This window comes from Roseomonas aeriglobus, assembly GCA_016937575.1.
Taxonomy (GTDB): Bacteria; Pseudomonadota; Alphaproteobacteria; order Sphingomonadales; family Sphingomonadaceae; genus Sphingomonas; species Sphingomonas aerigloba.
On the sequence record JAFHKN010000002.1, the window covers coordinates 2,724,104 to 2,779,473 of the forward strand.

58 protein-coding genes (2 of these 58 running past the window's edge) are annotated in these 55,370 nt (G+C 67.5%); 22 read left to right on the plus strand and 36 right to left on the minus strand.

Annotated features, from left to right (window positions below; all coding sequences use genetic code 11):
- Window positions 1-1,463: the 3' portion of a penicillin acylase family protein gene (locus JW805_13470; protein ID MBN2973028.1), read on the plus strand. It extends 727 nt beyond the left edge of the window; the window shows 1,463 of its 2,190 coding nt (coding positions 728-2,190); its start codon lies off the left edge, out of view; the stop codon is at window positions 1,461-1,463.
- A gap of 34 nt (window positions 1,464-1,497) precedes the next feature.
- Here the strand turns inward: JW805_13470 and JW805_13475 are convergent, their stop codons facing one another.
- The 6 genes from JW805_13475 to JW805_13500 all read right to left on the minus strand — a co-directional run bounded on the left by JW805_13475 (window position 1,498) and on the right by JW805_13500 (window position 6,716).
- Window positions 1,498-1,992, minus strand: a complete 495-nt coding sequence (locus JW805_13475) for a DUF427 domain-containing protein (GenBank protein ID MBN2973029.1) — start codon at window positions 1,990-1,992, stop codon at window positions 1,498-1,500.
- Between the two features lie 5 nt (window positions 1,993-1,997).
- Window positions 1,998-2,246 carry a glutaredoxin 3 gene (locus JW805_13480; GenBank protein MBN2973030.1) on the minus strand — a complete coding sequence of 83 codons (249 nt, stop codon included), beginning with the start codon at window positions 2,244-2,246 and terminating at the stop codon, window positions 1,998-2,000.
- Window positions 2,247-2,354: 108 nt separating this feature from the next.
- Window positions 2,355-3,194 carry an MBL fold metallo-hydrolase gene (locus tag JW805_13485; GenBank protein ID MBN2973031.1) on the minus strand — a complete coding sequence of 280 codons (840 nt, stop codon included), beginning with the start codon at window positions 3,192-3,194 and terminating at the stop codon, window positions 2,355-2,357.
- Window positions 3,184-3,747, minus strand: coding sequence for a hypothetical protein (locus JW805_13490; GenBank protein MBN2973032.1), 564 nt, complete (start codon window positions 3,745-3,747; stop codon window positions 3,184-3,186). The genes JW805_13485 and JW805_13490 overlap by 11 nt, the downstream gene beginning before the upstream one ends.
- Window positions 3,740-4,885, minus strand: coding sequence for a glutathione-dependent formaldehyde dehydrogenase (locus JW805_13495; protein MBN2973033.1), 1,146 nt, complete (start codon window positions 4,883-4,885; stop codon window positions 3,740-3,742). Before JW805_13495 ends, JW805_13490 begins: the two co-directional genes overlap by 8 nt.
- 148 nt (window positions 4,886-5,033) lie before the next feature.
- On the minus strand, window positions 5,034-6,716 hold the full coding sequence (locus tag JW805_13500) for an EAL domain-containing protein (GenBank protein ID MBN2973034.1): 1,683 nt from the start codon (window positions 6,714-6,716) through the stop codon (window positions 5,034-5,036).
- 222 nt (window positions 6,717-6,938) lie between these two features.
- Here JW805_13500 and JW805_13505 point away from each other — a divergent pair, with 222 nt between their 5' ends.
- Both JW805_13505 and JW805_13510 read left to right on the plus strand, forming a co-directional pair.
- Window positions 6,939-9,923, plus strand: a complete 2,985-nt coding sequence (locus JW805_13505; GenBank protein MBN2973035.1) for a PAS domain S-box protein — start codon at window positions 6,939-6,941, stop codon at window positions 9,921-9,923.
- Window positions 9,924-10,045: 122 nt separating this feature from the next.
- On the plus strand, window positions 10,046-11,065 hold the full coding sequence (locus JW805_13510) for a beta-lactamase family protein (GenBank protein ID MBN2973036.1): 1,020 nt from the start codon (window positions 10,046-10,048) through the stop codon (window positions 11,063-11,065).
- Window positions 11,066-11,082: 17 nt separating this feature from the next.
- Here JW805_13510 and JW805_13515 read toward each other — a convergent pair whose 3' ends face one another.
- The 7 genes from JW805_13515 to JW805_13545 all read right to left on the minus strand — a co-directional run bounded on the left by JW805_13515 (window position 11,083) and on the right by JW805_13545 (window position 17,569).
- Window positions 11,083-12,096 (minus strand): patatin-like phospholipase family protein, encoded by a 1,014-nt coding sequence (locus JW805_13515; protein MBN2973037.1) that lies wholly within the window; start codon window positions 12,094-12,096, stop codon window positions 11,083-11,085.
- Window positions 12,093-12,974, minus strand: coding sequence for an NAD(P)H-hydrate dehydratase (locus tag JW805_13520; GenBank protein ID MBN2973038.1), 882 nt, complete (start codon window positions 12,972-12,974; stop codon window positions 12,093-12,095). Before JW805_13520 ends, JW805_13515 begins: the two co-directional genes overlap by 4 nt.
- Window positions 12,971-13,741 (minus strand): histidine phosphatase family protein, encoded by a 771-nt coding sequence (locus JW805_13525; GenBank protein ID MBN2973039.1) that lies wholly within the window; start codon window positions 13,739-13,741, stop codon window positions 12,971-12,973. The genes JW805_13520 and JW805_13525 overlap by 4 nt, the downstream gene beginning before the upstream one ends.
- Window positions 13,742-13,870: 129 nt before the next feature.
- Window positions 13,871-15,175 (minus strand): nicotinate phosphoribosyltransferase, encoded by a 1,305-nt coding sequence (gene pncB / locus JW805_13530; GenBank protein MBN2973040.1) that lies wholly within the window; start codon window positions 15,173-15,175, stop codon window positions 13,871-13,873.
- Window positions 15,176-15,270: 95 nt separating this feature from the next.
- Window positions 15,271-15,459 (minus strand): DUF3606 domain-containing protein, encoded by a 189-nt coding sequence (locus tag JW805_13535; GenBank protein ID MBN2973041.1) that lies wholly within the window; start codon window positions 15,457-15,459, stop codon window positions 15,271-15,273.
- A gap of 138 nt (window positions 15,460-15,597) precedes the next feature.
- The gene (locus JW805_13540; protein MBN2973042.1) at window positions 15,598-16,140 is read right to left on the minus strand and encodes a hypothetical protein; all 543 of its coding nucleotides are present in this window, start codon (window positions 16,138-16,140) and stop codon (window positions 15,598-15,600) included.
- Between the two features lie 436 nt (window positions 16,141-16,576).
- Entirely contained in the window at window positions 16,577-17,569 is a 993-nt protein-coding gene (locus tag JW805_13545) for an esterase-like activity of phytase family protein (GenBank protein ID MBN2973043.1), read from the minus strand.
- 172 nt (window positions 17,570-17,741) lie between these two features.
- Between JW805_13545 and JW805_13550 the strand changes: the two genes are divergently transcribed.
- Window positions 17,742-18,119, plus strand: coding sequence for a glycine zipper 2TM domain-containing protein (locus JW805_13550; protein ID MBN2973044.1), 378 nt, complete (start codon window positions 17,742-17,744; stop codon window positions 18,117-18,119).
- Window positions 18,120-18,361: 242 nt separating this feature from the next.
- Here JW805_13550 and JW805_13555 read toward each other — a convergent pair whose 3' ends face one another.
- Window positions 18,362-20,215 (minus strand): AsmA family protein, encoded by a 1,854-nt coding sequence (locus JW805_13555; GenBank protein MBN2973045.1) that lies wholly within the window; start codon window positions 20,213-20,215, stop codon window positions 18,362-18,364.
- 175 nt (window positions 20,216-20,390) lie between these two features.
- Window positions 20,391-20,528, minus strand: coding sequence for a DUF1674 domain-containing protein (locus tag JW805_13560; GenBank protein MBN2973046.1), 138 nt, complete (start codon window positions 20,526-20,528; stop codon window positions 20,391-20,393).
- Between the two features lie 72 nt (window positions 20,529-20,600).
- On the opposite strand from JW805_13560, the gene JW805_13565 reads away from it, so the two are divergent.
- The 4 genes from JW805_13565 to purH are packed head-to-tail and all read left to right on the plus strand — an operon-like array spanning window position 20,601 to window position 25,896.
- Window positions 20,601-21,875 carry a methyltransferase domain-containing protein gene (locus JW805_13565; protein ID MBN2973047.1) on the plus strand — a complete coding sequence of 425 codons (1,275 nt, stop codon included), beginning with the start codon at window positions 20,601-20,603 and terminating at the stop codon, window positions 21,873-21,875.
- A gap of 37 nt (window positions 21,876-21,912) precedes the next feature.
- Window positions 21,913-22,584 carry a ribulose-phosphate 3-epimerase gene (locus tag JW805_13570; protein MBN2973048.1) on the plus strand — a complete coding sequence of 224 codons (672 nt, stop codon included), beginning with the start codon at window positions 21,913-21,915 and terminating at the stop codon, window positions 22,582-22,584.
- Window positions 22,581-24,320: a heparinase II/III family protein gene (locus tag JW805_13575; GenBank protein ID MBN2973049.1), complete on the plus strand. Its 1,740-nt coding sequence runs from the start codon at window positions 22,581-22,583 to the stop codon at window positions 24,318-24,320. Before JW805_13570 ends, JW805_13575 begins: the two co-directional genes overlap by 4 nt.
- A gap of 10 nt (window positions 24,321-24,330) precedes the next feature.
- Window positions 24,331-25,896: a bifunctional phosphoribosylaminoimidazolecarboxamide formyltransferase/IMP cyclohydrolase gene (gene purH, locus JW805_13580; protein ID MBN2973050.1), complete on the plus strand. Its 1,566-nt coding sequence runs from the start codon at window positions 24,331-24,333 to the stop codon at window positions 25,894-25,896.
- Window positions 25,897-25,937: 41 nt separating this feature from the next.
- Here the strand turns inward: purH and JW805_13585 are convergent, their stop codons facing one another.
- The 6 genes from JW805_13585 to rpmB form a co-directional block, all read right to left on the minus strand.
- Window positions 25,938-27,425, minus strand: a complete 1,488-nt coding sequence (locus JW805_13585; GenBank protein ID MBN2973051.1) for an oligosaccharide flippase family protein — start codon at window positions 27,423-27,425, stop codon at window positions 25,938-25,940.
- A 162-nt stretch (window positions 27,426-27,587) separates the two neighbouring features.
- Window positions 27,588-30,362 carry a DNA polymerase I gene (polA, locus tag JW805_13590; protein MBN2973052.1) on the minus strand — a complete coding sequence of 925 codons (2,775 nt, stop codon included), beginning with the start codon at window positions 30,360-30,362 and terminating at the stop codon, window positions 27,588-27,590.
- Window positions 30,363-30,524: 162 nt separating this feature from the next.
- Window positions 30,525-31,187 (minus strand): ligase-associated DNA damage response endonuclease PdeM, encoded by a 663-nt coding sequence (pdeM, locus tag JW805_13595; protein MBN2973053.1) that lies wholly within the window; start codon window positions 31,185-31,187, stop codon window positions 30,525-30,527.
- A 67-nt stretch (window positions 31,188-31,254) separates the two neighbouring features.
- Window positions 31,255-32,205 (minus strand): aspartyl protease family protein, encoded by a 951-nt coding sequence (locus JW805_13600; protein MBN2973054.1) that lies wholly within the window; start codon window positions 32,203-32,205, stop codon window positions 31,255-31,257.
- Window positions 32,206-32,296: 91 nt separating this feature from the next.
- Window positions 32,297-34,756 (minus strand): ligase-associated DNA damage response DEXH box helicase, encoded by a 2,460-nt coding sequence (locus JW805_13605; GenBank protein ID MBN2973055.1) that lies wholly within the window; start codon window positions 34,754-34,756, stop codon window positions 32,297-32,299.
- A gap of 223 nt (window positions 34,757-34,979) precedes the next feature.
- The gene (rpmB, locus tag JW805_13610) at window positions 34,980-35,276 is read right to left on the minus strand and encodes a 50S ribosomal protein L28 (GenBank protein MBN2973056.1); all 297 of its coding nucleotides are present in this window, start codon (window positions 35,274-35,276) and stop codon (window positions 34,980-34,982) included.
- Window positions 35,277-35,454: 178 nt separating this feature from the next.
- Here rpmB and JW805_13615 point away from each other — a divergent pair, with 178 nt between their 5' ends.
- The 5 genes from JW805_13615 to JW805_13635 all read left to right on the plus strand — a co-directional run bounded on the left by JW805_13615 (window position 35,455) and on the right by JW805_13635 (window position 37,753).
- A complete protein-coding gene (locus JW805_13615) occupies window positions 35,455-35,685 on the plus strand; it encodes a hypothetical protein (protein ID MBN2973057.1) in 231 nt (76 codons plus the stop codon).
- A complete protein-coding gene (locus tag JW805_13620; GenBank protein ID MBN2973058.1) occupies window positions 35,682-35,873 on the plus strand; it encodes a YqaE/Pmp3 family membrane protein in 192 nt (63 codons plus the stop codon). The genes JW805_13615 and JW805_13620 overlap by 4 nt, the downstream gene beginning before the upstream one ends.
- 31 nt (window positions 35,874-35,904) lie before the next feature.
- Entirely contained in the window at window positions 35,905-36,333 is a 429-nt protein-coding gene (locus tag JW805_13625; GenBank protein MBN2973059.1) for a nucleoside deaminase, read from the plus strand.
- Between the two features lie 230 nt (window positions 36,334-36,563).
- Window positions 36,564-37,022: a hypothetical protein gene (locus JW805_13630; GenBank protein MBN2973060.1), complete on the plus strand. Its 459-nt coding sequence runs from the start codon at window positions 36,564-36,566 to the stop codon at window positions 37,020-37,022.
- On the plus strand, window positions 37,019-37,753 hold the full coding sequence (locus JW805_13635; protein MBN2973061.1) for a hypothetical protein: 735 nt from the start codon (window positions 37,019-37,021) through the stop codon (window positions 37,751-37,753). Before JW805_13630 ends, JW805_13635 begins: the two co-directional genes overlap by 4 nt.
- 115 nt (window positions 37,754-37,868) lie before the next feature.
- Here JW805_13635 and JW805_13640 read toward each other — a convergent pair whose 3' ends face one another.
- Window positions 37,869-38,537 carry an OmpA family protein gene (locus JW805_13640; GenBank protein MBN2973062.1) on the minus strand — a complete coding sequence of 223 codons (669 nt, stop codon included), beginning with the start codon at window positions 38,535-38,537 and terminating at the stop codon, window positions 37,869-37,871.
- 130 nt (window positions 38,538-38,667) lie between these two features.
- Here JW805_13640 and JW805_13645 point away from each other — a divergent pair, with 130 nt between their 5' ends.
- Window positions 38,668-39,975: an HlyC/CorC family transporter gene (locus tag JW805_13645; GenBank protein MBN2973063.1), complete on the plus strand. Its 1,308-nt coding sequence runs from the start codon at window positions 38,668-38,670 to the stop codon at window positions 39,973-39,975.
- Window positions 39,976-40,043: 68 nt separating this feature from the next.
- Here JW805_13645 and ruvB read toward each other — a convergent pair whose 3' ends face one another.
- The 11 genes from ruvB to JW805_13700 form a co-directional block, all read right to left on the minus strand.
- Window positions 40,044-41,063 (minus strand): Holliday junction branch migration DNA helicase RuvB, encoded by a 1,020-nt coding sequence (ruvB, locus tag JW805_13650; GenBank protein MBN2973064.1) that lies wholly within the window; start codon window positions 41,061-41,063, stop codon window positions 40,044-40,046.
- Between the two features lie 2 nt (window positions 41,064-41,065).
- Window positions 41,066-41,362, minus strand: coding sequence for a type II toxin-antitoxin system RelE/ParE family toxin (locus JW805_13655; GenBank protein MBN2973065.1), 297 nt, complete (start codon window positions 41,360-41,362; stop codon window positions 41,066-41,068).
- On the minus strand, window positions 41,355-41,630 hold the full coding sequence (locus tag JW805_13660; protein ID MBN2973066.1) for a hypothetical protein: 276 nt from the start codon (window positions 41,628-41,630) through the stop codon (window positions 41,355-41,357). The genes JW805_13655 and JW805_13660 overlap by 8 nt, the downstream gene beginning before the upstream one ends.
- A gap of 7 nt (window positions 41,631-41,637) precedes the next feature.
- Entirely contained in the window at window positions 41,638-42,237 is a 600-nt protein-coding gene (gene ruvA / locus JW805_13665) for a Holliday junction branch migration protein RuvA (protein ID MBN2973067.1), read from the minus strand.
- Between the two features lie 203 nt (window positions 42,238-42,440).
- A complete protein-coding gene (locus JW805_13670) occupies window positions 42,441-42,917 on the minus strand; it encodes a hypothetical protein (protein ID MBN2973068.1) in 477 nt (158 codons plus the stop codon).
- Window positions 42,918-42,984: 67 nt separating this feature from the next.
- Window positions 42,985-43,485, minus strand: a complete 501-nt coding sequence (ruvC, locus tag JW805_13675; GenBank protein ID MBN2973069.1) for a crossover junction endodeoxyribonuclease RuvC — start codon at window positions 43,483-43,485, stop codon at window positions 42,985-42,987.
- Window positions 43,482-43,913, minus strand: a complete 432-nt coding sequence (locus tag JW805_13680) for an endonuclease domain-containing protein (protein ID MBN2973070.1) — start codon at window positions 43,911-43,913, stop codon at window positions 43,482-43,484. The genes ruvC and JW805_13680 overlap by 4 nt, the downstream gene beginning before the upstream one ends.
- Before the next feature lie 61 nt (window positions 43,914-43,974).
- On the minus strand, window positions 43,975-44,718 hold the full coding sequence (locus tag JW805_13685) for a YebC/PmpR family DNA-binding transcriptional regulator (protein MBN2973071.1): 744 nt from the start codon (window positions 44,716-44,718) through the stop codon (window positions 43,975-43,977).
- Between the two features lie 57 nt (window positions 44,719-44,775).
- Complete coding sequence (locus JW805_13690; GenBank protein ID MBN2973072.1) at window positions 44,776-45,312, minus strand: DUF1003 domain-containing protein; 537 nt, start codon at window positions 45,310-45,312, stop codon at window positions 44,776-44,778.
- Between the two features lie 150 nt (window positions 45,313-45,462).
- Complete coding sequence (locus JW805_13695) at window positions 45,463-45,702, minus strand: DUF2312 domain-containing protein (GenBank protein MBN2973073.1); 240 nt, start codon at window positions 45,700-45,702, stop codon at window positions 45,463-45,465.
- 82 nt (window positions 45,703-45,784) lie between these two features.
- Window positions 45,785-46,888: a S41 family peptidase gene (locus JW805_13700; protein ID MBN2973074.1), complete on the minus strand. Its 1,104-nt coding sequence runs from the start codon at window positions 46,886-46,888 to the stop codon at window positions 45,785-45,787.
- Between the two features lie 119 nt (window positions 46,889-47,007).
- On the opposite strand from JW805_13700, the gene JW805_13705 reads away from it, so the two are divergent.
- Window positions 47,008-47,490 (plus strand): Lrp/AsnC family transcriptional regulator, encoded by a 483-nt coding sequence (locus JW805_13705; GenBank protein MBN2973075.1) that lies wholly within the window; start codon window positions 47,008-47,010, stop codon window positions 47,488-47,490.
- Window positions 47,491-47,711: 221 nt separating this feature from the next.
- Complete coding sequence (locus JW805_13710) at window positions 47,712-48,698, plus strand: response regulator (GenBank protein ID MBN2973076.1); 987 nt, start codon at window positions 47,712-47,714, stop codon at window positions 48,696-48,698.
- Between the two features lie 192 nt (window positions 48,699-48,890).
- Here the strand turns inward: JW805_13710 and JW805_13715 are convergent, their stop codons facing one another.
- The gene (locus JW805_13715; protein ID MBN2973077.1) at window positions 48,891-49,475 is read right to left on the minus strand and encodes a hypothetical protein; all 585 of its coding nucleotides are present in this window, start codon (window positions 49,473-49,475) and stop codon (window positions 48,891-48,893) included.
- A 44-nt stretch (window positions 49,476-49,519) separates the two neighbouring features.
- On the opposite strand from JW805_13715, the gene JW805_13720 reads away from it, so the two are divergent.
- Window positions 49,520-49,699: a hypothetical protein gene (locus JW805_13720; protein ID MBN2973078.1), complete on the plus strand. Its 180-nt coding sequence runs from the start codon at window positions 49,520-49,522 to the stop codon at window positions 49,697-49,699.
- Window positions 49,700-50,279: 580 nt separating this feature from the next.
- Here the strand turns inward: JW805_13720 and JW805_13725 are convergent.
- Entirely contained in the window at window positions 50,280-51,632 is a 1,353-nt protein-coding gene (locus JW805_13725; protein MBN2973079.1) for an amidohydrolase family protein, read from the minus strand.
- A gap of 128 nt (window positions 51,633-51,760) precedes the next feature.
- Between JW805_13725 and JW805_13730 the strand changes: the two genes are divergently transcribed.
- Both JW805_13730 and JW805_13735 read left to right on the plus strand, forming a co-directional pair.
- The gene (locus JW805_13730; protein MBN2973080.1) at window positions 51,761-51,997 is read left to right on the plus strand and encodes a hypothetical protein; all 237 of its coding nucleotides are present in this window, start codon (window positions 51,761-51,763) and stop codon (window positions 51,995-51,997) included.
- 155 nt (window positions 51,998-52,152) lie between these two features.
- Window positions 52,153-52,344, plus strand: coding sequence for a hypothetical protein (locus JW805_13735; protein MBN2973081.1), 192 nt, complete (start codon window positions 52,153-52,155; stop codon window positions 52,342-52,344).
- A 54-nt stretch (window positions 52,345-52,398) separates the two neighbouring features.
- Here the strand turns inward: JW805_13735 and JW805_13740 are convergent, their stop codons facing one another.
- The gene (locus JW805_13740) at window positions 52,399-52,692 is read right to left on the minus strand and encodes a DUF1244 domain-containing protein (GenBank protein MBN2973082.1); all 294 of its coding nucleotides are present in this window, start codon (window positions 52,690-52,692) and stop codon (window positions 52,399-52,401) included.
- 86 nt (window positions 52,693-52,778) lie between these two features.
- On the opposite strand from JW805_13740, the gene pyk reads away from it, so the two are divergent.
- The 3 genes from pyk to JW805_13755 form a co-directional block, all read left to right on the plus strand.
- Window positions 52,779-54,236, plus strand: coding sequence for a pyruvate kinase (gene pyk, locus JW805_13745; GenBank protein ID MBN2973083.1), 1,458 nt, complete (start codon window positions 52,779-52,781; stop codon window positions 54,234-54,236).
- Window positions 54,237-54,366: 130 nt separating this feature from the next.
- Entirely contained in the window at window positions 54,367-55,068 is a 702-nt protein-coding gene (locus JW805_13750; GenBank protein MBN2973084.1) for a bacteriorhodopsin, read from the plus strand.
- A gap of 8 nt (window positions 55,069-55,076) precedes the next feature.
- Window positions 55,077-55,370, plus strand: the 5' portion of a protein-coding gene (locus tag JW805_13755) for a hypothetical protein (GenBank protein ID MBN2973085.1). Its footprint extends 519 nt past the window's final position; only the first 294 of its 813 coding nucleotides appear in the window; its start codon is at window positions 55,077-55,079; the stop codon falls past the right edge of the window.

The following is a 55,370-nucleotide window of genomic DNA, read 5'->3' on the forward strand; positions in this document are numbered from 1 at the left end:
GCGCGAGCACCTGGGGCCAATTCTTCGTCTATCAGGGTTTCAACGCCCACGCCGGGTGGATGCACACGACCTCGACCGTCGACAATGTCGACCAGTTCGCCGAACGCGTCAGCCGGCGCGGCGCGGGTTGGGTGTACCGGTACGGCGCCGAGACCCGCCCGGTGATCGAGCGCGTCGTCACGCTGCGCTATCGTCGGGCCGATGGCAGTCTCGCCGAGCGGCGCTTTCCGACGTGGCGGACGCATCACGGGCCGATCACCGCGGCGATGGATGGCCGGTGGATCGCAACCGCGCTGATGTGGCGGCCGATCCCGGCGCTCGAACAGAGCTGGCTGCGGACCAAGGCGACCGACCTGGCGAGCTTCATGACGGTTGCCGAGCGCAAGGCGAATTCGTCGAACGACACGCTGTTCGCCGATAGCAGGGGCGAGATCGCCTTCCTGATGCCGCAGTTCATGCCGCTGCGCGACGACCGCTTCGATTATACCCGCCCCGTCGATGGCAGCGATCCGGCGACCGACTGGCGCGGGCTGCACACGCTCAAAAGCCTGCCCAACGTCGCCAATCCGCGCGTCGGATGGGTCCACAATACCAACGACTGGCCGTGGAGCGCGGCCGGGCCCGACAGTCCGAAGGCGGCCGATTACCCACGCTACATGGACCAGGTCGGCGCCAATGCGCGCGGCGAGCATGCCGACCTGCTACTGACGGGAAAGCGCGGCTGGACGCCCGAGCGGCTGCGCGATGCGGCATACGACCCGTATCTGCCGGCGTTCGCGCGGCTCGTGCCGGGACTGGTGTCCGCGTGGCGCGCGCTTCCGGCCGGCCACGGTCGTCGCGACGCGCTCGCCGAGCCGATCGCGACGCTCGCACGCTGGGATCATCGCTGGGGCTATGATTCGGTCGCGACGAGCCTGGCGGTTTTCTGGGGTGACGAACTTTGGCGCACGTACGGCAGCGTCGCCCAGTCGGAGCGCCTGAGCGTGCCCGACTATATCGCGACACGGGTGGCCGGTGATGCGAAGCTTGATGCCCTCGCCAGGGCGGTCGACCGGCTGGCGCGCGATTTCGGCAACTGGCGGACACCGTGGCGCGATATCAACCGGTTCCAGCGTCTGGACGCCGCGATCAAACCGCATTTCGACGATACGCAGCCGTCGACGCCGGTGCCCTTCACCTCGGCGCAGTGGGGCAGCCTCGCCTCCTTCGGCGCGAAGACGTGGCCAGGGACGAAGCGCTATTACGGCACCAGCGGGAACAGCTTCGTCGCGGTGGTGGAATTCGGCCCGCGGGTGAAGGCGAGCGCGGTAATGGCCGGCGGCCAGAGCGGCGATCCCGCCTCGCCGCACTTTCGCGACCAGATCGATCGCTACGCGACCGGCCGACTGCGTCCGGTCTATTTCTATCCCGACGAGCTCGCCGGGCATGTCGAGCGGGTCTATCGACCGGCGGCGGCGCGCTGACCGTCAAACGACGCAGCGGGGAGACGATCGCCCGTCACCAGCCCATGCTGCCCGGCACGCCCTTGAACGGCCCGGCAAGATCGGACGTGATCCAGCCGCCGTAGAAGCCACCGGGTTGCGGGACCACCTGTTCGCCATCGACCGTGCATCGATCGAATGGACCGGCGTAGAAGGCGATATGGTCCCGCAGGACGGCGAAGGCCGGTGTCGGGTCCGGATAGCTCCACCCGACATCGCGCAGCAGCTGGTCGCCGATCGACACATGCCAGTAGATCGCCTCACCCTTCCATTCGCAGAAGGATCGACGGTCGGACGGCTGCAGCAGGCCGGCCGCAATCGCGTCCGGCGGCAGATACCAGCTCGGCGGATGGCTGGTCTCCAGCGTGCGGATCGCCGCACGCGTGTCCGCGACCACGACACCGCGATGCTCGATGCGGATATGCCGATTGCTGGGGTCGGCGATCGCGGGGCGGGGATAGCGCCACACGCTTTCCTGGCCCGGCCCGACCGGGTCCGGCGCCGGCCGCATCGGTCTTATCCGCGCTCCAGATAGCGGGCCAGATCGTCGCTGCCGCCGATCCGTTCGCCGTCGATGAAGACCTGCGGCGTGGTGGCGACGCCCTGGTCCTGCTTGAAGGCCTCGACCTCGTCACGCGATCGGAGGATCTTGTCGTCGACGGTGAAGCCCGCATCCTCCAGCATCTGCTTGGCGCGCACGCCGAAGGGGCAGGTGTGATCGGGCAGGACCATTCGGTAGAGCGTCGCCGTCGTGTCGTTCGCCATCTGGCACCTCCGCGGGCGTCAATGCCCAGGCGGCTAAAGCGACTCAGGCGGCGCGACGTTCCAGACAGAGGGATCGCATGCTTTCGGTGGCCGTCCCGCCCCCGCCGATCATCGGGTGAATTCGGCAAACTCCTGCGCATCGTGCGCGCAGAAGATCCGCACCTGCGCATCCGTATCGGCGGCAAGCGCGCGCAGCCGCGCCTGATTGTCCAGCCGCGCGCGGCGGTCGACCTCCATCATCCGTTGATAGCCGCGCATGCCTGGCGGGCAGCGGCGCTGTGCGTGCCGGATCTCGTCGCGGTGGAAATAGGCATCGGCGGCGTGGAGCAGCCAGCCATCGCCGGACCGGACCGCGACTCCGCTATGCCCCCAGGTATGGCCCGACAGCGGCACCAACAGAAGTTCGGGCGGCAGGCCGTCGAGCTGGCGGACGGCGTCGAAGCCGAACCACGGTTCCCCCCCGCCCATCGGGTAGAGCCGCCACGCATCGGCCTCGTCCCATTGCTGCGGGCGATAGCGCCGCGTGCCGACGAAGGCGCCGCCCTCGCCGCGGTCCGCGACTTCCTTCTCCCGCGCAGTGAGATGCACGATCGCGTTCGGAAAATCCTCGATCCCGCCAGCGTGGTCGAAATCGAGATGACTGATGACGATGTGCCGGACGTCCGCCGGATCGAAGCCGCGGGCGCGGACCTGCGCGATCGCCGTTTCCTCCGGCCGCAGCTGAATGTTGTTCAGGTTGCGAAAGACGCGCGCGAGCCGGCGGTCGGGCTGCGCGACGTCGCGCGTGCCGAAACCGGTGTCGACCAGTACCAGCCCGGCGTCGGTTTCGATCAGCAGGCAGTGGCAGACGATATGCCCGCGCAACACCCCGGTGCTGGTGCCGTCGAACAGCCGCCCGCCCCAGGGGCAGCTCGTCCCGCAATTGAGATGATGAATCCTAAGCGACATTATCGCTGGCGCCCTCGCCCCGCCCGCGCCGCGTCGCGATCAGCCCGACCGCCAGCGCCGCGATCCCGGCAGTCACCACCGTCTTCTTGGCAAGACCCCGTTTGTTGAACGCGATCTGGGCGCGAATGCCGGTTTCCGCCGGGATGTTGGGAATGCGCGCCTGCGCCAGATCCTCGACCACGCCCTCGACCACGTTGACGCGGTCCGCGCCGAGCAGCAGCAGCCAGTGAAGCCAATTGGATTCGCTCCAGCGAAATGCAGCCCGGCGCATCATGCCGCTCACCCCGCTCGGCGGGCTGGAGGTTCCGACCACCGCGGGCCGGCGGACATGCTCGATCGACTGGAGGATCTCGACGTCAGGCATCTGACCGGCCGGGCGGTCCCAGTCGCGGGTCAGCCCGACATCGCGCGACTGGTCACGCATCGGATAGGTCGGATCATTGTCGCGGTCGGCATCGACGCCCCATCCCGGGATCGTCGCGGGGTCGACCAGATGCGGGCTGCGCGTCTTGGCGAGCGCCACTGCGGCGCGCGGGGTGGTATCGTCAGCCATGGGGCACCAGCACGGGTTTGATGCAGCCATCGAGCTTGTCGGCGAACATACGGTAGGCGTCGGCGACCGCGTCGAGCGGCAGCCGGTGCGTGATCATTGCCTTGGGATCGATATGCCCCTTGCGGACATGGTCGATCAGCCGCGGCAGCAGGCGTTTGACCGACGCCTGGTTGGCACGGATCGTGATGCCCTTGTTCACGACGTTGCCGATCGGGACCATGTTCCCGGTCGGGCCGTAGACGCCGACCACCGACACCACGCCGCCCTTCTTCACCGAATTGATCGCCCAGTGGAGCGGGATCGCCGAGCCCGCCTGCAACTTCAGCTTCGATCCGGTCAGCCACTGCAGGAAATTGCCCTTGGCATCGCCTCCGACCGCGTCGATGCAGACGTCGGCCCCCAGCCCGTCGGTCGTCTTCTTCATGAACACGACGACGTCGTCGACTTCCTTGAAATTATAGACCTCGGCCGGGGCGTAGCGCCGAACGAAATCGAGGCGGTAGTCGTGCATGTCGAACACGATCACGCGCCCGGCACCGAACAGCCAGGCGCAGCGCGCGGCCATGATGCCGACCGGCCCCGCACCGAACACCACCACCGTATCCCCCGGCTGGATGCCGGCCATCTCGGCGGCCTGATAGCCGGTGGGAACGACGTCGGTCAGCAGCACGGCGTCGTCCGGATCCATCCAGTCGGGAATCACCATCGGCCCGACATCGGCATAGGGCACGCGGACATATTCGGCCTGGCCACCGTCGTAACCGCCCGCCGTATGGGAATAGCCGAAGATGCCGCCGACCGCGGTCGCCTGCGCGTTCGATTCGTGACAGTTGCCGAACAGGCCCTGCTGGCAGAAGTGGCAGCGGCCGCACGCGATGTTGAAGGGCACCAGCACATGGTCGCCGGGCTTCACCGTTTCGACCGCCGACCCGACCTGTTCGACGATCCCGCAGAACTCATGACCGAAGGTCATGCCAACGCGGGTGTCGGGGACCATCCCGTGATAGAGGTGCAGGTCCGATCCGCAAATGCACGATCGCGTCACCCGGACGACGGCGTCCTGGGGATGTTCGATCCGCGGCATCGGCTTTTGCGACAGCCGGACCCGGTACGGGCCCCGATAATCCATTGCCAGCATGCGCGTTCCTTCCGCGACACCGAACCGCGCGCACTGCCGCCAGTTCCCCTCGGGCAGGAGAAATACCGACGTTTTATCAATGACTTAATCTGGGTTATAGCCTTTGGCCAGCCGCCCAACCTGTGTCTATCACCTAGGACAGCGCCGTTCAGGCGGTCAGCGTCTGGCGACAGGCGAACTGACGCAATAGTTCGTCCGCCGGCATCGGTCGCCCGTAGCGGAACCCCTGCATCTCATCGCAATGCAGCTTCTGGAGCACGGCTTCCTGGCACGGCGTTTCGACACCCTCGGCGATGACCTGCAACCCCAGGCTCTGCGCCATGGTGATCACCGCGCCGACGATCGCCGCATCGCTGGCGCGCCGGTCGATTTTGGCGATGAAGCTGCGATCGATCTTCAATCGGGTCAGGGGATATTTCTGAAGGAGGCTGAGCGACGCGAAACCGGTGCCGAAATCGTCGAACGCCACATGGACGCCCAGTTTGCGCAGGCGACGCAACGCGCGAGTGGATTGGCTATGGTTCTGAAGCACCGTATTCTCGGTGATCTCCAGTTCCAGGCACGAGCCCGCTACGGCATGGCGGTCCAGCGCGGCGCTTACGACATCGAACAGGCGGTCCGACCGCAGCTGGCCGGCAAACAGGTTCACGCCTATCCGCAGTGGCCCCATGCCAGCGGCCTGCCACGCCGCGGCGGTGCTGCACGCCTGGTCGATGATCCAGTCGCCGACTTCGTCGGCAACCGGACTTTGTTCCAGGATTTCGACGAAGATCCTGGGCGACAGCAGACCGTGATCGGGATGCCGCCAGCGCAGCAACGCCTCGACGCCCGCGAACGCGCCGGTGGCGGCGTGAACCTGCGGCTGGAACCACAGCTCGAATTCGCCCCGCGACACCGCGCCGCGCAGGTCGGCGTTGAGGCGCAACCGCTGTTCGGACCGGAGCTGCATCGCGCGGGTGAAGAAGGTGCGGACGCCGCCGCCCTGCGCCTTGGCGCTGTGGAGTGCGAGGTCGGCGCAGCACAGCAGTTCTTCGTCGGTGCGCGCGTCGTGCGGGAACATTGCGATCCCGATGCTCGCATCGACGAAGACCGACTGCGCCGCCAGTTCGATGGGCTGACGGAGCGCATTGAACAGGCGCGTCGTCAGCGCGCCGAGTGCGCATGGATCGTTGCAATCGGGAACGACGACCGCAAATTCGTCACCACCGATGCGGGCAAGGAATACGTCCGGTCCGACGACCCGTTGCAACCGGTCGGCGACCCGCGCCAGCAGCATGTCGCCCGCGGAATGGCCCAGCGTGTCGTTGACGTGCTTGAAGCCGTCGAGATCGAGCATCAGCAACGCGACGGGGCCGCTCGCGATCACGGATTTGAGCTTGGCCTGCAGGGCATTGCGGTTCGGCAGCGAGGTCAATGTGTCGCAATGCGCCAGATGCTCCAGCCGCCGCTGCGCCCGGGCGCGGTCGGTGACGTCGCGGACGAGCGCGCCGAACATGGGTGCACCGTTTTCGAACCACATCGATAGCGACAGGTCGACGGGCAATTCATAGCCGTCGGCGTGAAGCGCGAGAATCTCGACGGCTTGACCGGCCAGCCGCGCCTGCCCGGATTTGACGGCGCGCTCGAGCCCCGCCTCGTGCGCAGGCCGGAAGCGTTCGGGAATGATGATCGACAGAGGCTGGCCGATCGCCTTTTCGGCAGAATGGCCGAACAGCGTCTCGGCCGCCGAGTTCCAGGCGATGATAAGATTGTCGGACCCGGCGCAGACCGCGGCGGTCGCCGATCGTGACAGCATCTGTTCGTATCGATCGCCCCTGGACGGTGGCTGCATCGGCCGGCTTCCCTCCCCAGCATTCCCCAGCGAACCCTATCAAGTGCAGGTAAACGTTCGGTAATGGCAGGAAGCGCGGCTGGTGCGTCGAGATGAAGGACGCTCCCATGAAATCCGTTATCGTTACGCTGGGCGTGTAATCCGTAGCAATGTCACAAGTGATCGTTGCGCCTATGGTGGGTACATGAACCGTGGCACCCCATCGCAGGAGCATTGCGCCCTATGACGTCCACCACGGTTCCGCTGGAATCCACCAGTTTGCAACCAAAGCTGGCCGCGCCGCTTCTGGTGGGTGGCGGCGCGACGGGTGACCTGATTCGCGCCAAGGACTGGTCAGCCACGCCGCTGGGCCCGATGGAGAGCTGGCCGCCGCAGCTTGTGTCGATCGTTCAGACGGTGTTGTCGTCCCCGGTGCCGATGACGGTATTGTGGGGAGCAGACGGGATCCTGCTCTATAACGATGGCTATGCCGAGGTGTGCGGACCGCGCCACCCCGATGCGCTGGGCGGGCGGCTGCTCGACATCTGGCCGGAAGCGCGGGATTTCAACGCACGGGTCATCGCGGAAGGTCTTGCCGGCCGTCCGCTGAGCTTTTCGGCTCAGGAGTTCGAACTCTGGCGGAACGGGCACCCCGAACAGGTCTGGATGGACCTGGAATATATGCCGCTGCACGGCGCGGACGGCCAGCCGGCCGGCATGCTGGCGATGGTGTTCGACATCACCCCGCGCGTGCGCGCCGAACGCCAGCTGGCGCGCAGCGAGGAGCTGTACCGGTTCCTCGACGAGCTGAGCCAGGCGGTGACGAGCCTGCACGATGCCGATGACGTGCTGCAGGTCACGACGCGAATGGTGGCGGCGCAGCTTTCGCTTTCGAACTGCGCCTATGCCGACATGGACGAGGACGAGGACGGCTTCACTATCCGCGGTGACTGGCATGCGCCCGGGTCGCCGTCGATCGTCGGCCATTACAGTCTCGCCGATTTCGGCACGCTGGCCGTACAGGAGCTGTCGGCCGGCCGCCCGCTGATCATCAACGACAATCTGGCCGAGATCGCGCCGCACGAGGCCAAGACGTTCCAGGACATCGGCATCGCCGCGACGATCTGCATGCCGCTCGTCAAGAACGGCCGGCTGCGGGCGTTGATGGCGATTCACGACAAGGTGCCGCGCCGCTGGAGCGACGACGAACTGACGCTGATCCGCGAAGTGACCGAACGGTCCTGGGCGGATATCGTACGCGTCGGGGCCGAATCCAACCTGCGCGCCAACGAGGAACAGCTGCGCCTCGCCGTCGAGGCAGCGGAAATCGGCCTGTGGGACGTCGATGAGGTCAACGGAACGATGTTCTGGCCGCCCCGCGTGAAGGCGATGTTCGGTATCTCTGCTGACCGGCCGGTATCGATGGCCGATTACTACGCCGGGCTGCACCCCGACGATTTCGATGCGACCGCGGCGGCCTATGCCGCGGCGGCCGACCCGGCGCGCCGCGCGCTGTACGACGTCGAATATCGCACCATCGGCAAGGAGGATGGCGTCGTCCGCTGGGTCGCGGCAAAGGGCCGCGGGGTGTTCGAGGGCGACCGCTGCGTCCGGGTGATCGGCACCGCGATCGACATCACCGCGCGCAAGCAGACCGAACAGGCCTTGCGCGATCTGAACGAAACGCTGGAGGAACGGATCGCCGCCGGTCTTGCCGAGCGCAAGCTGCTCGCCGACGTGATCGAGAATACCACGGCGATCATCTTCGTTGCCGACCTCGACTTCCGATGGCTGGCAATCAATCGGGCGGCGGCGACCGCGTTCGAATCGGTCTATGGCGTGCGTCCGACGATCGGCCGGTCGATGCTCGAGGCACTCGACCATTTGCCGGAGGAACGGGCGCAGGTCGAGCGGGTATGGGGCCGGGCCCTGGCCGGCGAAGAATTTACGTTGACCGAGGAATTCGGCGATCCGCGCTTCGGCCGGCGGTGTTTCGAGATCACCTTCAGCACGCTGCGCGACCCCGACGGCCGCCGGGTCGGCGCCTATCAGATCGTTCACGACGTGACCGAACGGCTGGCCGAACAACGCAGGTTGGCCGAGGCCGAGGAACAGCTGCGTCAGGCGCAGAAGGTCGAGGCGCTCGGCCAGCTGACCGGCGGGGTTGCGCATGATTTCAACAATTTGCTGACCCCGATCATCGGTTCGCTCGACCTGCTGACCCGCCGCCAGATCGGCACCGATCGCGAGCGCCAGCTGATCGCGGGCGCATTCCAGTCCGCCGAACGCGCGCGCACGCTCGTCCAGCGCCTGCTGGCCTTTGCCCGGCGCCAGCCGTTGCAGCCGACCGCGATCGACATCCGTGCGCTGATCGCGGGCATGGGGGAGCTTGTCGCGAGCACGAGCGGGCCGCAGGTCCAGGTGATCGTCGACGCCCCCGACGACCTGCCGCCCGCGCAGGCGGATTTCAACCAGGTCGAAATGGCGCTGCTCAACCTCAGCGTGAACGCCCGCGACGCGATGCCCGATGGCGGCACGCTGCGCATCACCGCCGCCGCGCGCCGGCTGGAGCGCAAGAGCCATGATCTGCGCGCCGGCGATTACGTGATGATCTCGGTCGCCGATACTGGTGTCGGCATGGACGAAGAGACGATGGCGCGCGCGATCGAACCCTTCTTTTCGACGAAGGGTATCGGCAAGGGCACCGGGCTGGGACTGTCGATGGTTCACGGCCTGGCGCAGCAGCTGGGCGGCGCCCTGCGCATCTTCAGCCAACCCCGGTTGGGGACGAACATCGAGATGTGGTTGCCGACCGCGACGATGCGTGCCCCGACGCCCTCCGACACACGGCCCGCGGACGCGGATTGCCCGGGCGGGCGCGGCACGGCGCTGTTGGTCGACGACGAACCGGCGGTTCGCGCGACGACCGCGCACATGCTGGAGGAATTCGGCTACGGCGTGATCGAGGCGAATTCCGCCGAGGAAGCCCTGCCCCTTCTGCGCGAGCGATCGGACATCACGTTGCTCGTGACCGACCATCTGATGCCGGGAATGGACGGCATGGAGCTCGTCCGCGTCGCCCGGTCGATCGCGCCGACGCTGCCCGCGTTGGTCGTATCGGGCTATGCCGACGTCGAGGGGATCGCATCCGACATCCCCCGCCTGGCCAAACCCTTCCGCGCCGAGGAATTGCGCGCCGCCGTCGCGGCGCTCGACGGCGGCGACTGACGCGCGCGGCGCGGCGCCTGCCACTTTTCGACTTGGTAGATCGGCGAAGACTGGTAGGGCGCCCGTCAGGGAGAGGGCGACGAATGCTTAATCGGCGGGGTTTTGTGATAGGCAGCGCCGCGATGGCGTTGGGTGCCGAAGCGTCGGCCCGTGCCGTCCAGGCAAGCAAGAGGCAGGCGATCGCCGAGATCGTGCTGCCGAGCAATTTCAACGGCCTTGTCGCCTATGCCCGCGGCGGTCGGATCGCGCATGTTCGGACCGCCGGTTTCGCCGACGTGGAGAAGCGGACGCCGTTTGCGGAGACGACCGCGATCCGGTGGGGGTCCGCCTCCAAATGGCTGACCAGCGTCGCGGCGCTGCGACTGACGGAGCAAGGGCGGCTCAGGCTCGACGCGCCGATCGCCACCTACCTGCCCCGGTTCCGCGCGGATACCGGTCAGCGCGTTCGCGTCGATCATCTGCTGTCGAACACGAGCGGCATACCCGACCTGCTGACCCGGCAGATCGCGACCGAGCCGGAACTGCGCACCTCCACCGCGGCGACGGCGGACATCGTGGCGCGGTTCGGGGGTGGCGATCCGACATTCCCGCCGGGCGAGGGCTGGGACTATGCGGCGCTCAACCGGGCGATCGTCGCCCATCTTCTCGAGAGCGTATCGGGTCGGGATTTCCCGGCGCTGATGCGGCAGCTGGTGTTGCGGCCGCTGGGCATGTCCGGTGCCGGCTTCGTCCAGACCGGCCAGCCGGCCGTGCCCAATCTGGCGGCGGCCTATGCCTCCATCAGCCCGCCGGTGCGCAAGATGGCCACCGTTCCCCCTTTCCTGGCGGCATCTGGCAATGTCGCGGGAACGGTCGGCGACGCCGTGCGCGCGGCCCATGGCATCTTCCACGGTCCACTGCTGACGCCGCGATCGCGGTCGGACCTGACGCGGGTCCGGTGGCGCGAGGAGGATTATGCGCTCGGCGGGCGTGTTCACGCGATCGACGGCGAGCCCTGGGCGTGGGAGACGGGCAAGGTTCAGGCATATCGCACGCACATCGCCCACCGCCTTGCGCGCAGCGAAACCATCGTCGTGTTCAATACGACCGACATGGACCAGCCGGAGATCGCACGGTGGGTCGAAGCGATCGCCCGCGCGTAGGGCGTTCTTAGTCCACGTCAATTGTCGATGACGGTCAGGCCCGGCGCGCCGACCGGTATTGCCCCGCTGGCGAGCTTGTCGGCGAACGCGCTCCCGTCGCGAAGACCTGCGTCCCAGCGTTCGCGCGCGGACGCCGGAGAGAAGTCCAGCGCCTTGGCGGCGATCTCGCGCGCCTGATCGGCATAGGTGAGGCGGACGACGGTCGCCGATCGATCGCGATAGGCTTCCGTCGCATAGGCGAGCTGCCACCGGGCGATGCTGCGGCGGGTCTGACAGGCGAAGGCCAAGTCCTGCGCCCGTCCGGCCATGTCGCCCAGGCTGCGCGGCGTCGCGGCGCTCGCCGGCAACAGGTCGACGGCGATGCACAGCAGCGGCGTTGCGGCCGGTTCGCCGAGCGGTGGATCGAGCGGCCGGTTCGCGGCCAGTCCGCCATCGACGAGGAAGCGTCCGTCGATCTCGACGGGCGGGTACAGCGGCGGCATCGCCGCGCTGGCCCGGATGTGATCGGTCGTCACCGTGGTCCGACACGTGTCGAACACGACTTCGTCGCCCGTATCCAGATCGACGGCGAAGGCGGTGAAGCGAACCGCTCCACCGTTCAGCCACGCGCCATCGACCAGATTCGCCAAGGCAGCCCCGATGGGGGCCGAGGCGTAAAGGGCGGGCGGATCGCCTCGCGTCGCCAGCCCCGTGCCGATCGGCCCGAACAGACCGGGGCGTCCGGCCAGAGCCGTCGCCAGCGTCTCGCTCGTCCGCCGCCAATCATCGGGGACCGCATCCCACCACATCGGCCACCTGTTTCGGTCGCGGGCGGGATGCCAGAGCCGGGTCAGGCGATCGATACGGTCCTCGTCGCGATTGCCGGCAATGATCGCGCCGTTGATCGCGCCGATCGAGGTGCCGACCACCCAGTCCGGACGGATGCCGCGATCGTGGAGCGCCTGATACACCCCAGCCTGATAGGCACCCAAGGCATTGCCGCCGGCGAGGGCGAGCACGACCGTGCACCGATCCAGTGCCGGGCCGCTCATTGCGGCAACATATGGGGAAATTGGCCGGGCAGATCGCGCGCGAGGAAGCCGATCGGACCATCGGTGGTCGCCAGGCGCCGGCCGCTCTGCCCGTGCAACCACACGCCCCACGCCGTCGCGACGAGCGGCGCCGCCCCGCGCGACACCAACCCGGCAATCGCCCCGGCCAGCACATCGCCCGACCCACCGGTGGCAAGACCGACCCCGCCACCGCCGTAGGACAGCGTCGTACCATCGGGCGTGGCGATAACCGTAGCGCTGCTTTTCAGCGCAACGACCGCGCCGAACGCCTGCGCCGCATCGCGCGCGACGCATATCGGATCGGCAGCGATCGCCGCTTCGTCGCGGTCGCAGAGCACGGCCATCTCCCCGTAATGCGGCGTCAGGACGATCCGCCCGGAGAACCGCGCCAGATCGGCACGAACCGCCTTCAGACACCCGATCGCCACTGCATCGACGACGAGCGTCAGGTCGTCGCCGGGGGCGCGCAAAATGACATCGAGCAGATGCGCCGCCACATCGGGATCGCCGATTCCGGGACCGAGCACGACCGTATCACAGGCCCCGAGCGCGGGATCCAGCGCCGCCGCAGCGTGCCCGATCTCGCCCCGGTCGTCCTCCGGCACGGCAATGACGGCGGCTTCGGGAACGAGCAGACCGAGCGGCACCGCTGCCGCCTCGACGGTCGCGAGTTGCACCTTGCCGGCGCCCGCCCGCAACGCCGCTTCGCCCGTCAGCCGCGTCGCGCCCGGCACCTTGCGCGACCCCCCGACGATAAGCACGCGGCCACGGCTATTCTTGGTCGTTCCCGGGCCATGGACCGGCAAGGGATGGGCTGCCAGCCAGGCGCTGTCGATCGGTGTCTCGGTGTCGCTCATCCGCGCACTCCGGGCGTCCGCTCGGGCTCGGCGGTGACGGTCGGCGTATCGGTCCGCGCCAGATGCGGCACACTGTTGTAGCGCGTCAGAACCAGGCCGCCGCTATCCCCGGCCGCGGGGTCGAAGCGATATTCGGTGACCGAACAGTTGGCGACGTCGCCGGCGGCATCGATCGCCAGGATCTCCGCCTCGGTCAGGTTTTCGATGACGTAGCGCAGGCAGAGGACGACGACCTGATGCGCGACGATCATGACCCGGCGGCCGGCGTAATGGAGCGCGATCGTGTCCATCACCGACCGCAATCGAAAGATCACGTCGCACCAGCTCTCGCCGCCGGGCGGACGATGGTAGAATTTGCCGAGCAGTCGGCGGAATTCGGCCTGGTCGGGATAGACCGAAGCGACGCCGCTGACCGTCAACCCGTCGAGAATGCCGAACTCCTTTTCGCGCAGCCGCTCGTCGATGCAGATCGGAACCGCGTCCGCACACCCGCCTGCGTCGCGAAACAGCGCCGCCGTCGTGCATGCGCGGACATAGGGCGACGCAAGGACCACGTCGGGACGGTCGTCCGCCGATCGCCGTGCGAACCACGCGCCCAGCGCCTGCGCCTGTTCCTCGCCGCGCGGCGACAGGGCGATATCGACGTCGCGCGCCGACAAGGCGATCCGGTCGTCCCCCCGCGCATGCGCGGCATCGCGTGCGACGTTACCGGCGCTTTCGCCGTGCCGGACGATCCAGATACGCTCGGGCCAGCGCGCCGGCGTCATATCGCGCCGCCCGCATCACTGGTCGTCCGGTCCTTCCGTTCTCGCGCACAGCTGGTCATCCCGGCCTCCCTCACGCCGAAAGAGCGCGTGGCACAGGGGCGGGTTCCGGCGGCGGGCAAGGCGTTTCACCTAGGTTGATACGGAATGTGCGATCCGCCCCGCATCGCCGAAGATGCGCAGATAACGCGCGATTTCCGACGGGTCGCCGGTCGCTTTTGCCGGATTGTCGGACAGCTTGACAGCCGGGCGGCCGTTGACGGTCCTGACCTTGGCAACCAGCGAGATGGGATCGAGGCCGGTCGTGCCATCGGGCGCGCACCCGCGGAAATCGTTGGTCAGGTTGGTGCCCCAGCCGAAACTCATTCGCACACGCCCGTGAAAATGGCGGTAGGTGGCTTCGATCGAATCGACGTCCACGCCGTCCGAAAAGATCAGCAGCTTGTCGCGCGGGTCGCGACCATGGGCCTGCCACCAGCGCAGGATCCGTTCGCCCCCCGCGATCGGCGGCGCACTGTCGGGGCGAAAGCCGGTCCAATCGGCGACCCAGTCGGGAGCATTGGCCAGAAACGCCTCGGTACCGAACGTGTCGGGCAGGACGATCAGCAGGTTGCCGCCGTAGCTGTGCCGCCAATCGTCGAGCACATGATACGGCGCCGCTGCGACATCGGCGTCGGATTCGGCGAGCGCGGCAAGCACCATTGGCAGCTCGTGCGCGTTGGTCCCGATCGCTTCGAGATCGGCGTCCATCGCCAGCAGGACATTGGACGTACCGATGAACCGGTCGCCGAGCCCTTCCTTCAACGCCTCCACACACCAGCGCTGCCACAGGAAGCTGTGCCGCCGACGCGTGCCGAAGTCGGAAACGACGAGGTCGGACAGCCTGCGCAGCCGATCGACCTTATCCCACAGCTTGGCCTTGGCCCGCGCGTACAGCACGTCGAGCGCGAAACGCCCCAGACCCCGCATCGCGGCGCGCGATCGCAATTCGTTGATGATCGTCAATGCGGGGATTTCCCACATCGTCGTGTGGGTCCAGGGACCAGCGAAGCGCAGGTCGAACTGTCCACTGACGCGGCGCAACGCATACTCCGGCAGGCGAAACGCCGCCAGCCAAGCGATGAAGTCGGGGTCGAACATTCGCGTCTGGCCGGCAAAACTGTTTCCGGCCAGCCATATCAGCTCCTTCTTGCCGAAGGTGACCGATCGTGCATGGTCGAGCTGCGCGCGAAGCTCGCCTTCATCGATGGTGTCGGCCAACCGGACCCGCGTGGTGCGGTTGATCAGCCCGAATTCGGCCTCCACCGCCGGATACAGACGCCAGATCATCTGCAACATCAGCAGCTTGTAGAAATCGGTGTCCAGCAGGCTGCGTACGATCGGATCGAGCCGAAAGCCGTGATCGTAGGTGCGCGTCGCGAGATCGGTCACGGCCATCGTCATCTCCTGGCAGGCACATCACCGACGGCCCGCAGCCTGGATGAGGATCAAAGCGCCGAGGAGCGACCCGATCCGCTCGCTCGGCCGCGACCTTACGCCTTCTTCAGCTTCGACGCCGCCGCGTTCAGTTTCTCGCGATCATTGCCAACCCTGCCGATCAGGTCTTCGGCCTGCTGCTTGGTAATGCCGTGCTTGCGCGCAAAGTAATTCACTTCATAGCCTTCACCGGCCGCGACGCGCGCCCGATCGGCCGCACCACGTTTGCTCTTGTCGTCCGCCATCGGTCATCTCCCTTCGTCGGGGAAAAGGACGATCCGGCGATCCGGTTCCGCGTTTGGCCCGACTTTGACTTGGGTAAGTACGTTAAATCGAACGCTTTTCCTGGATGCGGACAGCGGCGGATGTCCACGGGCGACCGGTCAGGACTGTTGGTCGGTCAGCCACGCGTCGAAAGCGGCGGTATGGCGTTCGCGCTCGCGATCGACCGCTGCCTCTGCCGCCCGCCGCTTCCGCTCATACGCCGTGTCGAGCGTTTGCCGATCGCGATCGAGGGCCTTGCGTTGACGCTCGAGTTCGGCGGCCCGCGCCTTCAACGCATCGGCCGCCTGACGATGCGTCTTGTCGATATCCGCCAGCAGGTCTTCCGCCGCTTTCAGACGCGCGCGAGACGGTCGCGGGCGTGGCGCGGATGCCTTTCGGGGTGTGGCCGGCGCAGACGGTTTCGTCGACGCGGGCACCGTCTCGCTGGCGGCGGCGAGGTGTTCGGCCGTGCTGCCCCGCGCGAGCTTGATCACTTCCCCGGGCCGCTCCAGCGGCGCGCGCATCAGCGCGGCATCGTCCGTCACCTCTTCCGCCACACCGCGGGCGAACAGATCGACATCGCTGCCCCAGGCCGTCAGCGCCGCCTTCCGGCTTGGCGCAGCGACATACGCGTCGTGAAACCCGATCGGAGTCCGAAACACCTTGAGTTTCCGCGCGCGCGCCATGCGTCCGAAAACCCGCCGGCGACCGATTGTCTCCCATCCGGCTAGAGCCGCTCAAGCCAATATCGCTGCGATCGCCTCCGCCAGCGGCGGCGTCGGCGCGCGTGGCCGATGAAATCGGCCTATCGCCGGTCGCCGACTAGGGTCATGCTCGCCAGCGCGCCGCGCACCGCCGCGGCGTAGTTTTTGGGTGTATCAGCCGTTGCGCAGGATCGTGGCGGGACTGCCCATTGCGGAAAACGCCGCTTCGGTTTCCTGAGGTTCGACCGCCAGATCCGGCGACGAGGTGTCGGGCGTGTCGGCGCGGTCTCCGGCCTATGGAAGGTCCAGATCGACGAAAAGGAAGCTCCGGACGGAATCGGCTGCCTCACCGCATCGGCCGAAACGTTCTACCTGACCGCTACCCCTACCCTACCTAATTCAAACCCGACGTCTCCAACCGGAACTTCAGCAGCAGCGTGCGCTCGAACAGGCTTGGTCCGTTGTCGTCGGACAGGATCCAGACGATTGTCTCGCGCCCCTCGCGCGTTACCGCAAGCCCTTCGAAATTGTCGTGGATCACGTCGCCGGTGAAGCTGGCGATCTCTCGTCCGCGTATCGTCGCGCCGGCCCGGATCGTCCGTGGGTCGACCAGCAGCAGCTTTGCGGTGAAGAAGTCGCGCACCGAAAAGGCGCGGGTCAGGACCAGCAGGCGGCCGTCGGGCAGGACGGCGGCGTCGACGGGGTCGTAGCCGTCGGGGGGCAGAAAGGCGAAGCGGGCGGGTCGGGCGTTCGGGTCGGTCGGGTCGCCGGGAAAGATCAGCGCCTGTTTTCCCGGCCGGCCGTCGGGCATGGCGGCGTCTTCTGAAAAGACGATGGTTCGACCATCCTGCAGGATCGCCATCGCCTCCGCTCCGCCGTTGCGGGGCCAGCGCTTCATCGGCAGGGGGCTATAGTGGCGAATAACGCGGGTCAGGCGCGCGTCGTATCGCCAGATCGCGTTCGACCGCTCGAACCCGACCAGCAGGTCGCCGGTGCGCGGGTCTGCCACCATCGATTCGCTGTCGCGGTCGGACTTGCGCCAGCCGGTGCCGGGGCCACCGGGCAGCGCGCCGGCGCGGACGTCGCGCGGCCGCCAGTCCGCCCCCATCGCGAAATCGAGCGTCAGCCCGCCGTCGCTGAGCAACAGAAAGCGACCGCCGCGCACGATGAGCGACGAATAGCCGCCGAAAGCCCAGTTGCGGCTGCTGAGGTGAACGCCGCCGAGATAGACGAGCGATCCGAGCCTGTGCCGGTCGGGGCGAGCGTCGGACAGGGGGACGCGGCTGGCCGTCACTCGCGGCGCGCGGTCCCAGAGCGGCCTCCGCTCGTCCCCGCTCCACGACGGCACGACGATCAGGACCGCCAGGATGATCAGGAGTACGCGCACCGTGCGCCTCCTAACGCGTGGGACGCCGGCGCGACACCCGTTTCGCTGAACGAACGATAACAGCCGCATTCAGCGAGCGGCCACGGCGTTTGTGCGAATCACGTGTTTGTCGAGGGCGACGATCCGAATCGAGCCGCCGCCGGACAGAGTTGAAGACGCGAGGAGATTTACGATGTTCAAGAAACTGACGCTCGCTGGCGCCGCGTTCGCAACCCTTGCGGGCGGTCTGGCGGCCACACCGGCGATGGCCCAGCGCTATGACCGGGGCTATGGTTACGACCGCGGGTACAACGACGGCTACGGCTATGATCGCGGCTACCGCAACTATCGCGGGAACGACCGCCGCTACATCAACCGCGGCCAGCATCCGTGCAAGGACGGCGACGGCGGCACGGTGATCGGCGCGATCGCGGGTGGCCTGGCGGGTAACGCCCTGGCGGGTCGCGGTGACCGGACGCTCGGTGCGATCCTGGGCGGTGCCCTGGGTGCGGTCGCGGGTCGTGCGATCGACAAGTCGGACCCGCCGCGGGGGTGCGTGCGCTCGCGGTAAGGCCGATGCGGGCGCGGCTACGACCGCGCCCCCAGGCATCGGGCCCGGCCGGCGGGTCACCGCACGGATGACCCGACCGACGGCAGCGGCTCCGCCGCCGCCCCGCCCCAGACCCCTCACAGAATTCTACAGTTTTCCCGCGGGTTGCGTATCAGCGGGGAACCTATCCCCCGGGTGGCGTATCGGGGGCGGGGGCCGGTTCCGCAAGGAGCCGGCCCTCGAACATGTCGGCCGCCCAGGCCCTATCGCCCGATCGCCCGCCGACTGAGCGCATCGCAATCGGCATTGCCTGCAACCGGCCCTTGCTTGCCGGTGATCGCGCGCCCCAACCCCTTCAGGATGTTGCCCACCGACTTGGTCTCCTGCGGCACCACGACCTGCGGCGACGACAGCGTTCCCGAGACGAGCACCGAGCCCGGGATGCGCAACAGGCTATTGTGCTTGGGCGCTCCGGTCAGCCTGGCGGCAACGGTTTCGGCCGGAAAGACGACTCCGCCGGTGCCGCGGGTCTGGCTGGCGCTGGTATCGACGATCAGCGGATCGAACCGCCCGCGCCCGCCCGCCACATCGAGCCGGACGACCGCGCACCGCAGCCGGGCCCGCGCATCGTCATCCGCCGTCAGTGCGCGGCCAGCATCGAAACCGAGCATCGCCGCCATCTTCGCCGGCAACGCGCCGTTCCGCGCGACGAGCCCGATCTGTCCGTTCGACCGGCCGACCGCGGTGCGGATCGTCTCGCCGACACCGCTCAACCGCACCCGCCCGTCGAGCCGGCCACTGACGTCGCCACCCCCGGCCAGGGCGGCGATGCTGCTGCCCGTCAGGTCGAGGGCCAGCGTCACAGTCGGGTCCTTGCGCCCGCCGCGCTGATCGACCACCGCCTTGCCGGTGATCGCGCCGCGCTTCAGCCCGATCCGCAGCGGCTCGATCGTCAGCAGCTGGCGATCGAGCACGAGAACCCCCGACGCCGTGGTGATGGCCGATGGTTCGCGACTGACGATCCGGTCGATGCGAAACGCGATCCGCCCGTCGGTCGAGGTGATCTTGCCGATATCGACCCGGGTGTTGGGAACGACTCTGGGTCCCACGGCGCGTTCCAGGGCCGTCGCCTTGGCGAGCCCGGCATCATCGGCGAGGTCGTCGAAATCGAGCTGCGATGCGTGAATGTCTCCGTTCAGGACCGTGCGCCCGCTGGTCTTGTCGACCCCCAACTTGCCCGTGAAGTCCGAGCGGCCGATCCGCCCGCGCAGAGTGTCGATGTGCCATTTCGGCCCGTCGTGCCGCACGTCGGCGCTCAGCCGCACCGGCTGGGTGCCGAACAGGCCGGCCTCGATCACGGCGTCGATCAGCTTCAGGCTGGAGGCCTGCGCCGTCACCGCCAGCGTCATGCGTTCGGTATCGAGCGGTGCGTCCATCCGCCCCCGCGCGGTCATCGACAGGGCCGGCCCGTCGAGCCGGGCGCGGAACGGCCAGGGTTGGCCGCCCGCCGTGATCGGCGCGCCGCTGGCCGACACGCGCACTGCCGCCCCGCGCACGACGCCCTGCCCGCGCGCGGCAAATCCATTCGCATCGGAGGTGACGGAAAGCGTGAACTGCCGATCCTGCTTGCCGTCGCGGTAACGCACGACGGCGTCGCGCACCGTCAGCCCGTCGAGCCGCAGCGGGCTGGCCGAACCGTCATCCTTCGCACCCCCCGGACGGTCCCAGTTCGTCTGCCCCTCCGCCGTGCGGACCAGGTCGAGACGAACGCCGCTTGCCGTCACATTCTTCGGATCGACCCGCCCGGTCAGCAGCCCGAGGCTGCGGATCTGCATGTCGAGCGTCGCGATCCGCACGAAATCGCCGCTGCCCGCCCAGGCCGGTTGCGGAATGCGGACGTCGCGGATGCGGATCGTCGGGGTGAAGGAAAAGGCCGGGGTGCGTTCGAGCGCGCCGATCGTGACGGGCCGCCCGAACCGCGCGCTCAGCGTTCGCTCGGCCCGTTCGCGGAAAGGAGAAACCGGGAAGGCAGCGACCAGCAGGACACCGCTCAGCAGCAAGACGACAAGGATGATCGCGCCCCATTGGAGCCAGCGGCGGTGTTGCGGGGCCATCATCGCGGGACGAGCGAAGGCGGATTTTGTTCCTGTGGTGGAATGAACCTGGACCTATCCTCCCCGCAAGGGGCGGTGGCGCGCAGGACGCGCGACGGAGGGGTCACCCTACCCGGATAGTTCGCCCCCCTCCGTCAGCCCTGCGGGCTGCCACCTCCCCTCGGAGAAGGGAACGGGTTCAGAAATCGATCGCGATGCCCTTCTTCTCCCAATCGCCGTAGCGGGTGGGATGGCGGTCGCTGCCCGGTTCGGGCTGGGTGTCCGGGCCGGGCGCGGGGACCGGCGGGTTGGGCGGCAGGTCCTCGGGCGGTTTCACATGCGGGGGTCGCTGACCCATATCCAGTCTCCGGCGATTGCGTCGCAGCGTCTTAGCCGCCACATCGGCGCGATGCCTGCTCCTTACAAGCCCACTCGCGACGATCCTCCCGGCGTTCCGGCCCGCCGCGCCGCCCTGCGCTTGCTCGATGCGGTGCTCCGCCGGGGTCAGGCGTTGGAGGGCGCGTTGCACAACGCGACGCAGGGGCTCGACAATCCGTCCGACCGGGCGCTGGCCCATGCCATTGCCGCGCAAGTGCTGCGGCGGCTGACCGATCTCGACGCACTGATCGATTCGGCGACGCGCCAGCCGCTGCCCGAGGACGCCAAGGCGCGCTTCGCGCTGCGCATCGCGCTCGCCCAAGCGATCCTGCTCGAAACGCCACCGCATGCTGCGATCTCGACCGTGTTGCCGCTGGTCGACGGCGGCCCGCGCAAGCTGGTTCACGGCGTATTCGGCACGCTGATGCGGCAGACGGCGACGTTGCCCGGCGTGGCGGCCCTGCCGCCGGCGGTCGCCGCGCGATGGGGCGCCGCCTGGGGCGCGGACATGGTCGCAGCGGCCGGCCGCGCGATCGTCGACCAGCCTCCGCTCGACCTGTCGCTGAAGGCCGAAGACGTCGAGCATCCCTCGGGCGTCTCGCTTGCTCCCCGCCACGTCCGCCTCCCCGTCGGGACCAGCGTCCGCGCGGCCGAAGGCTTCGGCGAAGGCGGATGGTGGGTGCAGGACCTCGCCGCGTCGCTTCCCGCGCGCCTGCTGGGCGCGGGCAATGGCCGCGTCCTCGATCTGTGCGCCGCACCGGGTGGCAAGACGATGCAGCTGGCCGCCGCCGGCTGGGACGTCACCGCACTCGACGTGTCGGAGGCGCGGCTTGCGCGGCTGTCGGACAATCTGTCGCGCACCGGACTGTCGGCTGAGATCGTCGTCGCCGATGCACTCGCCTGGACCCCGCCCGCCTCGTTCGACGCGATCCTGATCGACGCGCCGTGCAGCGCAACCGGGATCTTCCGACGCCATCCCGACGTACTCCACCGCGCAAGCCCCCGGGTGATCGCCGAGGCACGCGAAATCCAGGCTGCCCTGCTCGCGCGCGCGGCCGACTGGGTGCGGCCGGGCGGAACGCTCGTCTACGCCGTCTGCTCGCTGGAAGCGGAAGAGGGCGAACGACAGATCGCCACCATCCGCAACGCACGGAGCGACTTCGGCATTGTACCCATTTCGGCGGACGAGTTGCCGGACGGCATTGTCCCGACCGGCGACGGCTTCGTTCGCACTCTGCCCGGCATGCTGGTCGAGCAGGGCGGGCTCGACGGCTTCTTCATCGCCCGGATGACGCGCAACGCCTGACTTGTTCCCTGCGGCGAGGATGCTAAGGGCAGCCGGCATGCAGCCGGTCCGCATCGCACCCTCCATCCTGTCCGCCGATTTCGCCAAACTGGGCGAGGAGGTGCGCGCGATCGACGCCGCCGGCGCGGACTGGATCCACATCGACGTGATGGACGGACATTTCGTGCCCAACATCACCATCGGCCCCGCGGTCGTGAAGGCGCTGCGCCCGCACAGCTCCAAGCCGTTCGACGTCCATCTGATGATCTCGCCGATCGACGCCTATCTCGATGCCTTTGCCGATGCCGGCGCCGACATCATCACCGTGCATCCCGAAGCGGGTCCCCACATCCACCGGACCGTCCAGCATATCAAAGGCCTGGGCAAGCGCGCGGGTGTCGTGCTGAACCCGGCGACTCCGGCCAAGATGCTCGATTACCTGATCGACATGGTCGACCTGGTGCTGGTGATGAGCGTGAACCCGGGCTTCGGCGGCCAGAGCTTCATCCCGAGCCAGCTGAAGAAGATCGCCGCGATCCGCAAGATGATCGACGTGTCCGGTCGCGCGATCGACCTGCAGGTCGATGGCGGGGTCGATGCGACGACCGCGCGTCAATGTATCGAAGCCGGGGCCAACGTGCTCGTCGCCGGCAGCGCGACGTTCCGCGGCGGGCCCGATCGTTACGCTGCGAACATCCGCACGCTACGGGGTGAAGACGCCAGCGCATGAGCAGCCTGCCGCCCGACGACCTGCCCGTCGACGGGATCGACGAGGGAAAGCGGCTGATCCGGGTCGGCGGCGACACCGGCCTGTCGCTCGCCGAGCGCCTGTCCGAACGCTTTCACCGTTTGACATGGCGCACGCCGCTTTATGGCCTGCGCCTGCGCGGCAAGCATCCGCTGAAGCTGATCACCGTCGCCGACGATCCTTTCCCGGGCGACCCGTCGCGCGGGCGCGCTCTGCTCGACGGCCATATCGCGCTCAGGGGTGAACGCCGCGCGATCGACGGGCTGGATGCGAAGCTGCCCGGTGCCAGCCGTGCCTTTGCCGATCATGTCCACGGCTTCGCCTGGCTGCGCGACCTGTCGACCGTCGCGCCGCGGGCGCAAGGGGCGCCGATCGCGGAGAACATCATGCGCGCCTGGCTGGCTACGCATGGCGAGGCGGTGTCCGAGCCTGCGTGGCGTCCCGACCTGACGGGCAAGCGCCTGCTCGCCTGGGTTGCGCACGCGCCGCTCATCCTGTCATCGACCGATCTCGTCTATCGCTCGTCGGTACTCCACGCGCTGGCCCGCGGCGCGCGCCATGTCGAGCGGATTGCCGACAAGGCTCCGGCCGGCGCCCCGCGGATCGCGGCCTGGGCCGGCGTCATCACCGCCGGGCTGATGATCCCGGGCGGCGACCCGCGACGCGTGTTCGGCGAGGCGGGCATGATCCGCGCGCTGGGCGTCTCGGTGACCGACGACGGCGGCACGGTGATGCGCACGCCCGCCGGGCAGCTCGATGCGCTGATGACGCTCGTCGCCCTGCGCGCGGTCTATGCCGCGCGGCGGATGGAGATGCCGGCGCAGATCGAAATGGCGATCGGCAAGCTCGTCCCCCCGCTGCTGGGGGTCGCTCATGGCGATCGCGGTCTGTCGAGCTGGCAGGGCGGCGGGCCGATCGCGGGCGACGCGATCGATGCGGTCATCGCCGCGAGCGAAATCCGTACCCGCCCGCTGCGCCAGGCCCGCGCCTGGGGGTATCAGCGGCTGGCCAACGCCGGCACGCTGCTGATCGTCGATGCCGCGCCGCCGCCGATCGGACAGGTCGTCGATGGCGGTTGCGCCTCCACCCTCGCCTTCGAAATGTCGGACGGCCCTGCCCGCCTGGTCGTCAATTGCGGAGGGGCGCGCGCAGCGAATGCGCAGTTGCCCGACGCTCTGCTACAGGGCCTGCGCACGACGGCCGCGCATTCGACGCTGACGCTGGGCGATTCCAATTCGACCGCGCTGCACCCCGACGGGACGCTGGGGCGCGGTGTCGGCGAAGTCGAACTGGCGCGGACCGAAACCGATACCGTCAGCCGGATCGAGGTGAGCCATGACGGCTATGTCCGCCGCTACGGCATGGTCCATCGCCGCCAGATCGCGCTGGGTGCCGACGGGCGCGACGTGCGTGGCGAGGATTCGCTGCTGGCGACCGGGCGCACCCGCCGCCGGGCGGACACACTGGCCTTCGCGATCCGCTTCCACCTCGCCCCCTCGGTCGAGGTGTCGCCGACCGCCGACGGTCAGGCCGCGCTGCTGCGCCTGCCCGGCAACATCCTGTGGCAGTTCCGCTGCAAGGGCGGGTCGCTTGCCATCGAGGAAAGCCTCTGGATCGACGGCGACGGCCGACCGCATCCGACCGAACAGCTCGTCGTCACCGGGGAGACACCCCCCGGCGGTACGAGCGTCAGCTGGTGGTTTCACCGCTCGAGATAAGGAAGACCGAATGACCGACGTTACCATCCGCCGCGCCCTCCTGTCGGTGTCGGACAAGACCGGCTTGGTCGATCTCGCCCGCGCGTTGGCCGACAAGGGCGTGGAACTGGTATCGACCGGCGGCACGGCGAAGGCGATCCGCGACGCCGGCATCCAGGTTCGCGACGTCAGCGACCTGACCGGCTTCCCGGAGATGATGGACGGGCGCGTGAAGACACTGCACCCGGTGGTCCACGGCGGGCTGCTCGCGCGCCGGGATACTGCCGAACATATGGCCGCGGCCGACGCGCACGGCATCGGCATGATCGACCTGGTCGTCGTCAACCTCTACCCCTTCGCCGCCACGGTCGCGCGGGGGGCGAGCCGCGAGGACATCATCGAGAATATCGACATCGGGGGCCCGAGCATGGTGCGCTCGGCGGCCAAGAATCACGACAGCGTCGCGATCGTCACCGACCCCGCCGATTACGCCGCCGTCGCGCGCGGCGTGACCACGCTCGACGAGCGCCGCAGGTTCGCGGCAAAGGCGTTTGCGGCGACCGCCGAGTACGACGCGATGATCGCCAGCTGGTTCGCCTTCGCCGACCAGGGCGAGCAACTCCCCGAGCGCCTCAGCGTACCGCTGAAGCGTGGCCAGTCCCTGCGCTACGGCGAGAACCCGCACCAGTCGGCCGCGCTCTATCTGCCGGCCTTTGCGCCGAACGGCAGCCTCGCCGACCACGTCCAAGTCCAGGGCAAGGAACTGAGCTACAACAACCTCAACGATGCCGACGCCGCGCTCGAACTCGTTGCCGAGTTCCGTAATGGCCCGCCGACCGTGGTCATCGTCAAGCACGCCAACCCGTGCGGCGTCGCGACCGGCGAAACGCTGGTCGAGGCCTATGAGAAGGCGCTCGCCTGCGACAGCGTGTCCGCCTTCGGCGGCATCATCGCGGTCAACCGACCGCTCGACGGTCCGACGGCGGAGGCGATCAGCGGCATCTTCACCGAAGTCGTCGCGGCGCCGGATGCCGATGATGCGGCCAAGGCGGCGTTCGCCCGGAAAAAGAACCTGCGCCTGATCCTGACCGGCGACCTGCCCGATCCGGCACGCGGGGGCATGATGCTGAAGTCGATCGCCGGCGGCATGCTGCTGCAGGGCCGCGACGGCGGGCAACTGGGCGAGCTGACCGTCGTCACGAAGCGTCAGCCGACAGACCGGGAACTGGCCGACTGCCGCTTCGCCTGGACGGTCGCCAAGCACGTCAAATCGAACGCGATCGTCTATGCCAAGGACGGCGCGACCGCGGGCGTCGGTGCAGGCCAGATGAATCGTCTGGAATCCGCGCGCATCGCCGCGTGGAAGGCGAAGGACGCGGCGGAAAAGGCCGGCTGGGCGGAGCCGAAGACGATCGGCTCGGCGGTCGCGTCGGACGCCTTCTTCCCGTTTGCCGACGGCCTGCTGGCGGCGGTCGAGGCGGGTGCGACCGCGGTCATTCAACCGGGCGGCTCGATCCGCGACGACGAAGTGATCGCCGCAGCCGATGATGCGGGGCTGGCGATGGTCTTCACCGGCATGCGCCATTTCCGGCACTGATCGGACGAGGCCCCTCCCGGACAGGGAGGGGCTTTCCGGCGTTACGCGGCTTCCGCCTTCGGCATCTTGCGAAACAGCGCGCGGTCTTCCTCGCCGAACGCCCATTTCCACAGCACGAAGGCGTAGGTCGCGGCGATCGCCGGGATGCCGATCAGTAGCTCGGCCCATTCCAGGCTCTTGGGCAACATCGTGAAGGCGCCGCCGACCACGATCGCCGCGACTGCCGCCCAGATCAGCGGCCAGCGGATCGGATTGACGCTGGCCCCCAGCAGCCGCGAGAGGAACAGGTTCTTGGCGATCGACCCGCACAGGAGCGCGACCATCAGCGCGACTGCCGTCCCGGCCGCCTGGTAATTGATCGGCCAGCCGATCCACCGCATCGCCAGGATCAGCACGAAGCTCAGCACGATCTGGAACGCCAGCACCGCGGCCGAGATCATCAGATTGCGGTGCCGTGCGATGTAGACGAGCGCGGATTCACTGACCGACCCCGGCGTCGCCAGCACTTCGGCGAACAGCAGGAAGGCAAGCGCGGCGGTGCCCGCGACGAACTGCGGACCCACCACACCCATCACCGCTTCGCCCGGAATCGAGCCCATCAGCGTCAGCATCAGTTGCGCCGCGACGATCCAGAATCCGACCTGCCGCACCTGTCGCGCGATCGCGCCGCGATCGTTTTCCTTCAGGCTGTGCGTGATGACCGGGCCGAGCACGGGATCGAAGCTGGTCTTCAGTTTCTGCGGCAGCGACGACACCTGCTGCGCCATGTAATAGATGCCGACGATGGTGGGGGTGAACATCAGCCCCAGGATGAAGCGGTCGACGTTGCGCGTTCCCCATTCCAGCGTGTCGGCGCCGGCGAGCGGGATGTTGGCGCGCGCGAGCGCGAACAGTGGGCGCAATTCGGGCTTCCACCCCTTTGGCACGCCGTAGCTGCGCACGAACGGCACCAGCGACGCGGTGAGCGCCGCCGCCATCGACACGGCATAGGCGAAGATCAGCCCGTCGCGTGCCGAGACATAGTAGAACCCCCATGCCGCAATCGAGATCGTCCACGGCTCGACCACGGCGCGCGCGGTCACCTGCGCCTTGACGTTCAGCCGATATGCCAGCGCGGCCAGGCTGATGTCCGACCAGGCGACCGCGACGACGATCAGGCTAAGGAAGCGTTCGGCGCCATAAATCTCGCTGTTGGGATACATCGCCTCCGGGAAAACGAAGAGCAGAGCGCTGGCGATCATCGATGCGACGAACGCCACCGCCATCGCGTCCCAGGCCACATCGACATGCGGCCGGTCGGTGCTGGTCAGCGCCTGCGCAAGCCCCCGCTTGAGCCCCAGCGTCGCCACGAGCGCGGCGAATTCGACCACCACCACCGCCAGCGCAAAGCGGCCGACGATGTCGGGGCCGTACAGGCGACCCGCGATGAACAGGAACGGCAGACGCGCGAGCAGGCGCAGCGCGAAGCCGGCGATGTTCGTGCGGCCACCCTTGGCGAGCGCAGCGATGTCCTGCTGGGATTCAGCCACGAACGGCTGTCCCCGACACCGTTCGCCCTGCGCTTGGCCGGCCCCCATCAAAGTCGCACTTCGATGGGACCCTAGCCGAAGGGCCGGTCCTTGTGCCGCACGCGAAGAGCGCGTGTATCGGAGTACGGCCCCTCGACAAGCTCAGGGCGAACGGAAGATGGGTCAATGCGCCGCGCCCCAGCTCTTGCCAGTGCCGATCTCGACCCCCAACGGCACGGTCAGCGTCACCGCTGGCTCGGCCGCCGTCTCCATGACGCGGCGGATGACCTCCGTTGCTGCCGCCACATCGCCTTCAGGCAGTTCGAACACCAGTTCGTCATGCACCTGCAGCAGCATCCGCACATGCCGCAATCCGGCGTCGGCCAGCGCCGGCCCCATCCGCGTCATCGCGCGCTTGATGATGTCGGCGCTCGTGCCCTGGATCGGCGCATTGATCGCGGCGCGTTCGCTGCCGGCACGCTCGTTGGGATTGGGCGCCTTGATCCGCGGGAAGTGCGTCTTCCGCCCGAACAACGTCGTCGTGTAGCCGCGCGCCTTCGCCTCCTGCAGCGTGTCGGCGATGTAGCGGTTGATGCCGGGAAAGCGTTCGAAATAGCGGCTGATCATCGCCTGCGCCTCGTCCGGCGTGACGTCGAGCCGCCCGGCCAGACCCCAGCGGCTGATGCCGTAGAGGATCGCGAAGTTGATCGTCTTCGCCCGGCCGCGGGTGTCGCGGTCGACCGTGCCGAACAGCTCCTGCGCGGTCATGCTGTGGATGTCGTCGCCGCGTTCGAACGCCTCGCGCAGTTGCGGCACGTCGGCGATATGCGCGGCGAGGCGCAGCTCGATCTGCGAATAGTCGGCCGACAGGATGATATTGCCCGGCTCGGCCACGAACGCGTCGCGGATCTGGCGGCCGGTCTCGGTGCGGATCGGGATGTTCTGCAGGTTCGGGTCGGTCGACGACAGCCGCCCGGTCTGCGCGCCGGTCAGGCTGTAGCTGGTATGGACGCGCCCCGTAGCCGGGTTGATCTGCGCCTGAAGCGCGTCGGTGTAGGTCGATTTGAGCTTCGACAGCTGACGCCAGTCGAGCACCTTCACCACCATCTCGCGGCCCGGCGAATCCTTGTCGGCAGCGATCCGTTCGAGCTCGTTCACGTCGGTCGAATAGACGCCGGACTTGCCCTTGCGCCCGCCCTTGATCCCCATCTTGTCGAACAGCACGTCACCCAATTGCTTGGGGCTGCCGATCGCGAACTTGAAGCCCGCGTGTCCGTGGATCTCCTCCTCCAGCGCCGCGATCTGGGTCGAGAAATCGGCCGACAGCTTGGCAAGGATGTCGGCGTCGACCTTGATCCCGTGCATTTCCATGCCGGCGATGACCGCAGGAAGCGGCCGGTCGACCATTTCATAGACGCGGGTCGAGCCCTCGAACGCGAGGCGTGGCTTCAACCGCCGCCAGAGCCTGAGCGTCACATCGGCATCCTCGGCGGCGTAGCGGGTCGCCGCCTTCAGATCGACTTCATGGAAACCGATCGCCTTCTTGCCCGTCCCCGTCACGTCCTTGTACGCGATGCAGCTGTGCGACAGGTGCGTCGCGGCGAGCTCGTCCATGCCGTGGCCGTGCAGCCCGGCGTCGAGGTCGAAGCTCATCACGATCGTGTCGTCGTACGGCGCGACCGTCACGCCCAGCCGCCCGAGCACGATCATGTCGTATTTCAGGTTGTGACCGATCTTGAGGACGCTCGGGTCCTCGAGCAGCGGCTTCAGCTGCGCGATCACCGCGTCCCGTTCCAGCTGCGCCGGCCGCTCGGCGAACATGTCGCTGCCGCCGTGGCCGACCGGAATATAGCAGGCGAGGTTGGGCGCGAGCGCCAGGCTCACCCCGACCAGTTCCGCGCGCGTCGCGTCGAGGCCGGTCGTCTCGGTGTCGATCGCCACGAACCCCTGATGCCGCGCGATCTGGATCCAGTGGTCGAGCCGCTCGGCATCGACCACCGTCTCATACGCGTCATGATCGCAGGGCGGATCGGCTTCGACGTCCGGCATGCCCGGCACATCGGCTGCGGCGACCGGCGCGTCGGCGGCACTCGCACTGGTGTCGAGCTTCGCCAGCAGCGACTTGAAGCCGTGATGCTCCAGGAACGCGCGGAGCGGCGCGTCGGGAATTCCCTTCAGCTCCAGCTCTTCGAGCGTGTCGGGCAGCGGCACGTCGCAGGCAAGCTCGACCAGCTTGCGGCTGATCCGGGCGCTTTCGGCATGCTCGATCAGATTGTCGCGCAGCTTGCCCTTCTTCATGTCGGGCGCAGCGGCGAGCACGGCTTCGACGTCGCCATGTTCCTGGATCAGCTTGGCCGCGGTCTTCGGGCCGACGCCAGGGACGCCCGGCACATTGTCGACGCTGTCGCCCATCAGCGCCAGCACTTCACCGACCTTGCCGGGCGGAACGCCGAACTTCTCGAACACCTCCGCCGATCCGATGCGGCGGTTGTTCATCGTGTCGAGCATGTCGAGGCTGCCATCCTCGACCAGCTGCATCAGATCCTTGTCGGAAGAGACGATGGTGACCTGCCACCCTTGCGCCAGCGCGGCCTTGGCGTAGCTTGCGATCAGGTCGTCGGCTTCCCAGCCCTCCTCGTCGATGCACGGCAGCGAAAACGCGCGCGTCGCGTCGCGGATCATCGGGAACTGCGGGACCAGATCCTCGGGCGGCGGCGGGCGGTGCGCCTTGTACTGGTCATAGAGTTCGTTGCGGAAGCTCTGCGACGATTTGTCCAGCACCACCGCCATGTGCGTCGGTCCATCCGCCTTGTGCAGCGCGTCGGCGAGCTTCCACAGCATCGTCGTATAGCCATAGACCGCACCGACCGGCTCGCCGTGCTTGTTCGTCAGCGGCGGCAAGCGGTGATAGGCGCGGAAGATATAGCCGGAGCCGTCGACCAGGTAGAGATGGGGCATAAGGCCGCGATAGCAGGGGGTTGGGTTTTGCTAAAGCCTCGAACCCCATCGTTCGTCATCCCCGCGAAGTCGGGGATCAATAGTCGCTGGTCTGTACGAAACTCAGAACGGCCAGCCAGAATATATTCCCGCCTTCGCGGGAATGACGGTCGTGAGGTCTGGTCACGCCGCGATCGGAAACCGCAGCAGTCGGTCGTCGAGCGCGACCAGCGCCTGCGCCCCCGTCCCCACCGCGCGCACGATTTCGGGATGCCCGGCGTCCAGCCCCCCGGTCAGCGCCCCGAAGGCGGGCAGGATCAGCTTGGTCGGCGTCGCGACGAAGCACCGCCGCGCGACCTGCTTGCCGCGGACGCGGACGCGCAGCTTGGGGTGGAAATGGCCCGACAGTTCGGGCCTGGATTCGCGCGGGTCGGCTTCATGCCGCAGGACCAGGCCCCCCACCTCCGCCTCGTCGACGATCTCGCCGCCGCAATGATCGACCATTGCCGCGTCGTGATTGCCGGTAATCCACGTCCAGCGCGTCGCGGCGGTCAGGGCGCGGAGGCGATCCTGCGCGGCTTGCGGCAAGCGCTCGCATCCTCGCGAATCATGGAAGCTGTCGCCCAGGCACCAGATTTCCTGTGCCCCCGTCCGCGTCACCAGTGCGGTCAACGCATCCAGAGTGACGAGCGAATCATAAGGCGGCAGATGCTGGCCGAAGCTTGCGAACCAGCTCGCCTTTTCGAAATGCAGGTCGGCGACCAGCAACGCGCGCCGCGCCGGCCAGAACAGCGCGCCTTCGCGCAGCGCGTCGAGCTCCACACCGGCGAACGAAAAGCGAACCATAGCGCGCCCTTACACGCACGAGACTCGGGCATTCAAGGGGTTAGAGCGTACCGGCTCGCTCCGAGCCTTACCGACGCGACGCGCGGTCGCAATCGATCCGGCAAGGCCCCTGCGTGACGAATTTGCGCGGCAACAGGAACCGCGCCTCGCGATTGGCGAAGTCGATATCGACGCGGCGAAAGGATTTGAGCGCATCCATGCCGAGCATCAGCGCGGGTCGCTCGGCCAGCCCGAAATGCGCGAACGGCGCGACATCGGCGAAGGCGATCGGCATATCGGTGAACTGGACGCTCGCCAGCCGGATGCGGCCGGCGCGACCATAGTCGGCGGTGACGGTCCCGCCGGTCGCACTGTACAAGGTGAGCGGCTGAAACCGACCGGCCCGCTGCATCAAGCGCTTCAGGGCGGAATTGCCGACCGTCACCGCCGATCCGGTGTCGAGCACGACCCGCACCTTCGTCCCGTCGACATCGGCGTCGGTGACGATCAGCTGGCCCATGGTCGATCGCGCGCGCACGACGATCTCGCCGGGGGCTGCGGCGGGCGTGCGCCTGAGCTTCACCGACGGCGCCACCGCCATCGTCTTCGCATCCAGGTCGATGATGACCTTGTGATCCTGCAACGTATCGATGCCGAGCAGCCCCATGCCGCCCAGATCCTGTGCATCGAGCGCCGGCGCGTCGATCCGGCCGATGCCCGGCACGCTCGACAGGCGGAGCGACGGGATGACGACGGTACCGACCCGGGTCCGCCCGCTCATCGTCACGAGATTGACCGCGCCTGCCGACGCAAGGCCCAACGTCCCGGCCAACTGGCGGGAAATGACGGTGCGTTCGGACCCGGTGTCGATCACGAAGCGGAACGGCCCGGCGCCGGCGATCTGGACGGGCACGGTCATACGGTCGTCAACCAGCGTCAGCGCGACCGGCGGCGTTTCCGCCCGCACCGGCGCCTGCGCGACATCGGCGGCGAGCGGCAGCAGGCCGAGCAGCGGCAGCATGATGGCGGGAACGCCCATCGCATCCTCTCCGGGTTGTGAGCGCAAGGCTATGCCTGTGCGGGACGGCGTGCAAGACGACGATCAATCCCCCCTTTCAGGGGAGATGTGTTTAGTCGAGCGCCATCGCTTCCGCCGCCAGCGCTTCGGCCTCGGTCAGCAGCGCGTCGTCCGCCGCGCCCGACTGCGCCACGCTCTCGCGCCCGATCAGCACCATCACCGGCACCGCCAGCGGGCTGATCCGGTCGAGCCGCGCGTGCAGCATCGTGCGGCCTGCCCGGTCGAGCAGGTCGGCCAGGCGCCCGACATCGGTCATTCGTGCCCGCGCATCCTCCCACGCCGCCTGGAGCAGCAGATGCGTCGGCTCGTATTTGCGCAGCACGTCGTAGATCAGGTCCGTCGAAAAGGTGACCTGCTTGCCCGACTTGCGCTTGCCGGGATGCTGCCGCTCGACCAGCCCGCCGATCACCGCGACTTCGCGGAAGGCGCGTTTCAGCAGGTTCGATCCCTGTACCCAGTCGACGAACTCATGTTCCAGAATTTCGGGCGAAAACAGCGCCGCGGGATCGTCGATCGGTTCCAGGCCGTAGCAGGCGAGCGCATAATCGTTCGATACGAAGCCGAGCGGCTTCAGCCCCATCGCCTCCATCCGGCGCGTGATGAGCATGCCGAGCGACTGATGCGCGTTCCACCCTTCGAAACTATAGGCGACCATGTAGTGCCGCCCTTCCCGCTCGAAGGTCTCGACCAGCAGCTGGTCGGGCGCCGGCAGCATCGAGCGGCGATCCTGCACCTCCAGCCATTCGCGCACGTCCGCCGGGAAGCGATGCCATTCGCTGCGATCATAGAGGAAAGTGCGGACACGGTGGGCAAGGTTGGTCGACAACGCCATGCGCGTGCCGACATAGGTCGGGATGCGCGCGGGCTTCGTCGTCGCGCGAACCCACAGGTCGGCGACGTCCATCCGCTCGACCTCCAGGCTCAACCCTGCGAAGAAGAAGGTGTCGCCGACCGACAGACTGGACGCGAAATATTCCTCGACCGTGCCGAGCTTGCGTCCGTTCTTGAAGCGCACGTCGAGCGTGACCGCATCGACGATGATCCCCGCGTTCAGACGATGCTGCGCGACGAAGCGCGGGTGACTGACGCGCCAGATGCCGTCGGGGCCCTTCGTCAGCCGCTTGAACTTGTCATAGGCGCGCAGGGCATAGCCGCCGTCGGCGATGAACTGCAGCACGCGGTCGAACGTCTCGTCCGCCAGCGCCGAATAGGGCAGGCTCCCCCGGATTTCGGCCAGCAACGTGTCGCGCTCGAACGGGGCGGCGCACGCCACCGCCATGATATGCTGGGCCAGCACGTCGAGCGCGCCGGGACGGAAGATGTCGGGGTCGAGCTCGCCCGCCTCGACCGCATCCAACGCCGCGCGTGCCTCGAGATATTCGAAGCGGTTGCCCGGCACGAGCACCGCCTCGGACGGCTCGTCCAGCCGGTGATTGGCGCGACCGATGCGCTGGAGCATTCGGCTTGAGCCCTTGGGCGCCCCCATCTGGATGACGCAGTCGACGTTGCCCCAGTCGACACCCAGGTCGAGGCTGGCGGTCGCCACCAGCGCGCGCAGGCGCCCGTCGGCCATCGCGGTTTCGACCTTGCGGCGCGCTTCCTTGGCGAGGCTGCCGTGGTGCACGCCGATCGGCAGGCTCTGGTCGTTTTCCTTCCACAGGTCCTGAAAGATCAGCTCGGCCAAGCTGCGGGTGTTGCAGAACACGATCGTCGTCCGTCGCGCCTCGATCTCGCGCATCACCTGTGGTGCGGCATAGCGGCCCGAATGGCCCGACCACGGCACGCGCCCCTGCGGCAGCAGGATCGCGATGTTCGGCTCGGCGCCGGCCTCGCCGCGGACCAGCCGCACCGTGTCGATGTCGCCATCGGGGGCCAGCCAGGCGCGATAGCCGTCCGGGTCGGCGACCGTGGCCGACAGCGCCACGCGGCGCATGTCCGGCGCGATTCCCTGCAGCCGCGCGAGGCTGAGGCTCAGCAGGTCGCCGCGCTTGCCGGTCGCAAAAGCATGGACCTCGTCGATCACCACCGTCTTCAGCTGCGCGAACATCTCGAAACTGTCGGGATAGCTGAGCAACAGGCTGAGCGATTCGGGCGTGGTCAGCAGGATATGCGGCGGGCGGGCACGTTGGCGCGCCTTGCGATCGGACGGCGTATCGCCGCTGCGCGCCTCGACCCGGATGGGCAGGCCCATTTCCTCGATCGGCGTCATCAGGTTGCGCTGGACGTCGACCGCCAGCGCCTTGAGCGGGGATACGTAAAGCGTGTGCAGCCCGTCGAAGCCCGGCGTCTCGATCAGCTCGGCCAGGCTCGGCAGGAACCCCGACAGCGTCTTGCCCGCGCCCGTCGGCGCGACGAGCAACGCATGCTCCCCGGCGCGCCCCGCCGCCAGCATTTCGCGTTGATGCCGGCGCGGCGCCCAGCCCCGCGTGGCGAACCAGTCTGTGAGCTGCGGAGGAAGGTCGGGCGTCGTCACGTCTGCGCGATATAGGTTGCTCGCGGCGTATCCCAACAGCCGGCGTGCACGCGGTCATGCTCGATCGAGGGTCGAACAACGCATCGCGGCTATCTGAAACCAGAGATCGCCGTCGCCGTCGCAGAGGTGACGTCACGCAGATCGGGGCGATGCGCGACCGTGCGACCGACGCACACGCGAAGCGCCGCCCCGACACGAGCCGGGACGGCGCTTCGTGAAACCCGTGAACGCACCGGCGTCAGACCGCCGGCGCGGGCGCGCTTTACGCGGCCTTGGTCTCGGCCAGCTTCTTGACAACGTCGCGCTTCAGGCGACGGGCGCGCAGCGACAGGTCGGTGTCGCTGGTCTTGACCAGCCAGTTGTCGAGACCGCCGTTGTGCTCGACCGAGCGCAGGCCGTGCGTCGACACGCGCAGGCGCACGCTGGTGCCCAGCGCGTCGCTGATCAGCGTGACGTTCTGCAGGTTCGGCAGGAACGTCCGCTTGGTCTTGTTGTTGGCGTGGGAGACATTGTGGCCCACCTGCCGGCCCTTGCCGGTCAGCTCGCAAATGCGCGACATCGCTTGAAATCCTGATCTACCAACGGTCGAAACCGACCCGGAAAGGCCGCGCCCCTACCCCGTGGTGGCGCATCCGTCAACCGATTCACGTCGCGCCGCGCCGATGCGATGCAACTTAGCACGGATCAACCGCGTTTGGTTACGCGAACGATTCGATTGTTTCGGGGAGAGTTTGGGCATGCGCGCGTTGCTGGTTCTGCTGGGTCTGGCGGTGGTCGTCGTCATCATCGCGATGTCGCTGGGCATGATCTCGATCGATGGCGGCCGCCTGCCGCGCGTCGCGGTCGAAGGCGGGCAGGCGCCCAAGGTCGACGTCGGTACGATCGACGTCGGCACGGTCAACAAGACCGTCCAGGTGCCGGTGGTCGAGGTGAAGAAGGCCGACAACGCCACCGCGACGCCGCAATGACAGTCGGCGTCGGTCCGGTCGTGGCAGCCGTGCTGCTGCCGCCGTTCGGCGTCTTTCTGCGCCGGGGCGTGGGACGTGATTTCTGGGTCGCCTGCGCGCTGACGCTGGTCGGCTTCGTGCCCGGGCTGATCTTCGCCGTGTGGAGCGTGCTGCGCGAACCGGGTGACGGAACGCCCATCGCCGTTTAATCCGGGGGCGATGTTCCCGCTTCCGCCCCCCATGCGCGCCGCGCTCGATGCGGCTGCCGAAGCGGCAAAGCAGGGCGAGGTACCGGTCGGCGCGGTGGTGATTCGCGGGGCCGAGATCGTCGCGGTCGCCGCCAATGCGCCCCGCACGCTCCACGATCCGACGGCGCATGCCGAAATGCTCGCGATTCGCCGCGCTGCGCAGGCGCTGGGCCGCGACCGGCTCGACGACTGCGACCTGTGGGTGACGCTGGAGCCCTGCGCGATGTGCGCAGGCGCGATCGCCCATGCCCGAATCGTTCGGCTCTATTACGGCGCCAGCGATGCGAAAGGCGGGGCGATCGAACATGGCCCGCGGTTCTTCGGCCAGCCGACCTGCCATCACCGGCCCGACGTCTATTCGGGTATCGGCGAGCGCGAGGCGGCGGACCTGCTGCGCACGTTCTTCGCGGCCCGGCGGTAGCGTTCGACCGGCCGTGGTCGAGGCGGTCGTGCTCCGGCGCCAGGCCGGTGCCCTGGCCATCGCCCCCGTTCGGCGTCCGCCGCGCCGGCACATCTTTTGCTCAACTTAAGTAGATGAAATTCCAGCGTCGCATCGTCGGAACGGCTTTGCCGGCAGTGCGTACATCTTGCATCCTCTCCACCCGTCCACCCGCCGCAAGCGCGGGGGACATCCGCAACACAGGAGGCATGATGACTGGAGCAATTCTGCCCGCGCTGCTCGCTGGAGCGGCCGCGGTCGCCGGCGTATCGGGCGACATCTCGCACCGGCACAATGTCCGCATCGATCACCATCGCGGTGCGATCGATGCCGAATATCGCAGCCGGGTGCTCATTACCCACAAGCAGGTCGGATCGGTGACGCCGGGCCGTGCGTCCTCGACGCTGCGGTGCCAGTGGCAGGCGACGCTGATCGTCGACAGGGATGCGCGTCAGGCTGGCGGGGCGATGATGGCGCGGACGATGACGCGCGACTCAGCGCTCGCCGGATCGCGCCCCGGCTGGTGCGAAGGCGCCCGCCGCGCGATCGCCCAGGACGTCGCGGCGCGCGAATCGGTGCTACGCGACCAGCTCGCCGCCGTGGCGGCCGATGATCACGCCGTGCTGACCGCGGAAATCGATCGCCTGCACGATCCGGTGCGCCGCGGGTGAGGCGTGTCGCGATCCTGATCGCCGGCGTCGCAACCCTGGTTGCGACGCCCGCCTTCGGCCAATCCCGACCGAGTGTCGGCGCGGAGGTGGCGACCGACGAGGTCCGCCGGGGCCTGAGCTGGAGCGACGGCCGCCCGGCCGCGTCGGCCGACGTCACGACCGATATCGCCGGTTTCGACCTGTCGGGCCGCGTCGTCACGACCCGCGGCTCGCAGCGGCATGCCGGGGCCGATGCGGTCGCCGACCTGGAACTGGGCCGGGGGTTCGACCTGGGCGGCCTCAGTCTGCGCGCGTCGATCACGGGCCATCTGTTCGCCGGATCGGCGATCGGGGCCGATTATTACGAGCTCGGCGGGACGGGCAGCTATACCCTTGGCCCCGTGACACTCGATGCCGGGGCGAAATACGCCCCCGACCAGTCGGCAATCGGTGGCGACAACCTCTACCTGTTCGCCAATGCGAGCGGCGCGATCATCGGCACGCCGCTGACGGCCGTCGCCGGCATCGGCCGATCGAGCGGACGCACCGACGATCCCATACGCGCCGCCCGGCTGCGCCCGGCGGGGAATTATACCGACTGGCGGCTGGGGCTGTCCTATGGGCTCAGCAAGCTGACGCTGTCGGTCGACTATATCGCGACCAATGTCGACGACCGGCCGATGCTGTCGCCCCTGGCCGATCCCGATCACGTCGGCGACCGATTCGTCGCGCGGGCGCGGATCGCGTTCTAGCCCGCGGCGCCCCGGCGAAGGCCGGGCGCCCGGTTCGCATCGGTTACGCGCAGAGCGATCGCCGCTCGGGCGCAGGAACTGTGCCCCGGCCGTCGCCGGGGCACAGCCGGAACGCTTATCCTTCGCGTGTCACCGGCACGATCTTGATCTCGACGCGGCGGTTGGCGGCGCGGCCGTCTTCGGTCGCGTTCGACGCGATCGGCTGGGTCTCGCCAAAGCCGCGCGTGCCCAGACGCGCCGGGTTCACGCCGCGACCCGCCAGATAATCCGCCACGGCGGTCGCGCGGCGCTCCGACAACGTCTGGTTATACGCATCGGCGCCGGTCGAATCGGTGTGGCCGTACACATCGACATAGGTCGACTGATATTGCGCCAGCACGTCTGCGACCTGATCGAGCGTCGGGCGGAACTGCGGCTGGATGTCGGCACGGTCGTAGCCGAAGGTGATGCCCGAGGGCATGTTGAGCACCAGCTCGTCGCCCTGACGGATCACCTGCACATCGGTGCCGGCGGTACGGGCGCGCAGGTCGCGCTCCTGCTTGTCCATATATGCGCCGATGCCGGCACCCGCGAGCGCGCCGATGCCGGCGCCGACGATCTTCTCGGTCCGGTCGCGCCGTCCACCGACCAGGTCGCCCAGCAGGTAACCGCCGACCGCGCCACCGACGCCGCCGATCGCCGTCCGCGAAATCTTGCGCTCCCCGGTTTCCGGATCGGTCACGCATGCGCTGGTCAGCGTCATCGCGCTCAGGCTGGCGGCCATCAGCAACTTCGAACGAAACATTCCTGTCCTCCTTTGATCTCGCGGTCCCAACCCGCGTTCTGCGTCCCTTGTTCCGCCTGCGAACTGAACCTTGGCTGACATGATCGGTTGTGCAGGGCGGCCATCCGCGGATAAGGGAACGCACACGCCCATGACCGCGCTCCCCCCCTTTCCCTGGATCGATGTCGTCATCATCCTCGCACTCGTCGCGCTGAACGGCGTGTTCGCGATGAGCGAGCTGGCGATCGTGTCGGCACGCAAGGCGCGGCTGGAGGCGATGGCAAAGGTCGGCAAGCGCGGCGCAGGCGCGGCGATCCGCCTGGCCGCCGACCCCGGCAAGTTCCTATCGACCGTCCAGATCGGCATCACGCTGATCGGTATCCTGGCCGGTGCCTATTCCGGCGCCAGCCTCGGCACGCCGACGGCGGCGCGTATCGAGACGTTGGGCGTCAGCCACGAAACCGCCGAGACGATCGGCTTCGCGATCGTCATCGGGCTCACCACCTTCGCCTCGCTCATCATCGGCGAACTGGTGCCCAAACAGTTCGCGCTGCGCAGCCCGGAACCGATCGCCGCAGTGATGGCGCTGCCGATGACCTATCTGGCGGTCATCACCAAGCCGGTCGTCTGGCTGCTCGATTCATCGAGCGCCCTCATCTTCAAGCTGCTCGGCCTCAACCGCGAATCGGAAAATCAGGTGACGGCGGAGGAATTGCACCTGATCGTCGCCGAAGCGTCGAAATCGGGCGTGATCGAGGAGCATGAACGCACGATCATCTCGGGCGTCGTCCGCCTGGCCGACCGTCCGGTCCGCGAGGTGATGACGCCGCGCACCGCGGTCGAATGGCTCGACGCCGACCTGTCGGACGCCGACCTGCGCGCCCGACTGGTCGAATCGCCGCACACCCGATTGCCCGTCGCCGAAGGCTCGGTCGATGCGGTCGTCGGTGTCGTCCAGTCGCGCGATATCGTCGAGGCGATGGTCCGCGGCCACACGCTGGACCTGCGCGCGTTGATGAAATCGGCCCCGGTCCTGCCCGACCAGCTCGACGCGATGGACGCGCTGGTCGTGCTGCGCCGCGCCGAAGTGCCGATGGGCCTGGTCCACGACGAATATGGCCATTTCGAAGGCGTGGTGACGCCGGCCAACCTCCTGGCGGCGATCGCCGGCGAGTTCGTGTCGGACGTCGACGAGGGCACCGAACGGATGGTCGTCGAACGCGAGGACGGATCGTTGCTGGTATCGGGCTCGATGCCCGCCGACGCGCTGGCCGAACGACTGGGCATCGACCTCGACGAAGACCGCGACTTCGCAACCGTCGCCGGTCTGGCGCTCGCGATCCTCAAGCATCTGCCCGAAGAGGGGGAGACCTTCGAGAGCCAGGGGTGGCGGTTCGAGATCGTCGACATGGACGGCCGCAAGATCGACAAGCTGCTGGTCGCACGGGCCGACGCCTGACCGTCCACCGGCCCAATACTTCAATCCTGCCTACCCGCCCCGATCTGCTAAGGTCGGGATCTGCAAGCTCAGTCGAACAGGCCATCCTGCGAGCCTGCGGGCGGTTCCAGGCCGAGGTGCTTCCAGCCCAGTCCGTTCAGGCATCGCCCCCGCGCCGTCCGGGCGATCAGGCCCAGCTGGATCAGATAAGGTTCGATCACTTCCTCGATCGTGTCGCGCGGTTCGCTCAGGCCGGCGGCCAGCGTTTCGACACCGACCGGACCGCCTTTGTAGATGTCGGCGATCATCGTCAGGTAGCGGCGGTCCATCGCGTCGAGGCCGAGGTTGTCGACCTCCAACCGTGTCAGCGCGCTGTCGGCAGCCTTCGCGTTCACCGTCTCGACACCCGCGACATTGGCGAAGTCGCGGACGCGGCGCAGCAGGCGGCCGGCGATGCGCGGCGTGCCGCGCGACCGGCGGGCGATCTCGCGCGCGCCATCATCGGCGACATGCAGGTCGAGCAGACCGGCGGCGCGGGTTACCACGCGCAGCAGCTCGTCCTCGGTATAGAATTGCAGGCGCACGGGGATGCCGAAACGATCGCGCAGCGGCGTCGTCAGCAACCCCTGGCGGGTGGTCGCGCCGACCAGGGTGAAGCGCGGCAGGTCGATGCGCACCGAACGTGCCGATGGTCCCTCCCCGATCATCAGGTCGAGCGCGCGATCCTCCATCGCCGGATAAAGGACTTCCTCGACCGCGGGATTGAGGCGGTGGATCTCGTCGATGAACAGGACGTCGCCGTCCTCCAGGTTCGTCAACAGCGCGGCAAGGTCGCCCGACTTGGCGATGACCGGGCCGCTGGTCGCGCGAAAGCCCACGCCCATTTCGCGTGCGACGATCTGCGCCAGCGTCGTCTTGCCGAGCCCGGGCGGCCCGAAGAACAGCACGTGGTCGAGCGCATCGCCGCGCGACTTGGCGGCATCGATGAACACCCGCAGATTCTCGCGCGCAGCCTTCTGCCCGACGAACTCGTCGAGGCTCTTGGGGCGCAGAGCGGCGTCGACGTCTTCGGGGCGGCGGCTGGCGGTGAGGATACGGTCGTCGGTCATTGCTATTGTCCCAACGCCCGTTCGGCGTCCTGCGCGTGATGAAGGATGCGAACGATCACTACCGGTCCACCGTCGATCTGGTAAAAAATGCGGTGCGATCGACATCGCACGCTGCGCATACCCGACGCCAAATCGCCATCGTCCCGCCCTGCCAAGGGCCGCGCCCCAATCGCATGCACGGTTTGCTGCAGGTCGATCACATAAGCCGCAGCGACCGCTTCACCGAACCGCTCGAGACTGAAGTCCCGAATGGCCTCGACGTCCGCGCGTGCGCTTGACGAATACCTCGGCTTAGGCACGCCGGCTCGGCAGGCCCGCCAGAATTTCGTCGAACATCTCATCGATGTCCTGATCGACGATGCCGGACGCCAGCCCCTCCTCGATCAGCGCTTTCAGCCGCTGCCGCCCATTACGCTCCCGATCCCGCTCCGCCAGGTCGCGGAAATAGTCGGCGGCGTCGGCGTAGCTGCCGTCTGATACCCGCGACTCGATCCAGCTCTGAAGGTCCGGCGGCAGGGGGATGCTGACGTGAATCATCTGCGGAACATAATCGAAACGGGGGCCCAAGCCAACGTCACTTCGCCGCCTTCCGGAGCGCCAGCCGCACCAGCGCATCGAGCGTCGCGCCCGGTCCCAGTTCCTCCTCCGCTGCCGCCACCGCCGCACTCGCCTCGGCCGGCTTGAAGCCCAGGTTGCCGAGCGCCGACATCGCGTCGCCCGCAGCGCTGCTGGCGGGCGTCGCGACGCTGCCGGTCATCGGGCCCAGCGCAACGGCGCCGACCTTGTCCTTCAGTTCGCGGACGATGCGCTCGGCGAGCTTGGGGCCGACGCCATTGGCGCGCGCGACCATCGCCTTGTCCTGCGCAGCGACCGCGCGCGACAGATCGTCGGGGGGAAGCGTCGACAGAATGGCAAGCGCCACGCGCGCGCCGACGCCCTGCACGCCGGTCAGCAGGCGAAACCAGTCGCGTTCGGCGGCGGTGGCGAAGCCGACGAGGCGCAGGAAATCCTCACCCACCAGCAATTCGGTGTGGAGCGTGACCCCCTCCCCGACCGGCCCCAGCGCGTCGAGCGTGCGGGTCGATGCGCCGACGAGATAACCGACACCGCCGACATCGATAACCGCGTGGTCCGACGCGGTGGACGTCAGAATGCCCTTAAGGTGCGCGATCACAACGCGGACGCCCTGCGATTTGCGTAAGCAAATCGCGGAGTCGCCACGGCGGCCAGCGGGGCGGCGCAGCTGTCCCGTCTGACGGCGTGGCGGAAAGAGAGGTCAGTCATCGCTCCGGAACCTATCCGGAACAGACCGGCCAGACCAGCCCCAGAACGCGCGCTTCGACAGGCTCAAATCGAACGGCGGCTGACCCCAGCCGCTCAAGCGTCCCGATTGATCACCAACCCGCTCTGCGGCGCCGATCCGGCTCCGTAGATATTCGTCGGCGACATGCTTGCCCGCATCCGGCCCAGCAGCGCCTCGAACGACGCGATCTGCTCGCTAGCGGTCTTCACCCCGCGCAGCCTGGCCGCATCGGAATCGGTCGGCGTCTGCGTCACGGAGTCCGGCGCAGCCCGCTCGGGCGCCGGCGTGAAGAACCGCTCCAGTTCGCCCGCCTGGTCGGGCGTCAGCGTACCCTTTTCGACCTGTCCGGCGATCAGCGCATCGACGCGGTCCTTCATCGACGCCGGCGGCGTATCCGCCTTCGCGGCAAGCCCCTGGCCCACGGTATCGAGCGCGACGGAAAGCGCCGCCTTGTCCTCGGCGCGTAGGGCGCCTGCCGACACGGCCGAATCCAGCCGGCGATCCATCATCGCGCGTGCCGTTCCGAAACCGATCGAAGGCAGGGTGGTCATGCATCCGTCCACAGGCGCCGCACACATTGCGGCAGTACGACCGTGGCGGGCAAAGCTTGCCAAAGCGTTACCGGCGCCCGGCAAGTCCCAAGGACCGGGCGCTCGCGACGTGATGCGCATGGGTGATGGCCACCGCCAGCGCATCGGCCGCGTCGGGCCCGGCCAGCTTCACGCCCGGCAGCAGGACGCCGACCATCGCCTGGATCTGGCGCTTCTCCGCGCCGCCGGTGCCGACCACCGCCTTCTTGACGGTGCTCGGATGATATTCGCCGACGACCAGCCCCGCCGTCGCCGCCGCGAGCAGCACGACGCCGCGCGCCTGCCCCAGCTTCAGCGTCGACTGCGCATTGCTGTTGCCGAGCACTTCTTCCGCCGCGGCGCTATCGGGGCGCTCGGCGCGGATGACCTCGCCCAGCGCTTCGTACAGGTTCGACAGCCGGCGCGGCAGCGGCATCGCCGGTTCGGTCCTGATCTGGCCGTTGGCGATATGGCGCAGCCGATTCCCCTCCGCCGCAATGACGCCCCAGCCGGTCGTGCCGAGGCCGGGGTCGAGGCCGAGGATGATCATTCGTGCGGTCTCTGCGAGGCGCCCCCCGCCCCAGCCCCTCCCTGGAAGGGGAGGAGCTCGGCCCGCCGCACATTCATCCCCTCCCCTTCAGGGGAGGGGTCGGGGTGGGGCCGGCCGGACCAGCGATCGGGTTGGGTACGAACGGCATCCGCGATCGTGAGGATGACGCCCTCCAAAATATTGCGAACGTCGCGATTCGAGAAGCGCAACGTCCGGTACCCCTTGGCCAGCAAGTAAGCGTACCGCCGGGCATCGTAGGGAACATCATGCGTTTCGCCATCGACTTCGACCACCGGCCCTTTAGCCGGGCACAGGAAATCGCAGATATATGGAACGATCACCGCCTGCCGACGAAACTTGAAACCAGGCTGCGAGCCCGAGAGGTGTCGCCAGACCCGCACCTCCCCTTCGGTGGGGTTGTTCCGCATCGTCCTGGCGCGCTCGAGACGTTCACGCTGCGTGACCACTCGCCTCCCCCGACCAAATCGCTCAGCCCAGCTTCTCCATCACCGCGTCGGAGACTTCGTAATTCCCCCATACGGTCTGGACGTCGTCGTCGTCGTCCAGCGCGTCGATCAGCTTGAACAGCGTCGCGGCGTCGGCCTCGGTCACTTCGACCATCGTCTGCGGGCGCCAGGCGAGCTTCGCGCCTTCGGCCTCGCCCAGCACCGGCTCCAGCGCCTTGACGACTTCGTGCAAGGACCCCTGTTCGGTCCAGATCTCGTGCCCGTCCTCGCTCGACGTCACGTCCTCGGCGCCGGCTTCCAGTGCCGCCTCGAACACCGTGTCGGCGTCACCGGCCGACGCGGGATAGGTGATCAGCCCGACGCGATCGAAGCCGTGGCTGACGCTGCCCGCGGTGCCGAGGTTACCGCCGTTCTTGCTGACCGCGGTGCGCACGTTCGTGGCCGTGCGGTTGCGGTTGTCGCTCAGCGCCTCGATGATCAGGCTCACCCCGCCCGGGCCGAAGCCCTCGTAGCGGATTTCCTCGTAATTCTCGGTGTCGCCCTTCGATGCCTTTTCGACCGCGCGCTGGATGTTGTCCTTGGGCATCGACTGCGCCTTGGCCGCGTTGATCGCGGCGCGCAGGCGCGGGTTCATGTCGGGGTCGGGCAGACCCATCTTGGCCGCGACGGTGATTTCGCGGCTGAGCTTCGAAAACATGCCCGAGCGCTTCTTATCCTGCGCGCCCTTGCGGTGCATGATGTTCTTGAATTTGGAATGGCCTGCCATTCTTAACCCCACAGAGTGATATTTTGTGGGGACCCCTAGTCCGTGTGAACGCTTCGCTCAACTGGCGTCGCGGCGACCCAATGCGTCGATCTTCGCCTCCAGAGCCTGCAAGCGCTCAACCACCGCGACGTCCAGCTTGTGGTGCAGCCGCAGGATCTCGATCTCGGCGCGCAGGTTGGTTTCGTAATCCAGGCTCGCTGCCAACCGGTCCTTTGCCGCCTGGCGGTTCTGGCTCATCATGATGACCGGGGCCTGGATCGCCGCCAGCGTCGAGAGCATCAGGTTGAGGAAGATGTAGGGATAGGGATCGAACGCCAGCCCGAAATGCTGCAGCACGTCCGAATTGAGCAGCATCCAGCCGACCAGCACGCAGCTGAACGCGATGATGAAGCCCCAGCTGCCGCCGACCGCCGCAACGCGGTCAGCCAGCCGGTCGCCGAAGCTCTCGCGCGCGTCGGCGACGTCACCGGCATCGCGACTGACGAGAGTCCCCGCCTCGACGCCCTCAAGAACGCGGCGCTCCTCGGGGTCGAGCTCGGCCGCAGACTTGCCGAGCAGATGCTGGGCGAGGTCGTTGAGCGGGGGTTTGGTCATGGGCGGGCGGGCTCTGTCGGTGACGGGGTCGCCGCCGCGTTAACCCAGGTTGGCGATTGACCCAACCGCTTCGTTGAGATGCCTTGGATCGCCACGCCGTCAGACGGGACGGCTTTGCCGCCCCGCTGCCCGTCGCGGCGTCTCCTCCCGTTAGACTAGACCGAGAGCATTCCGGTACGTCTCCAGCAACGCGTCCGCTTCGTCGCGGTGGTGCTTTTCCATCTTTCGCAGGCGCACGATCGTCCGCATCGTCTTCGCGTCGAAGCCGGTCGACTTCGCTTCGCCATAGACGTCCTTGATGTCGTCGGCGATGCCGCGCTTTTCTTCTTCCAGCCGTTCGATGCGCTCGATGAACAGGCGCAGCTGCTCGGCCGACACGTTATCGGTCATTGCTCGCTCCAAATGAGGCGCCGGCGCCGCCCCCCAGAGGCGTCAGGATTCCGGCTAAGGCAGCGGCGTTTACCCTATCGGATCACGAGCGCAAGGGGCGGCGGCGGGTCATCGGGACGGATGGTTTATGGCTGTCGGAGAGGGCCTGCGCCTGCGCCGGTGCGATGCCCTCGCGCGTCAGCACCTCGTAGAGCGCGCGCTCGGGTGCGACCGCGATGTCGGGCGTCACGCCGACGCCTTCCCACCCCTTTTCGCCCGGAAAATAGCTGTGGCCGAACGGGATGAACGCGCCATAGCCGCCGGGCAGCTCCAGCCCGCCGCCGTAATTGCCCGCCCCCGCCGTCGTCTCGCCGACCAGAGTCGCGCGACGGGTGCTCTTCAGGACCGACGACAGATGCTCCGCCGCCGACGCGGTACGACCCGAGGTGAGCAGGTAGACCTTCGCCTTCGTCCAGGGACTCGCCGGTGATGCGGGCGTGACGCGGTGTTCGGCGCGGAACAGCTCGGCGGGCGCGGGCACCACGGTCAGCGACTTGAACGGCAAGCCGCCGTGCTTCTTGGCGACCGAAGCGCGGGTATCCATCACCATCACGGTCGCGGGCTTTGCGAAGATGCGCGGGAACAGCACGTCCATCTCGTCGAGCCCGCCGCCGCGGTGCGTGCGCGCATCGATGATGAGCGTCTTGGCGCCAGCGTTCGCATCGAGGAAGGCGGTGAAGTCCCGCAGCACCTCGGGCGTGCCCATGAAGGCGTTGAAGCGGACGTAGGCGATGCCCGGCGCGATCATGCCGGCCTGCTCCATCAGCGGCGGCATCTTCACCGGCGCGAGGAGCGCTGTGTCGCCGGCCTTGCGCGGTTCGGGCCGCGGACCGGTCGAGGGGTGCATCGCCAGATGCCCGTCGGGGAACACCGCCTGCAGGTCCGCGGTCACCGCCTCGGCAAAGGCGACGCGCGACGGGAAATTGTCGTAACCGCCGGCGGCGAGCTTGGTCCGCAGCATCGCGGCATAGCGTTTGGCGACGTCGGGAAAGACGAAATTCTCCTCGATCTCGTTCGCGAGATCGCTGACGGCCGCGCGGGCGGTGGCGGGGTCGAAGGCGGGCGCCTGCATGGCGGGAACCGGCGGGGTCTGGGCAGCGACGGGAACGGCACAGGCGGCGGCAGTGAGCAGGATCGAGCGCAACATGGAGGGCCTCAGGTCAGGATTTCGTTGCAGGTGTTATAGTTGAGTGATACGCTTTTTGCCGTCGATCGCGCGCACCGATCCGACGAAATTCGTTACGGGGATGACGACGGAGCTTTAAGATGACCAAGCTCGATTCGTTCGACATCCGTCTGCTCGACTTGCTTCAGGCCGACGCGCTGCTGACCGCCGAAGCGCTGGCCGAACGCGTGCCGCTGTCCGCCAGCGCCATCACCCGCCGCGTCCGTCGCCTGCGTGCCGAGGGCTGGATCGAACGCGACGTCGCCATCGTCGCCCGCCGCCTGAGCGACGCTCGCCTGCGCGCGCTGGTCCACGTCACGATGCAGGAACACGCCGAGGAACGCGGCATCGCGGCTCTGCGCGCAACACTGGCGGCGGCCCCCTGCGTCCAGATGCTGCTCGACCTCGCCGGCCCGCACGACCTGGCGGTGCTGATCTCCGCGCGCGACATGGACGACTACAATGCCATCACCGCGCGGCTGTTCGAAAGCGAGCCGGCGGTGCGACGGTACGAGACGAGCTTCGTGAAACGGGTGCACAAGCAGAGTGCGGCGGTGGTGTTGGATTTGGCGGGCACCGCGTGACGGCATTGCGACCGTGATCACACAGTGTCCCGCCGTGAACCCCGCAGACATCAATATTCCCACCACCGACGCGGCGCGTATATAACACAGCGGAATAAACGGCGTTAAATCAACGAGTTGATCTGAGATATATACAAAGCGTTAACGCGGCCATCCTAATTTCGAACCGGACGTTCTGCTGTTGCGTACGCCCTGTTCGTGATGTTTTGGGGAGGGGGAGCGTGAAGGGATTTGCCGATCAAATTCGTCGGGCTGTCATCATTGATGATTCGCGAACATCGCAAATTATATTGGAAGAAGCCATTCATTCGGGACCCGGTTTCAAGGTCGTCGGCGTCGCCAATGATGCTTCCAGCGGGTTGGACCTCGTAAAGACCCTGTCGCCCGACCTTGTCATAATAAACCTGACGATGCCGTATATTGACGGCGCCGCACTCCTTACCAGGATGACGGGCATGCCGCGCCTGTGTAAGCTTATCATATCGGAACAGGCCGCCACGAACGTCTTCATGGCGCGGAAGCTGGAGTCGCTCGGCGCCACATTGTGCCTTGGAAAACGGGAGCTTTCGGAAAACCCGCAAAGCTTTCTGAAAAAGATCGTCAAGGCCTGCGACGAGATCGAGAAGGCCGCATCCGACCGCGGATCGGCCGACCTATCGTCCGACGTCAGCCGGCGATCCGGTGTCCGACGCCTCCGCGGCGATGTCGATCTCGGGGTGCCGATACCGTTCGATGAGGACGACCGCCTGATCCTATTGGAACGGGCCCGGCTGGCCAACGCGGTGCGCGAAAACCAATTCGACCTGATAACCCGCCACGTCGCGGAACAGACGGATTTTCCGGTGTGCCTGCTCACCTTCATCGATCGGGATACGCAGTGGATCAAATCGTCGTTCGGCTTTGCAACCGGACAGACGGCCAGAGCCGATGCGTTCTGCACCTATACCATCGCCTCGGGCGACTTCTTCGTCGTCAGAAATGCCCTCACCGACCCACGCTTCATGGAAAATCCGTATGTGGTGGGCGAACCCTTCCTGCGAACATACGCCGGGCAACCCGTCGTTTCGAGCGAAGGCACGCGCGTCGGATCGCTTTGCATATTCGACACACGCGTCCGTGCGATCAGGCCCCAGGTCCCGCGCCAGCTCAAGACCTTCGCCGACCTGATCGGATGCATGATCGACAGTCGACTTGCGTTGGCCGCATGACGACAAACCGTCGCGACCTGATCGACGGCGTGGCGGTGGACGACGGGCGGACGGCCGGGCTCGGCATCGCGGATATGCCTGGGGCACGCCCGGTTCGGGCCCGTCGTCCACGATCGCCGACGCCCGCGCTCGGGTGCAGGGCGGACGTCGGGCCTGCTGCGAATGCCGACGCCGCGGGCAGCGAGAGCCGTCTCACCCCGCGCGCTCGATGAGCGCCGACCAGACGCCGTCCGCAAACGGCTTGTAGACGATCGTCAGCGGCAGGCACACGGCCATCGCGATGCGTACCGATCGGCGGGTACGAAGCCATCCGACGCACACCAGAACCCCGAGCAGTGGCACGTAGGTCAGGACGACCGCGGCCAGCCTGAGCCAGCTGAGCGAGAGAATGATCTTCAGGGCGATCATCAGGAGCACGTTGCTGGCGATGATCGCGGATACGACGCCCTTGCGATGGGCCATCGCATGCTCGTCCGGATCCGATTGCGCACCCTCCCGCGGAAAAACCTGGGTCGCCGCGAAGAAATAGAGGAGCGTGATCGCTGCCGCGCCCAATGCCGTGAAATAGTCGACCTCGATGACGTCCTTGAGCAGCCAGGTGTTCGTCCAGAAACTGACGAGATCGGCGAGCATGATCGTGCCCAGCAAGGGGCTGAGCCAGCCGATATCCTGAGCACGGCGTCGGTCCCACACGCGCGAGAAGCCGCTGGCGAGTTCCGCAATGCTCAGCCCGAGCAGGATCCCGTAGAAGCTGATCAGAAATTCAAATGCGGTCACAAGGGCTTCCTGGCGCACGTCCGGCGACGTCCGGTAGGACACGCGTGGGCGATATCGGCGCGCCGCAGCATGACCCGTTCGATGGGCGGTCGCACCACCGCACGGCCGTTGAGAACCGAGCCATCACCGCAAGGCTGTTCGAAAGCAAGCCGGCGGTGCGGCGCTACGAGACGAGCTTCGTGAAGCGGGTGCACAAGCAGAGCGCGGCGGTGGTGCTGGATTAGGGTGGCGATCGTCGATTAGCGGCCGGTTTTGGGCGTCAGCGGCCGGTCCGCCTTCGGGGAAAGTGGACATAAATTTAAGCGAACCCATCCCGCTGCTGCTTCGGTCGTAGCCGCCGCACTCTCCGAGCGTCAGCATGCCAAAGTCGGTTTTCAAACCACCGACGTTCTCGCCTTGCTTCGCCGTCACCCGCTTTAGCACCCAGACCAAGCCAGTGCCGATACCCGGTCATGTCGTTTCGATTGAAGCAACTCGCCGCCATGTGCTGGGCTGCGCGCAGGTCACCTCTCTTGTATGCCCGCCGGTATAGTCCAGCCGCGCTGAAAGCGTCCGCTGGCGTGCCAAACGGATCGGCACTCCCGTTGTTAGAGAACCAATCGGCAAGCTCGATCATCGCGCCAGCGTGTCCGCGTAGAGCGAGGTGCCACATGATCGGCAGCCACTTACCGATGTGCCGCTCATATCGGATCGCCAAGCCCTTAAGATAGAGCCGATCCGACGGCGTCTCGGCGTTTACTCGTTCCACGGCACAACCTTCGCATATGTTTCTCATGTCGGCTTGTGGGCGCAAGCGGACATTCCTCACTCCACTGGAAACAACGCCGCCTTCCCGCCCATCTTCCGGACCGCGCCGCGTTGCATCACGAAGTCCACTGCGTTCAGCCGCGCGACGTCGGCCACCGGGTCGCCCATCACCGCGATGATGTCGGCGTCCATGCCCGGTGCGATGCGGCCGATGCGGTTTTCACGGCCGAGCAACGCCGCCGCATCGATTGTCGCCGATCGGATCGCTTGCGCCGCCGGCATGCCGACCGCGGTCATATAGCCGAATTCGAGCGCGTTGGTCGCGTGCGGGCCGACGCCGGAATCGGTGCCGAAGGCGATCTTTACCCCTTGCGCGAAGGCGCGGCGGTGGCTGTCCTTGACGACTTTCGCCACCTCCTCCGCCTTGGCCGCGGACGCCGCCGGGCGCTCGCCCGCACGGCTCTGGCGGATGACGCTTTCGAACGCGTGCATCGTCGGGACCAGATACGCGCCCTTGTCCTTGAACAGGCGGATCGTCTCGTCGTCGATGTAGCTGCCGTGTTCGATCGAATCGACGCCGGCCTTGAGCGCGGTGTCGATCCCCGACTTGCCATGCGCATGCGCGGTCACCTTGCGACCGAAGCTGTGCGCGGTGTCGACGATCGCCTTCATTTCCTCGGGCGTCATCTGCGCTTCGAGGCCACCGGCGATGTTGGAGCCGACCCCGCCCGAGGCGGCGAACTTGATGACCTCGGCGCCGGTGAAGATCTGCTCGCGGGTCGCGCGGCGGCAGTCGTCGGCGCCGTTGCACAGGTGCGTCGCCTCCATGCGTTCGGCGTGGGCATAGTCTTCCTTCAGGCCGTTGGCATCGCCGTGGCCGGCGGTGACCGAGATCATGCGGCCGGCATTGACGATCGTCGGCCCCTCCAGCTCTCCGCGCGCGATCGCGTCGCGCAGCGCGCGGATGCCGCGCGGCTCGGGCGCGCCGAGGTCGCGGACGGTGGTGAAGCCGGTCAGCAACGTCGCCCGGGCCCGCCCCGCTGCGGCGACGAAGGCATCCTCCTTGTCGACGCCCGACGCCTCCAGCCGCGATTTCAGCGGATAGCCCGACGAATAGAAATGGACGTGCATGTCGATCAGGCCGGGCAGGACATAGCGGTCCTTCAGGTCGACCAGCGCCGCACCCCCCTCGGGCGCGACGAAGCCGTCGCGGACCTCCGCGATCCGGCCGCCGCGCACGATGATGGTCGCGTTGCCGCGCGGGGGTTTCGCGGGATCGGCGAGCAGCTGGCCGGCGTGGATGTAGGTGACGTTGTCCGCGGCCGGCACGGTGGCCGCGGGCGCTGATGTCTGTGCTGTGACCGGCATCGCCGCCAGCATCGCTGCGCCCAATAGCATCACCGTCTTCATCGCCGCTCCCCCAATAGGTTAACCCTGTCTCTTAACGGGACAGGTTGCCGTTCGGGACTGTGGATCGCCCCTTCGCTCCGGCACGTTGCGCGCATTAACCTTGTCGGGTCAACTTCGGAGATTCGTTCATGCGCACGCTTTCGACCCAGGAAATCGCGACCGTCACCGGCGCCGGCCGTCGCGGTGGTGGCTGCTACACGCCGCCCGCCTGCCCGCCCTCGCCGCCGGCCTGCAACGGCGGTGGTTCGTCCTCGTCGTCGAGCTCCTATTCGTACAGCTCGTCGTCCTCGTACAGCTATTCCTCGAGCTCGAGCTACAGCTACTCGTACAGCCGGTCCTGGTCCTCGCCGATCTTCTATTGGTGATCCCTTCGGCGCGTGGCGTTTCCGGGACGGTAACCCTGTTCGGTAACCCGTCGGGCGACGTTCACGCGCAGAATCGCGGTTAACGCGCCGCTTACCGCTTTCGCTGGGCAGAAACGCCCTGCAAACCACTGAAATCACCAACAGGAGGGAATGCCATGCGTCATCTGACCACGACCGAGCTCACGACCGTTTCCGGTGGCACCGGCTGCTACACCCCGCCGCCGCCCTGCACGCCGACCCCGCCGGTCTGCGCACCGACGAAGAAGGCCAAGGGCAACAACGGCTTCGGCAACGGCGCCAACGACGGCGTGCCCGGCAAATCGGGCAAGACCGACGCGACCCGCTAAGCCGCTCGGCACATAGCGAGAAAAGGGGCGGCCGTCGTGCCGCCCCTTTTTGTGTCACGCCGGGTTCTTCGCGACGCTCTCAGCCATCCGCGCCAGCTGCTCGGGCGTCGCCTCGCCCTGGTGCTGCGCCTTCCATGCTGCATAGGGCATGCCGTAGATCGCGGTGCGCGCGGTGTCCTTGTCGAGGCTCCCCGCCTCGCCCAGCCAATCGCTCAGGCAGTTGCGGCAGAAGCCCGCCAGCCCCATCAGATCGACGTTCTGCGCATCCGTGCGATGGCGCAAGTGGCGGACCAGCCGGCGAAAAGCCTCTGCTGCCGCCTTGTCGTCGATACGATCCAATTCGTCCATCTTACCCGTCCTATTCATTGAACGCCGACTCGTTTACCGGCTAGGGCTTCCTGCGAAAGCCCGTGCGAAGGATGCCCATGACCGCCATGTTCCCGCCCCGCAACCGCAAGGTCCGTGTTCTCGCGACGCTGGGTCCCGCATCCAGCACGCCGGAGATAATCGCCAAGCTGTTCGTCGCCGGCGCCGACGCCTTCCGCGTGAACATGAGCCACGGCGACCAGCCGTCGAAGCGCCCGGTGATCGAAGCGATCCGCAGCATCGAGAAGACGTTGGGCCGCCCAACGACGATCCTTGCCGATCTGCAGGGGCCGAAGCTGCGCGTCGGTCAGTTCGCGGACGGCAAGGTGCTGCTGGAAACCGGCCAGCGCTTCGTGCTCGACCGCGACGAGGCGCTGGGCGACACGACCCGCGTCCGCCTGCCGCACCGCGAGATCTTCGCCGCGGCGGAGGACGGCGCGCGGCTGCTGCTCGACGACGGCAAGATGGTGCTGCGCGTGCTGGAGCATGACGCCGACCGCATCGTCACGCAAGTCGTCGTCGGCGGCATGCTCAGCAACAACAAGGGGCTGAACGTCCCCGACATGGTCCTTCCCCTCGCCGCGCTGACCGAGAAGGACCGCAGCGACATGGCCTTCGCGCTCGACGTCGGGGTGGACTGGATCGCGATGAGCTTCGTCCAGCGGCCCGAGGATCTGGCGGAGGGCCGCAAGCTGATCGCCGGTCGCGCCGCGCTGCTCGCCAAGATCGAGAAGCCCTCCGCCGTCGCGCGACTGGAGGAGATCGTCGAACATTGCGACGGGGTGATGGTCGCGCGCGGCGACCTGGGCGTCGAACTGCCGCCGCAGTCGGTGCCGCCCCTGCAGAAGCGCATCGTCGAAACCGCCCGCCGTCAGGGCAAGCCGGTCGTCGTCGCGACGCAGATGCTCGAATCGATGATCACCTCCCCCTCGCCGACGCGCGCCGAAGTGTCCGACGTCGCGACCGCGGTCTATGACGGCGCCGACGCGATCATGCTGTCGGCGGAAAGCGCCGCGGGTGCCTGGCCGATCGAATCGGTGACGATGATGGACTCGATCGCGGTCTCGGTCGAAGGCGATCCGGCGCACGGCGATCGCGTGCACTTCACCGTGCTGAAGCCCGATTCGACCACCGCCGACGCGCTGGCGGAAGCGGCGAAGGGCATCGCGGTGACCGCATCGGCCAAGGCGATCGTCTGCTTCACGACCTCGGGCTCGACGGCGCGGCGGATCGCGCGCGAGCGGCCCTCGGTACCGATCCTGGTGCTGACGCCCGAACTCGACACCGCGCGCAGGCTGGGGCTCCTCTGGGGCGTCCACGCCGTCCACACCCGCGACGTCGATTCGTTCGAGGAGATGGTCGGCAAGGCCAAGCGCATGGCGCTGCGCCACGGCATCGCGGGCGCCGGGGACAGCGTCATCATCTGCGCCGGCGTGCCGTTCAAGACGCCGGGCAGCACCAACGTGCTGCACGTCGTCCGCCTGATGGGCGACGAACTGAAGGGCTATGAGGCGCCCGAGGCGTGAACGGCACGGCCAATTGTTTCTGCTTTATTGCTGAAATTTAACGTTTCTTGTCTGGCACCATGTCTATCAACTTGCGTTGATGATCCTTGAGGGGCTGGCGATCGGTCCGGCCCGAACAGGGAACCGGCACATGGATCAAAGCGCCTTCGTGATCGGATTTGCGGTCATGTCACTCGCCTCGCTGGCCATCTATGCCAAGGGCAAGAAGACATCGCCGTCGGGCCACCATACGCTACTGCACGCAGCCGTGCCGTTCATCGCGGCGACTGCCTATCTGGCGATGGCCTTCGGCATCGGCACGATCGTCAAGGCCGACGGGACGGCGACCTATCTCGCTCGCTATGCGGACTGGTCGGTGACCACGCCGATCCTGCTGTCCAGCCTGGTGCTGCTCGCCTTTCACGAGCGTGGGAGGACCGGCGAGGTCGGCGGCTATCTGACGTCGATCATCGTGCTCGACGTATTGATGGTCGTGACGGGGCTGATGTCTTCGCTGGCGGACACGTCGATGATGAAATGGGCCTGGTATCTCTGGTCCTGTGTCGCATTCGGCGGCGTGCTGTACCTGCTGTGGGGCCCCTTGCGCGCCCTGGCGATCGAACGTGGCGAAGCGCTTGGCGCGGCCTATGGCAAGAACGTCGCCTTTCTGACCGTCATCTGGTTCCTTTACCCGATCGTCTTCCTGATCGGTCCGGAGGGGCTGAAGATCATTACCGACCCGGCGTCGGTCGGGGCGATCCTGGTCATGGATATCATCGCCAAGGTCGTTTACGCCTTCTACGCGGCCGGCAACCTCGAAAAGGCGCTCCACGAACACGCCCGGCAGGCGTGACCCGCGGGATGATCCTGCTCGCAGCCGGGGCGGTCGCCGCCGCCCCCGCTGCCCTGCCGGTCCAACTGGCGTTCGCGATCCTGGGTATCGGCGTCGTGGGCATGGTTCACGGCGCGGGCGACCTGGCGGTGGTGGCGCCCGCCCGGCGTCCCCCGTTCCTTGCGCTGTACGGCATCGTGTCGCTGGGCACGTTCCTGTGGTGGACCACCGATCCGGCGATTGCCCTGCCCGCCTTCCTCGTCGCATCCGCCGTTCATTTCGGCCTGGAGGACGCGCCCGTCGACGCGCCGGTCGAACGCATC

What these genes read in the sequence shown, in the direction of transcription:
- JW805_13475 (MBN2973029.1), bottom strand. Translation starts at nt 1,992, where the DNA reads ATGCGGCCGGCGCCGGACCCGGTCGGGCCGGGCCAGGAAAGCGTGTGG.
- JW805_13480 (MBN2973030.1), bottom strand. Translation starts at nt 2,246, where the DNA reads ATGGCGAACGACACGACGGCGACGCTCTACCGAATGGTCCTGCCCGAT.
- JW805_13485 (MBN2973031.1), bottom strand. Translation starts at nt 3,194, where the DNA reads ATGTCGCTTAGGATTCATCATCTCAATTGCGGGACGAGCTGCCCCTGG.
- JW805_13490 (MBN2973032.1), bottom strand. Translation starts at nt 3,747, where the DNA reads ATGGCTGACGATACCACCCCGCGCGCCGCAGTGGCGCTCGCCAAGACG.
- JW805_13495 (MBN2973033.1), bottom strand. Translation starts at nt 4,885, where the DNA reads ATGCTGGCAATGGATTATCGGGGCCCGTACCGGGTCCGGCTGTCGCAA.
- JW805_13500 (MBN2973034.1), bottom strand. Translation starts at nt 6,716, where the DNA reads ATGCAGCCACCGTCCAGGGGCGATCGATACGAACAGATGCTGTCACGA.
- JW805_13505 (MBN2973035.1), top strand. Translation starts at nt 6,939, where the DNA reads ATGACGTCCACCACGGTTCCGCTGGAATCCACCAGTTTGCAACCAAAG.
- JW805_13510 (MBN2973036.1), top strand. Translation starts at nt 10,046, where the DNA reads ATGGCGTTGGGTGCCGAAGCGTCGGCCCGTGCCGTCCAGGCAAGCAAG.
- JW805_13515 (MBN2973037.1), bottom strand. Translation starts at nt 12,096, where the DNA reads ATGAGCGGCCCGGCACTGGATCGGTGCACGGTCGTGCTCGCCCTCGCC.
- JW805_13520 (MBN2973038.1), bottom strand. Translation starts at nt 12,974, where the DNA reads ATGAGCGACACCGAGACACCGATCGACAGCGCCTGGCTGGCAGCCCAT.
- JW805_13525 (MBN2973039.1), bottom strand. Translation starts at nt 13,741, where the DNA reads ATGACGCCGGCGCGCTGGCCCGAGCGTATCTGGATCGTCCGGCACGGC.
- pncB (MBN2973040.1), bottom strand. Translation starts at nt 15,175, where the DNA reads ATGGCCGTGACCGATCTCGCGACGCGCACCTACGATCACGGCTTTCGG.
- JW805_13535 (MBN2973041.1), bottom strand. Translation starts at nt 15,459, where the DNA reads ATGGCGGACGACAAGAGCAAACGTGGTGCGGCCGATCGGGCGCGCGTC.
- JW805_13550 (MBN2973044.1), top strand. Translation starts at nt 17,742, where the DNA reads ATGTTCAAGAAACTGACGCTCGCTGGCGCCGCGTTCGCAACCCTTGCG.
- JW805_13555 (MBN2973045.1), bottom strand. Translation starts at nt 20,215, where the DNA reads ATGATGGCCCCGCAACACCGCCGCTGGCTCCAATGGGGCGCGATCATC.
- JW805_13565 (MBN2973047.1), top strand. Translation starts at nt 20,601, where the DNA reads ATGCCTGCTCCTTACAAGCCCACTCGCGACGATCCTCCCGGCGTTCCG.
- JW805_13570 (MBN2973048.1), top strand. Translation starts at nt 21,913, where the DNA reads ATGCAGCCGGTCCGCATCGCACCCTCCATCCTGTCCGCCGATTTCGCC.
- JW805_13575 (MBN2973049.1), top strand. Translation starts at nt 22,581, where the DNA reads ATGAGCAGCCTGCCGCCCGACGACCTGCCCGTCGACGGGATCGACGAG.
- purH (MBN2973050.1), top strand. Translation starts at nt 24,331, where the DNA reads ATGACCGACGTTACCATCCGCCGCGCCCTCCTGTCGGTGTCGGACAAG.
- polA (MBN2973052.1), bottom strand. Translation starts at nt 30,362, where the DNA reads ATGCCCCATCTCTACCTGGTCGACGGCTCCGGCTATATCTTCCGCGCC.
- pdeM (MBN2973053.1), bottom strand. Translation starts at nt 31,187, where the DNA reads ATGGTTCGCTTTTCGTTCGCCGGTGTGGAGCTCGACGCGCTGCGCGAA.
- JW805_13600 (MBN2973054.1), bottom strand. Translation starts at nt 32,205, where the DNA reads ATGGGCGTTCCCGCCATCATGCTGCCGCTGCTCGGCCTGCTGCCGCTC.
- rpmB (MBN2973056.1), bottom strand. Translation starts at nt 35,276, where the DNA reads ATGTCGCGCATTTGCGAGCTGACCGGCAAGGGCCGGCAGGTGGGCCAC.
- JW805_13615 (MBN2973057.1), top strand. Translation starts at nt 35,455, where the DNA reads ATGCGCGCGTTGCTGGTTCTGCTGGGTCTGGCGGTGGTCGTCGTCATC.
- JW805_13620 (MBN2973058.1), top strand. Translation starts at nt 35,682, where the DNA reads ATGACAGTCGGCGTCGGTCCGGTCGTGGCAGCCGTGCTGCTGCCGCCG.
- JW805_13625 (MBN2973059.1), top strand. Translation starts at nt 35,905, where the DNA reads ATGCGCGCCGCGCTCGATGCGGCTGCCGAAGCGGCAAAGCAGGGCGAG.
- JW805_13630 (MBN2973060.1), top strand. Translation starts at nt 36,564, where the DNA reads ATGACTGGAGCAATTCTGCCCGCGCTGCTCGCTGGAGCGGCCGCGGTC.
- JW805_13640 (MBN2973062.1), bottom strand. Translation starts at nt 38,537, where the DNA reads ATGTTTCGTTCGAAGTTGCTGATGGCCGCCAGCCTGAGCGCGATGACG.
- JW805_13645 (MBN2973063.1), top strand. Translation starts at nt 38,668, where the DNA reads ATGACCGCGCTCCCCCCCTTTCCCTGGATCGATGTCGTCATCATCCTC.
- ruvB (MBN2973064.1), bottom strand. Translation starts at nt 41,063, where the DNA reads ATGACCGACGACCGTATCCTCACCGCCAGCCGCCGCCCCGAAGACGTC.
- JW805_13670 (MBN2973068.1), bottom strand. Translation starts at nt 42,917, where the DNA reads ATGACCACCCTGCCTTCGATCGGTTTCGGAACGGCACGCGCGATGATG.
- ruvC (MBN2973069.1), bottom strand. Translation starts at nt 43,485, where the DNA reads ATGATCATCCTCGGCCTCGACCCCGGCCTCGGCACGACCGGCTGGGGC.
- JW805_13680 (MBN2973070.1), bottom strand. Translation starts at nt 43,913, where the DNA reads ATGCGGAACAACCCCACCGAAGGGGAGGTGCGGGTCTGGCGACACCTC.
- JW805_13685 (MBN2973071.1), bottom strand. Translation starts at nt 44,718, where the DNA reads ATGGCAGGCCATTCCAAATTCAAGAACATCATGCACCGCAAGGGCGCG.
- JW805_13690 (MBN2973072.1), bottom strand. Translation starts at nt 45,312, where the DNA reads ATGACCAAACCCCCGCTCAACGACCTCGCCCAGCATCTGCTCGGCAAG.
- JW805_13695 (MBN2973073.1), bottom strand. Translation starts at nt 45,702, where the DNA reads ATGACCGATAACGTGTCGGCCGAGCAGCTGCGCCTGTTCATCGAGCGC.
- JW805_13700 (MBN2973074.1), bottom strand. Translation starts at nt 46,888, where the DNA reads ATGTTGCGCTCGATCCTGCTCACTGCCGCCGCCTGTGCCGTTCCCGTC.
- JW805_13705 (MBN2973075.1), top strand. Translation starts at nt 47,008, where the DNA reads ATGACCAAGCTCGATTCGTTCGACATCCGTCTGCTCGACTTGCTTCAG.
- JW805_13725 (MBN2973079.1), bottom strand. Translation starts at nt 51,632, where the DNA reads ATGAAGACGGTGATGCTATTGGGCGCAGCGATGCTGGCGGCGATGCCG.
- JW805_13730 (MBN2973080.1), top strand. Translation starts at nt 51,761, where the DNA reads ATGCGCACGCTTTCGACCCAGGAAATCGCGACCGTCACCGGCGCCGGC.
- JW805_13735 (MBN2973081.1), top strand. Translation starts at nt 52,153, where the DNA reads ATGCGTCATCTGACCACGACCGAGCTCACGACCGTTTCCGGTGGCACC.
- JW805_13740 (MBN2973082.1), bottom strand. Translation starts at nt 52,692, where the DNA reads ATGGACGAATTGGATCGTATCGACGACAAGGCGGCAGCAGAGGCTTTT.
- pyk (MBN2973083.1), top strand. Translation starts at nt 52,779, where the DNA reads ATGTTCCCGCCCCGCAACCGCAAGGTCCGTGTTCTCGCGACGCTGGGT.
- JW805_13750 (MBN2973084.1), top strand. Translation starts at nt 54,367, where the DNA reads ATGGATCAAAGCGCCTTCGTGATCGGATTTGCGGTCATGTCACTCGCC.